We start from the raw sequence: 57,671 nt of genomic DNA on the forward strand, positions 1-57,671 counted from the left end.
ATCGGCGCGCGCCCGGCCGCCCGCAGGACGAACTCATAATCCTCCCCGTAACTCCCGGGGATCTCCTCGTCGAACAGCAGCCCCGACGAGCGCCGCAGCAGCAGCGCCGACGGGTGCAGGTTCGGGTTGTGCCCGCCCAGCAGGTCCTCGCGGGTGACGCGCGGCCGGGGGATGCCGCGGTCGGTGTCCTCGATGGTCCTGCCGAACAGCCGGAGCCCGCAGCAGACCACCTCGGTCTCCGGCTCGGACGTCAGCACCGCGACCTGCGCGGTGACCTTGCCCGGCAGAAAGAGGTCGGTGTCGTCGCAGAACCCGACGTACTCGGTCCCGGCCGCCAGCAGGCCGCTGTTGCGCGCCCCGGCCGCCCCCGGCGTCCGCGTGTTGACGATCACCTCGACCGGCCGCAGCGGGTCGTCGGAGGCGAGGGAGAGGTCGGGTTCGCTCTGGTCGTAGACGACGATCGTCTTGAGCACGCCCGGATAGTCCTGCTCGCGCACCGACTCCAGGGTCTCGCGCAGCAGCAGCGGGCGGTTGAGGGTGGGGACGACGACCCCCACCGAGGGCGGGGCCGTCAGGGAAGGGTCGGTCGCGGAGGGGGGCGTCATCGCATTCCTTTGAGGGTCAGGAACCGCTCGACGACGATCGCGACGAACCCGACGAACAGCGGGAACGCCACGACCGTGTAGGGACGCAGCCGCGTCCACTGGTCGGGGGCCAGGCGGATGCGGCGCAGCTCACGGGCGGTGAGCACGCCGATGAGGACGGGCAGGTAGATGAGCCCGGCGGGGGTCCAGTTGCTGATCCCGACGATGAGCCCGGTCGGGGTCGGCCGCTTGGTGGGCTCGCCCTTCTGCTCGGTGAGCTTGTAGACCGAGGCGTCGCCGTCGGCGTAGACCTCGGTGAACTTGCCGGAAGCCTTCACCTCCTGGATCAGCCTGCTGTTCCAGTCGGGCGCGAGGCCGAAGTTGAGCACCTGGTAGGTGTCGTTCATGCGCGAGGTGTACAGGTAGCTGCCCGGTTCCTCCTGCATCGCCGCGATGACCTCGTCGACGCTCGGACGGCGTTCGCGCGCCTCCTTGGGCGTCGGCGCGACGGGCGGCGTCTTCAGCAGGTTCGACCGGTAGGGCTCCTGCGCGAAGTGGGTCGCGGTGTAGCTGAAGGACTCGAAGTTCCGGTACCCCCACGGCCCCTGCGGGGTCGCGCTGGCCGCCGCCGGTTCGGTGACGACCTCGCCCGACACCCACACCAGCGTGATCGGCTTGCCCTTGGCGTCATCCAGCATGGACGACAGCGCGCGCAGCTCGCCGGGACGCACCTGCTCGAACGCCTCGTTGCCGTACCTGACGACCATGAACCCGCCCATGAGCAGCACCGCGAACGTGCTCGCCAGGACCGTCGGCCCCCAGCGCCGCAGCCGCTGCCTGCGCGGCCCGGACCGCACGACGGGCACCGGCTTGGGGTCGGGGTAGAACGCGTAGGCCGCGAGGAACACCGCGCCCGGCAGCATGAACATGTAGGTGCGCAGCGCGATCTCGCCGCCGTAGGACTGGAGGCCGAACGAGCTGATCGGGACGATCAGGAGGATCAGCGCGACCCTGTCGTCGATACCGCGGAACCTGCGCCGCAGCAGCCCGATGACGGTCAGCGCCATCACGACGAGCACGATGACGATCCGCAGCCGCTGGATCTTGCCGAGGTCGGGGTCGCCGAAGCCGATGCGCCCTGACGTGCTCTCCAGCAGGGTCTTCAACGGGTTGCCGCCGCCCGCGAACAGCGTGCCGCCCGGGTCGTAACGCCAATACCCGTAGGCCATGAAGGAGATCCACGCCAGGTAGATCACGCCGCCGATGATCGGCAGCCCGCGCAGCTCGTTGCGGCCGACCAGCGCGAGCGCGGCCGAGGAGGCGATGAGCAGGTACGGGGTGAGCTGGTGCGCGGCGGTGCCGACGAGCAGCAGCACCACGAGCAGGACGACGAGGAACCGCCGCTCCCACAGCCCCACCTCGCGGACGGGCTCCTCACCCGGCGTCTTCGGCCCGAAGATGAACGAGTACAGCTTGCCCGGCTCGTCGCCCTTGCCGCGTTTGCCGCCGATCCGGGTGCGCAGCACCGCCGGACGGAACCAGGTCAGCAGGATCGCCAGGAAGAACAGGTAGACCAGGTACCCGAACGCCTGCGGCGCGAGGTAGTCCTGGCCGACCCAGTTGGCGACCGGGAACAGCCACACGGCGAACCACTTGGCACGCCAGTTGGCCTTCATCACCCGGACGATCATCGCCAGCGGCAGCAGGTACAGCAGCTGGATCAGCACCGGCGACCACTTGAGCACCGGGTCGAGGTCCCGCACCCCGACGGCCTCGGCCACGAACCCGACAAAGGCGAAGAACGCGGGCCAGGAGAACCGCGCGTCGAGGTTGGTGCCGATGCTCCCGGTACGGGTGATGAACTCGATGAACCCCGCGTGCTGCCAGACCGTCGGGAACCTCGCCATCGGCTCCATGATCTGGGCGAGCGTGTGCAGCGCCACGACCGCGACGATGATCTGGACGCCGAGCAGCAGCTTCGCCGGACGGCGCAGCGCCAGCGTCGCGACGAACGTCAGGGTGAGGACGCCCGCGCCGAGCAGGGTCGGCAGCGGGAGCACGCTGATCAGGCCGAGGCCCGTCGCGTCGCGCGGGGTGACGCCGCGCAGCGGCACCCAGTACAGCACCGCGCCGAGCCCGACGAACAGGCTGAGGACGACGACGGGAAGCCGCTCGAGCGGGTCGGCGGGCAGAAGTTCAGGCTCGGCTGCCGAGCGGGTCGTCACGCTCACTTTCCACCTTCCGGGGTGGCCTGCCGGGCGTCGGCGGGCGCCGGGGGAGTGACGGGGTCCGGCGACGAGCCCTGCGCGGGCGGCACGGGCGGCTCCGGCGGAGCCCCGGTGCGCGCGGCGCGGCGCAGCTTCGGCAGCACCACGAGCGCGACCGCGCTCTGCACGAGCAGCACCGACCAGCCGACCGCGGCGAGGTGGTCGTCGTGGACGAAGACGCCGACGCCGATGACGACGCCGACGAACCGGAGCACCTGGATGAGCGCGACGAGCCTGGTGCGCGAGCGCACCCGCAGCACGCCCACGTAAAGCTCGATCAACGCCTTGGGCAGGGTGGACAGCGCGAGCAGCACGAGCACGAGCCCGGCCTCGTCGTTGAAGTGCGCGCCGAACAGGAACGGAAGGCTGAGCAGGTACGGCCCGGCCAGCGCCACCAGCAGCGACACCGGGACCAGCAGCATGAGGGTGCGGCGCAGCGCGTCGCGGGTGGTGCGGGCGAGGTCGTCGGCGGCGTGCGAGCCCTCGACGGTCAGCGACATCGCCATGTTCAGCGCGAGCAGGTCGAGCATCAGCCCGAAGATCCACGCCATCGCGAAGTAGCCGTTGGCGGTCTCGCTGACCTTCGCCGCGACGAGCAGCGGGATGAAGTTGATCGCCGAGTGCGAGGCGACGGTGCCGATGAAGTCGCCCTGCAGGTAGCGGCCGATCTCGCGCGGCGTCGGCGTGTGGTGGCGGTCCTTGGTCAGTTCCTCGTGCTCAGGAAGCAGCCGACGGAACACGAACCAGTCCATCGGCAGGACGAGGAAGATCACCGGGATCATCGTGGCGAGCAGGATGCCGTCGGACGGCGCGAACGTCCACGCGAGCCCGGCGAGGAACACGAACTTGACGAGCCCGTACGCGGTGTTCTTCACCGGCACCCACCCGGCGTGCCGCAACCCCGTCAGGGCGGCGTCCTGCTGGGTGAAGACGTTCCACGCGGCGATGAACACCACGAACGGGATCGCGTGCGACAGATCGGTCAGCTGGTTGTAGTTCGGGCTGTCCCACCACGCCAGCGACAGCACGAAGCCGATGCCGAGCACGACCGCGAGCACCGAGCCGAACAGATACGTGGCGAGGATGAGCCGTCCGCTGGAGCGGCCCGCCTGCGGGATGAACCGCATCAGCACGTAGTTCAGCGTCGTCATGCCGCCGATGCACATGACCGCCTGGATGACCGCGGCGTTCCTGCCGAAGTCGGCGGGCCCGTAGAAGTGGCCCGCCGCGATCCAGAAGCCGAGGCCGAGCACCCCGGTGAGCCCGCCGTTCAGCATCAGCGCGTACGCGTTGCGGAACAGCGGATTGTCCAGCTCCCCGCGCAGCCGCGCGAGGCGCGAGGCGAGCGGCCGCTCGGGCCCGAGGAGCCCCGCGACGTCCTCGCCGTCACCGGGCGCCGGAGCGCCGGTCTCGACGGCCTTGCGGTCAGCCATGGTGCATCGTCTTCCGGTAGAGGTACCTGGAGCGGCGTACGAGCGCGTACCCCTTCGTCAGTGCCTTCTCCCGGAAGAACCCATGCCTCCCTTCGGCGATCTTCCCGAAAAGATCAAGGGAGGTGGACCGCTGCACCGTCAGCCTGGGGATCGCGTAGCCAGAGCGGTCATACGCGACATCGTTGGCGACCACATACGCCGAGGCGTATCCGGCGCGCGCTACGGCCCGCCGTACGCGGGCGCTGGAGTAGCCGTAGGGATAGGCCATCGTCGCGACCGGCTGCTGGAGCCGGTCTTCGAGCAGGAGGCGGCTGCGCGTCAGCTCGTCGTGCAGCGCCCCGTCGGGGAGCTGGTCGAGCTGCGGATGGCTGTGGCTGTGCGCGCCGACCTCGATCCCGTGCCCGACGACCTCCTTGACGTGCGCCCACGAGAGCATCGCGTCGAGCGGACGGCCCGCCGCGTCCGGGCCCGCGTCATCGAGCCAGCCCGTGGTGACGAACACCGTCGCGGGGAAGCCGAAGGACTCAAGGACGGGAAGGGCCTCGGAGTGGAAGTCGGCGTAGCCGTCGTCGAAGGTGATGCAGATCGGGTTGGGCGCGTCGGCGTAGGGGCCGCTGCCCGGGGCCGCGTGCAGCCCGGCGAGCCGCGACAGCGGGACCGGGGTGAAGCCCCGGTCCCGCAGCAGCGCGAGCTGGTCGGCGAACATCCCCGGGTCGACGGACAGGCCCGCGGTCTCGGGCGGCGGGTCGGCGCGCACCGAGTGGTACATGAGGATCGGGACGCCGGACACCTCAACCCCCCTTGCGGACGGCGCGCCTGCCGACCAGGTACCCGGTGGCGGTGAACGCCAGGCCGGCGGTGATGGCCCCCGCCCTGCCGAGCCCCGCGACGTCCCCGCGCGCCGCCTCGCCGACGCCGCGCAGCGCCCCCGTGGGCAGCGTCTTGAACGCGTGCGCGCGCTCGTTGGACAGGCCGTCCTGGCTGCCGACCATGGACGCCACAAGAGCCTTGGACAGACCCTCGGCGTAACAGCGCGACCGGTAGTAGGCGAAGCGCGTGCGCTCGGCCGGGACCCGGTGCCAGATGACGGCGGCGGGCTCGAAGAGCTGGACCGCGTCCGGCCTGCGCTGGCCGAGCCGGATGCAGAACTCCGTCTCCTCGCAGCCGAGCGGCCGGTCGATCGCGTGGGTGCGGCCGATGTCGCTGGAGAACCCGCCAGCGACCTCGAACGCCGCCCTGCGGAACGAGGCGTTGCCGCCCAGGACGTTGCGGACCGGACCGGGCAGCATGCCCCGGTATGTTCCGCCTACCGTCCATTCGAACTCATCGGGGAACCATCGCGGCCTTCGGCCCGTTTCGACGGTGAAGGCTTCTGCGGAGTCGGGGTGAAGATGGGGGTCTCCGGTCTGGATCCGCAGAAGCCTTCCCTTCTCCAACTGGGTCCGCAGCTCCGCCGACGACGGCGAGCCCGGCCACAGCGACAGCGTCCGGCCGCCGACGCCCAGCACCCGGGGGTCGGCGGCATACGCCGCCGCGAACGCCTCGAGCCAGCCGGGCGCGGCGACGGCGTCGTCGTCGAGGAACGCCACGACGTCGCCCTCGGCAAGCGCGACCCCGGTGTTCTTGCCGCCGGAAAGGCCGCGCGCCTCGGCGTTCTCCACCACGCGCACGTCCGGCAGGGTCTCGCTCAGCCGCCGGTACAGCTCGGTGTTGTGGTCGACCGACAGGATGATCTCGTGCGCCGGATGCCGCTGCCTGCGCACCGACTCGACCGCCGCCAGGACGTCCTCCCAGCGCCGGTCGGTGAAGGCGCAGATGACCACTGAGATCTTCGTGGGGATGCTCGTGGGGATGCTCGTCACGCGGATCGCCCCCGCAGCTTGGCGTAGCCCTTCAGTACCCGGTCGGCCTGCCGGTAGAACGCCGGATTGTCCAGCGCCTTGTCGCGCAGCCGGTTGAGCGGCACGTGCCTGACCCAGTGCAGGGCGGCCCCCGCCGAGGGACGGGCCACCCGGCCCTCGGCGATGGGGATCTCACGGCTCTTCAGCCACTCCTTGAACTCCTTGCCGCCGCGGCCCATCCAGATCTCGTCAAGACCTGACGCGGACGCGCCCTCGGCGAGCCGCAGATGGCCGATCATCCCCGGCGAGTAGCGCGCGAACGCGGTGTCATAGGCGGGGAACCACCCGGCCATCGACGCCCCGTCCCGCAGGCCGAAGTGCAGCGAGACCGGACGGCCCCCGGCGCGCAGCACGCTCAGCGCGCCGAAGCCCGTCTCGTGGAAGTGCCGCAGCAGCGCGACGATCCACGGCCTGGTGAACCTGTCGGTGCGGCCCGTCCGCTGGTACTGCGCGGACTTCCACCGCATGAGCAGGCGCAGGTCCTCGGGGTCGGTGGAGGCGAACTCGTAAGACACCTCGCCGACCTCGCGGCCGAGCTTGCGCTCCTTGTACCGGATCGTCTTGTGCGTCTTGGGCGCCATCGCCCTGGCCTCGGCCTCCCACGCGGGGAAGCCGCCGGCCAGGTCGATGATCGGCTCCACCCGCACCACCTTGTGGTACGGCGCGAACATGCGCTGCGCCGCGATCAGGTGGTCGAAGTCCCACACCCCGAGCCCGCAGGCGCGCAGCAGCTCGCCCGCGGGCAGGTCGAGGGCGGGGTCGGCCACGATGCCCTGCAGGTCGGTGAGCCCGAACCCGACGGGATGGCCGACGCCGCCCCCGCGGCGCTCGAACGGGAAGAAGGCGGCGACCCCCGCGCCGTCTTCCACGACGCCCACCCGCACGTCGTCGCGGAACCGCGCGACGCCCAGCGTGAACTCCGGCGCGAGGAACGGGTTGGCCAGCGCCGGGTCCTTGGCGCGCAGCTCACGCCACCGCCCGAGCTCGGCCTCGCCCAGCTCCGACGGCCGGACGACGTGCGTCCTCATTTGGCCCTCGCCGCCGCCAGACTGCCGACGGAGACCGGCTCAAAGGTGGGACTCAGGTGGGAATTGTCGAGTTTGCCGGCGAACCGGAGCCGGATCATCGTCTTCAGCACCCGCCAACCATCCCGGAAGGTGTTGAGGTTCGACTCGCCGAATCGCCGATGAGACTCATGACTTGCCACCTCGGCCACCTTGAGCCCGGCCCGGACCGCGTTCACGCAGATCTCGGTCTCGATCTCGAAGCCGGTCGACTGGAGTTGCAGCTTCTCGACCACGTTCCGGCGCATCGCGACGTACCCGTAGCACAGGTCCGTCCACTTCTGGCCGTAGAGCAGGTTCGCGAAGCGGGTGAGCCAGAGGTTGCCCTTGTCGCGCAGCCAGGTGAGGTCGTCGGAGCCGCCGCCGCAGTTGTAGCGGGACCCCTTCACGAACTCGAAGCCGCGGCAGAGCAGGGACAGGAAGCTGTCGAACTCGGCGGGGTCCATCGACCCGTCCGCGTCGAGCATGATGATGACCTCGCTCGTGGCGGCGGCCATCCCGGTGCGCATCGCGGTGCCCTTCCCCGTCGGGGGCTCCACGATGATGACGGCGTCGGGCCGCAGCAGCCGGGTGATCTCCACGGTGCCGTCGGTCGACTCTCCGTCGACGATGACGACCTCGTCCACCGCGGTGAGCCGCGGCAGGAGCCATCGGAGGTTGTCGGCTTCGTTAAGGGTCGGGATCACGGCCGTGACCGTGGGCCATTGGGTCCGCCGCCTGGACAGGTCCAGCCGGTTGCGTCGGGCGGTCTGCGACAGCATCGCCGGCCCGAGGGAGTGCTGGGTGTTCATGAGGGCCCCCGTGCGGAGTGGGTATCTGCTGTGTTTGATGTAGGCCACCCTCATGATGTTCAGATGTACGCGGAAGGCCATCCCTTAGGTGACGCTGGCCATCCTACGACCAGCGGTTAGATGCGGACAGTCAGGGGTCCACTACAACGGGTTGGTAGCCTCAGGCGTTATGGAAATGGGCGGTTAATGGTGGTATGCCAGGCACATTTCGGGACCGAATTACGGCTGGAACCATCGCCGAAAAGGTCCCCGACCCTTCCCGGAGAAAGTTTCGGGACGATCAATCCCCCAGGAACCACCACGAGACGCCGTCGCCAGATTTTTGTGCGAATCTCGCGGGTGTACCGAGCGCCCGACCTGAGCATGAACTCCTGGAACGCGTGCGCTTCAGCCTGCCCTTTTGCCGGTGCGGGCCCGGGCGGGAGTCAGTCGCCGAGGGCCCGGTAGACCGGGGCCAGGACGTCGGTGAGGTGGCGGCGGCGGACCCGGACGTCCGGCGGATCGAGCAGGGTCAGCAGCAGGTCCGGGGGAGCGGGCGGGGTCGGCGTGCGTTCGCGCAGCGCGGCAAGGCCCGACGGCGGCGTCCAGAAGCCCTCGGCGCGCAGCGGGGGGCCCTCCGGTTCGGCCGCGTCATCTGTTCGGGGACGGCGGCGCAGCGCCGTCTTCAGCTCGTCGGCGGTTCTGCCGTTCCAGGCGGGGATGAGGAACGGGTCGTCGTCGAACGCCTCGGCGAGCATCGCCAGCGCGGCGAGGGCGTGGTCGCAGCTGCCGCCCCAGTCCGGACAGTCGCACATGACGTGCAGGTCCTCGGGGGACTCGGGGAACAGCGGGACGCCGCAGTCGGCGAAGACCCGCTCGACCTCGCGCGGCAGCTCGCCGCCCAGAATCCTCGCCCGCACGACCGCGCGACGGGCCAGCTCGCCCTCGATCTCGTCCCAGCCCTCGATCTCCGGCAGCCCGAGCGTCACCTGGTAGGGCTCCTCGCGCGCGCCCTGGACGAGGCCGGTCACCTCGTAGGCGCGCACGTCGAGGCGCAGCACCCGGTCGCGGGCCGCGACGCCGCGCGCGAGGGCCGCGGTGCCGACGAAGCCCGCGAGGGCGGTGAGGAACCTGCGCGACCAGAAGGTCTCGGCGGCGGGGGCGTCGGCGCGCGGGGTCACCTTGCGGACGCGGATCGGGCGTGCCATCAGCCGCCCACCGCGTCCGGGGAGAGCGTCAGGACCTCGCGCAGCTCGGCGACCGACAGCTCGCCGAGCCAGTCCTCGCCGGTGCCGACGACGGCCTCGGCGAGTGCCTTCTTGCGTTCGATCATCTCGTCGACGCGCTCCTCCATCGTTCCCGCGCACACGAACTTGCGGACCTGGACGTCGCGGGTCTGGCCGATGCGGAACGCGCGGTCGGTCGCCTGGTCCTCCACGGCCGGGTTCCACCAGCGGTCGTAGTGGACCACGTGGTTGGCGGCGGTCAGGGTGAGGCCGGTGCCCGCTGCCTTCAGCGACAGCAGGAACACCGACGGGCCCTCCTCGCCCTGGAACCGCTGCACCATCGCGTCGCGCTTGTCGCGTGAGGTGCCGCCGTGCAGCCACAGCACCGGACGGTCGAGCCGCGTCTCCAGGTAGGGCTGGAGCATCGTGCCGAACTCGGCGTACTGGGTGAAGACGAGGACCTTCTCGTCCGCGTCGAGGATCTGGCCGCACAGCTCCTCGAGGCGTTCCAGCTTGCCCGACCTGCCCTGGAGGCGCGAGCCGTCCTTCAGCAGCAGCGCGGGGTGGTCGCAGACCTGCTTGAGGCGCGCCATCGTCGCCAGGACGAGCCCGCGCCGCTTGCGCGCGTCCGCTTCGGCGATCCGCTCCAGCATGTCCTCGACCGTCGCCTGGTAGAGGGACGCCTGTTCGACGGTGAGGGTGCAGTAGACCTTCATCTCCTGCTTCTCCGGCAGGTCGGAGATGATCGACTTGTCGGTCTTGAGGCGGCGCAGGATGAACGGACGGGTAGCGCGCTGGAGCGCGGCCGCCGCGGCCTCGTCGCCCTCGGCCTCGATCGGCGCGGCGAACCGCTCGCGGAACGCCTGCTTGGGCCCGAGCAGACCCGGATTGGCGAACTCCATCACCGACCACAACTCGCCAAGATGGTTCTCCACGGGGGTCCCGGTCAGCGCGATCCTGCTCCGCGCGGGAATCGACCTGACCGCCTTCGCCTGCCGCGTCGAACTGTTCTTCAACGCCTGCGCCTCATCACACACCACCCGCGCCCACCCCACCGCCGCAAGCCTCTCCACATCCCGCGCCGCAGTCCCATAGGTCGTCAACACAAGATCAGCAGCCAACGCCGCAGCAACAAACCCCTCAGTGTCCTTGTGCCTCCCCGCCCCATGATGCACATGAACCCGCAACTTCGGCGCAAACCGCCCAGCCTCCCGCCGCCAAGTCCCAACAAGCGACATAGGCACCACCACAAGCGTCGGCCCCCCCTTCCCCACAGTCCCTCCGGGACTGTGGGGTGTGGGTTCTGTGGTGCGGGCCAGGTGGGAGAGGATTGTGAGGGTTTTGCCCAGGCCCATGTCGTCGGCTAGGAGGGCGCCAAGGCCGAGGTCTTCCATGAAGGAGAGCCAGGCCAGGCCGCGTTGTTGGTAGGGGCGCAGGGTCGCGGTGATGCCCTCGGGGGTGGGGACGGGGGTGATGCGGCGGTCGGCCTCGCCGGAGAGCAGGTCGCCGAGTGCGCCGGCCGCCTCGACCGAGACCAGGGGGAGTGACTGTTCGCCCGCATGGATGACCGCGCGGACGACCTGGCCCGCCGTCATCGCGCCCGAGCCGCCGTGGCGCAGGAAGTCAAGGGCCGTGTCGAGCTGTTCCGGGTCGAGTTCGACCCAGCGGCCGCGCAGGCGGACCAGGGGGGTCTTCAGGCGGGCGAGCTCGGCGAGGTCGTCCTCGGCGATGGTCTCCTCGCCCACCGCGACCTCCCAGCGGAACTCTACGAGGTCGCCTAGGCCGAAGCCGGACTTCGCGGCCGCGCCGTCGCCGTCGGCGGCCGGGTCCTCGGTGCGCAGCTTGAGGCCGAGCTTCTCGCGGCCGGCCCAGGTGGGCAGCAGGACGCCGAACCCGGCGGCCGCCAGCAGCGGGGCCGCGGTCCTGAGGAAGCGGAACGCGCCCGCGACGTCGACCGGCAGCTCGGCCGGGACCGGCGAGTCGAGCGCGGGCGCGAGGTCGGGGAAGACCCGCAGCGCGCGGCCCAGGCCCGCCAACAGGGTCTCCTCCGCACCCTCAAGGAACGCCTCGCCCGCCCAGATCTGCGCCGCGGACACCAGCAGACTCGGGTCCTCGGTCCCCTGCACCAGGAACTCGACCCGCCAGGGCGCGTCGGGCCTCGGCTCGACCACCGCCGTGTCCTGCGGCTCGTCTTCGGGGCCTTCTTCGGCGGCGGGTTCGAGGAGGCGGAAGGTGAGCTTCAGGAGGCCGTCGGCGGGGCGCGCGGCGCGGAACCACGCGTCGAGTTCGGCGCGCAGCTCGGCCGGGTCGTCGCCGGGCTCGCGGACGACGAGTCCCGACGGCCCCGTCAGCGCCTCCGCCCAGCGCTCCGCGAGCGGAATCCGCTCGGGCGCCTTCCCGGTGCGGGCCGGGAGCAGCGGATAAGGCGCGGCGGCCCGAACCGCGGTGTCGACGAGCCCGTCAAGTGCCTCGGCGAGCACCCGGGCCGCCGGGAGGCCGGGCACCGCGGCCCGGCACGCGGCGGGCATCGCGGCGGCGAGCCGGGCGAGCCTGCCCGGGTCGGCGACCGCGCGCCAGTGCGCGACGACGTCGCGGTCCTCCTCGCGCAGCGCGGGCAGCACCCGCCCCCGCCGCGCCAGCTCCAGCGCGTCCTCCGCCACCACCGCCAAAAACCGCAGATCACTCCCAGCAACAACCCCCCCACCACCCTGCCCCCCACCACCCCGTTTTATGCCTCTTTGTTCCCTACGGGGCGCTTCGTCCTCTGTGCCGCCCTGCCCCGTGCCGCCTCGTCCCGCGCTGCCCTGTTCCGCGCTGCCTCGTCCCGTGCTGCTTTGTCCCGCGCTGCTCTGTTCCGCGCCGCCTTGTCCCGCGCCGCCTTGTGCCGCGCTGGCTTGTCCCGCGCCGCCTAGTCCCGCGCCGTCCTGTTCCGCGCCGCCTTGTGCCGCGCTGGCTTGTCCCGCGCCGTCCTGTTCCGCGCTGCCCTGTTCCGCGCCGCCTTGTCCCATGCTGCCCTGTTCTGTGCCGTCCTGTTCGGTACGGGTGGTTTCGTCTTCTGTGTCGTTTTCCTCTGCGCGGTCTTCCGCCGGGGTGTCGGGACGCCGCCAGAAGGGGGCGCTGAGGACGCCCATCGCGGCGAACGGGTCGAGGACGAGCGCGGGCACCTGCCACGCCGCGAGCACGGGTTCGCCCGGGTGCGGCACCGCCCCGAGCTCGGCCGACGGCAGCGGTGCGCCGTCCACGCTCGGCAACAGCATCTCCAGCGTGACGCGCGCGGCCCCCCTTACCCGCCCCTCGAGCGCGGTGCCAGAGAAATCCCGGGTCGCGAACGGATGCGCCCCGCCCCCCGAGCCCCGCTCCCCGTCATGTTCGGCCCACAGGCACAGCGCCCCGCCATGCCAAACCCCGTGCGCCACAAGCATGCCCGCGAAGCTACCAGCGCCCCCCGACAACATCGCCCGCCCCTTCCCCAGCCCCCTTCCGCCCGCCCCTTCCGCGCGGCCGTTCCGTGTGGCCGTTCCGTGCGCCCGTTCCGTGCGCCCGTTCCACGCGGCCCTTCCACGCGGGTCTTCCGCGCCGCCCTTCCGCGCGGGGATTCCGTGCGGCCCTTCCGCGCGGTCCTTCGCGGCTCCCTTGCACGCGGGGCTTGCACGCGGGGCTTGCGCGGGTCCCTTCCGCGCGCCCGTTCCGCGCCGCCCGTTCCGCGCCGCCCTTCCGCGCCGCCCTTCTGCGCGGGGCTCCCGTGCAGCCCGTCCGCGCGGGTCTTTCGCGGCTCCCTTGCGCGCGGGGCTTGCGCGCGGGGCTTGCGCGGGTCCCTTCCGCGCCGCCCTTCTGCGCGGGGCTCGCGGGGGGCCCTTCCGTGCGGGGCTTCCGTGTGGGGCTTTCGCGGGGCTTGCGGGTGGGGTGTTCGCGGGGATTTGGGTGGGTTGGTTGGTGGGGCTTTTGTGGGGGGTGGGGTGGGGACTAGGGTGCGGGCGCATGTGGCGGAGGGCGTTGGTGACCGGGGCGTCGAGCGGGATCGGGGAGAGCTTTGCGCGGCTGCTCGCGGCGCGGGGTGTTGATGTGGTGCTTGTGGCGCGGCGTGGGGAGGTGCTTCAGGGGCTTGCGGAGGAGTTGCGGGGGAGGGGGGTGCGGGTCGAGGTCATGGCCGCTGATTTGACCGACGCCGACGACCTTGCCCGCGTGTGCGTGCGGGCCGCCGAGGTTGACCTTCTGGTGAACAATGCGGGTTTTGGGGCGTTCGGGTCCTTTGTCGAGCTGGCGGTTGACGACCATCGGCGTCAGATCGCGCTCAACGTGGCCGCGTTGACGGAGTTGACCCATGCCGCGCTCGGGCCGATGGCCGCGCGGGGACACGGGGGCATCCTTAACGTCGCGTCGGTCGCCGCGTATGCGCCGTCGCCGGGAAGTGCCGTGTACGGGGCGTCCAAGGCGTTCGTGACGTCGTTCACCGAGAGCCTGCACGCCGAGGCCCGGGCGTCCGGCGTGCATGTGACGGCGCTGTGCCCGGGCTTCACCAGGACCGACGAGGAGACGCCGACGGGCCTCGTCTGGTTGGCGCGGCACAAGGTGGCCGCCGCAGGGCTCGCGGCCGTGGCGCGCGGCAAGGACAGATGCGTACCGGGCCCCCAATACCGGGCGCTGGTCCCCGTGCTCGCGCTGACGCCGTCCGCCGTGCGGCGGGCCGTCGCGGGGGCGTTGTGGCGGCGTCTTCTGGCGGCGGAGGGCGCGCGGGACTTGTGAGCTACCCCCAAAGCCCGCCCGGAGGAGTTGTAGCCGCCGCTCATATCGGCCGAGCCCCTTCCGGCCTAGCATGTTGACCATCGTCACATCCGACGCTGTCGTCGGGGCGCTCGGCGCGAGGGCGCCCGGGCCCGGGGTTCCGCCCTGGCCGATCAACACAGATCCGGAAAGGTCCAGGTATGCCGGAAGCTATTGACATCAAGGTGCTGAACGAGCTCGAACCGGTTGTGGAGAAAGAGCTGAACCGGCACTTGTCGATGGCCAAGGAGTGGTTCCCCCACGAGTACGTGCCGTGGAGCAAGGGCCGCGACTTCGAGTTCCTCGGCGGCGAGGACTGGGTGCCGGAGGACTCCAAGGTCAGCGACGCCGCCCGCGAGGCCCTGCTGGTGAACCTCCTCACCGAAGACAACCTGCCCGGCTACCACTCGGCGATCTCGCGGATCATGGGCCGTGAGGGCGCGTGGGGCCAGTGGGTGAACCGCTGGACGGCCGAGGAGAACCGGCACGGCATCGTCATCCGCGACTTCCTCACCGTGACCCGCGCCGTCGACCCCGTGCTGCTCGAGCGCGCCCGCATGCAGCACATGGAGATCGGCTACGAGCCCGACCACGGCGACAAGGTCCTGCACGGCGTCGCGTACGTCTCCTTCCAGGAGCTGGCGACGCGCGTGTCGCACCGCAACACCGGCAGGGCGTCGGAGGACCCGCTGTGTGAGCAGATGATGCAGCGCGTCGCCGCCGACGAGAACCTGCACATGATCTTCTACCGCAACGTGCTCGCCGCGTCCTTCGAGGTCGCGCCGAACGAGGCGATGCGGGCCGTGTCCGACGTCGTCAAGGGCTTCCAGATGCCCGGCTACACGATCGACGGGTTCCTCCGCAAGTCCGTCGCGATCGCCAACGCCGGCATCTACGACCTGCGCCTGCACCACGACGAGGTGCTGATGCCGGTCCTGCGCAAGTGGAAGGTCTTCGAGCTCGAGGGCCTGGACGGCGAGGGCGAGAAGGCGCGCGAGGAACTCGCGGAGTTCATGAACGCGCTCGACGAGGCCGCCACCAAGTTCGAGGAGCGCCGCGAGGCGCGGCGGGCGAGGATCGCCGCGCGCGGCGCCTGACGCACCGCTTGACCCGTCGTTTCCGCCCGATATCCACGGGAATCGACGCTGACGCAACCAAAGGCCCCGGCGTTTCGTCTCACTTGGGACGGGTGCCGGGGCCTCGTCGTCGCCCGCCCCGGCCGTGATGTTCCGGGGGGTAGGGTTGACCGCGATGAGCCAGCAAGGCCGGAGCGATCGGAGTAGCGCCACGTCCGGGGAGAGCATCGGCCCGTACCGGCTCGCCGAGTTGCTCGGCGAGGGCGGCATGGGGGTAGTGCGCCGGGGAACCGACCCGGCCGGGCGCTCGGTCGCGGTCAAGCTGCTGCGCGGCGGCTCCGACGAGACAGCGCTGCGCCGCCTCGCCCGCGAGGTCGACACCATGCGACGGGTCCGCAGCCCTTACGTCGCGCAGATCGTGGACGCCGACGTCACCCACGACCCGCCCTACATCGTCACCCAGTACGTCGCGGGCAAGACCCTCGAGCAGACGATCGACGACTCCGGGCCGCTGTCGGGCTTCGCCCTCAAGCGGCTGGCCTGGGGCCTTGCCGAGGCCCTGGCGGCGATCCACGCCTCGGGCATCGTGCACCGCGACCTGAAGCCGGGAAACGTGATGTTCGCCGGGAACGGCGACCCGATCCTGATCGACTTCGGCATCGCCCAGCCGGTCGACGCGACCCGGCTGACCTCGGCGGGCATGGTCATCGGCACCCCCGGCTACCTCGCGCCCGAGCTGCTGAGCGGGGAGGACTTCCGCGCCCCCGCCGACGTGCACGCCTGGGCCGGAACGGTGATCTACGCCGCCACCGGGCGGCCGCCGTTCGGGAACGGCACCTTCGAGCAGATCTTCGCCAAGATCATCCAGGGCACGCCCGACCTCGACGGGGTGCCGCCGCCCCTGCTGCCGCTGCTGCGTGGCGCGATGGCGCAGAACCCGGCGGAGCGGCCCACCGCCAAGCACGTCGCGGGCCTGGTCGAGCGGATCGACCTCGAGATGACGATGTTCGACCAGACGCTGCTCGACAACTCGCGCTCGGTCCACCGCCAGCCGCCCACGCCGACCCCGCAGCCGCCGGTGTCTCAGCCGCCGGTGTCGCCGCCGCGCGACATGCGGGAGATCCCGCGCCAGCCGTCGGGCAACGCGCGGATGCCGCAGCCGAGCGACTTCGTCGGCCAGATCCCGCCGGTCGCGCCGCCGCCCGAACCCCCGCAGCCGGACATGTACGACACGCGGCGGTTCACCGGGAGTGACCCGTACGAGCCGTACGACCCGTATGCCACGAGCGACGACCGCCCGTACGCGCCGCCGCCTCCGCCGTCGTCCCTGTACGGCCCGCCTTCGACCCAAGCCGACCAGCAGTGGGGCGGGCAGAACCCGTACGGGTCGAGCCAGCCCTACCAGCAGCCGTACCAGCCGCAGCAGCCCCAGCACGGCCAGCCCCAGCACGGACAGCAGGGCCAGCCGCAGCAGTGGGGCGGCGACCAGGCCGCGGGACGCGCGCCGGAGACCCAGGCCGACCAGGACAGGCCGCGCGCCGAGGAGCCCAAGCCCTTCGGGCTGTACCAGGCGCTCGGCTTCCTGCTGCTGGTCGGGATGCTCGCGCTGGCCTGGGCGGTGCCGGCGACCGCGTTCGTGATCGCGTTCGGGGCGGCGACCCTGCTGCGCGCGGGCGACAAGGCCGCCCAGGGCACCGAGTCGCGCAGGACGCGGCGCGGCGAGCGCGACTCCGACCTCGCGGGGACGCTGCTGCGCACCCCGCTGCACCTGCCGCGCACGCTGATCAGCACCGCGATCATCGCGCTCACCAACCTCGTGCTCGGCATGCTGCTCGCGGCGGTCCTCGTCGGGTTCGGCCAGGGCGGCACGACCTCGGTCGCCGTCGGCGTGGTCCTCGCGGTCTTCCTCCAGTTCTGGGGCATGGGCGGCACCGCCACCCGGCGGCAGCTCGCCAGGATCTGGGGCGGCGTCCTGCCGCGCCGCGAGCCCGCGATGATCGCCGTGCTGTGCGTCGGCGCGGCCGTCGCGGTGCTCGTGCTGATGGTCTACAACGCGGTGCCCGACCCCGGCGCGTTCGGGTCGTTCGCGAACTGGCTCGAGGACGCCCGCAGCACCGTCAGGGGCTGGATCCGGCAGTTCAGCTGAGCGCGGCGAGCCCAGGCGGGGTGCCTCGCGGACCCAAGATCCGCTGGCACTCCGCCGCACGCGTTAGTGTGATCCCCGCCACCGTTACGCGCGAGATCCCCTGCACGGGGCCCCCTCGGTTCCGGGTGCGCGCTACTGGTGAGTAACATCGGGGTACGGTCTGATCGACCCCCGGATCCGAAGGACGTTCGGGCGTTTGGCAGGCTGTAGCCATCGCAGGATTCAGTCAGCCCCAGAGATGAAGTGCAGGGAGGTCGGCCAGCGGCCATGAACATCGTCGTATGCGTGAAGCAGGTTCCCGACACGGAGAGCCCGCGTAAGTTGAAGTCCGATGACAACAACCTCGACCGCGCGGCTGCGGACGGCGTCATCAACGAGCTTGACGAGTACGCCATCGAGGAGGCGCTGACCATCAGGGAGGCCCACGGGGGCGAGGTGACCGTCCTGACCATCGGTCCGGCCAAGGCCACCGAGTCGATCCGCAAGGCGCTCGCCATGGGCGCCGACAAGGCCGTCCACCTGGTCGACGACGCGTTCGTCGGCTCCGACGCCCTGCAGACCTCCTACGCGCTCAAGCAGCTCGTGGAGCGCTCGGGCGCGGACCTGGTCATCCTCGGCTCGGAGTCCACCGACGCCCGCACCGGCGTCCTGGCCGCGATGCTCTCCGAGCGTCTCGGCTGGCCGCAGCTCACCCTCGCCAACAAGGTCGACATCGCCGGCACCGCGGTCACCGTCCAGCGGCAGACCGACACCGGCTTCGACAAGGTCGAGGCGGCGCTGCCCGCGGTCATCTCCGTCGTGGAGAAGATCAACGAGCCGCGTTACCCGAACTTCAAGGGGATCATGGCGGCCAAGAAGAAGCCGGTCGAGTCCCTGTCGGTCGCCGACGCCGGCCTCGACGCCGCCCTCGTCGGCGGCGCGAACGCCTACACCACCGTGGTGGACCACGCCGAGGCGCCCGCGCGCGCCAAGGGCGAGATCGTCAGCGACGAGGGTGACGGCGGCGTGAAGGTCGCCGACTTCCTCGCCAGCAAGAAGTTCGTGTAAGGGGATACAGGGACATGGCAGAGATTCTGGTCCTCGTCGACCACGCCGACGGCGAGGTCAAGAAGGTCACTTTCGAGCTCCTGACCCTCGCCCGCTCGCTGGGTGAGGCGTCGGCGGTCTGGATCGGTCCCGGCTACGAGGCCGCGGCCGACAAGATCGCGCAGTACGGCCCGGCCAAGGTCTACGTGGCCGACGACGCCGAGCTCACCGGCTACGTCGTCGCGCCCAAGGTCGAGACGCTCCAGCAGCTCGCCGCGAACGGCGCGGCGGCGATCCTGGTCCCGGCGACCGCCGAGGGCAAGGAGATCGCGGGCCGCCTCGCGGTCCGGCTCGACTCCGGCGTTCTCACCGACGTGGTGGGCGTGAACGGCGACCTCGTCGCCGAGCACTCCATCTTCGGCGGCGGCGTCATCGCGCACGCCAAGGTCACCAAGGGCACCCCGATCATCGCGGTCCGCCCGAACGCGATCGCGCTCGAGGCCGCGCCCGGCAGCCCGGCCGTCGAGCAGGTCTCGGTGGCCCTGTCGGACGCCGCCAAGGCCGCGAAGATCACCGATCGCGTGGTGCAGGAGAAGGGCGAGCGCCCCGACCTCACCGAAGCCTCGATCGTCGTGTCCGGCGGTCGCGGTGTCGGCGGCGCGGAGAACTTCAAGGTCATCGAGGGGCTCGCGGACTCGCTCGGCGCGGCCGTCGGCGCCTCCCGCGCCGCGACCGACGCCGGCTGGTACCCGCACCAGTTCCAGGTCGGCCAGACCGGCAAGACGGTCTCGCCGCAGCTGTACATCGCCGCCGGCATCTCCGGCGCGATCCAGCACCGCGCGGGCATGCAGACGTCCAAGACGATCATCGCGATCAACAAGGACCCTGAGGCCCCGATCTTCGAGCTCGTCGACTACGGCGTGGTCGGCGACCTGTTCCAGGTCGTCCCGCAGCTCACCGAGGAGATCACCAAGCGCAAGTAGCGCGCGCTGATCCACCGACGCCCCCGGCCCCTTCGGCCGGGGGCGTTCTCCGTGTCCGGGGTCATTTGAGGGTGAGGGTGCCGGTCCAGGTGGGACGGTCGCAGTCCACGCCGCAGTAGTCGATCACCAGGTCGTCGCGTCGCGTGGTGAACCTGATCCGGGAGTCCGCGCACTCGCCGGTCGCCCGCTCGGTCATGACGAGGAAGTCGTCGTCGGCCTCCTCGAACGTCAGGACGCCCTTGCAGCCGTGGCCGGGATAGGAGGTCGTGCCCTCGGTGGTGCCCGCGACGAGCTTCACGGTGATCTTCCAGGGCTTGGCCTTCGCGTCGCCGGTGTCGCGGATCTCGCCCTGCCATGTGCCGCCGAACGCCAGCGGCACCCTCGTCACCTCGGACTGGCCGCGGACGCCGAAGACGAGGGTCACCACGATGATCCCGACGAGCGTCGCGATACAGCCGAGCCCCGAGCGCCGCTGCCGGGGCGGAGGCGGCGGATATGGGCGGGGCGGCGCGCCCCGGTCGTAGGTGGGCGGGATGTGCTGCCGCTGGTAGCGGGGCGGAGGGACGTAGGGCGGCGGATAGGCCGGGGGAGGCCGCTCCGACCAGGCCGACGGGACCGCCTCCTCCCACAGGTCGTCCGCGCGGTCGTAGGTGTCGCGGTCGTAGGAGTCCTGCTCGTAGTAGTCCCAGTCGTCGTCTGGGTCGTCGTTGAGGGGTGCGTCCCAGGGGTCGGCGGAGGGACGGTCGTTCGGGGGCGGCGGGGGAGGGCCCGCGCCGAAGGACGCCTCGGACCACGGGTCGTCGGCGGACTCGGGCGGCTCGGCGGGTTCGTCCGGTTCGGCGGGCGGGGCCGCGCGCCAGCGGTCGTAGGCGGCGCGGTCGGCGGTGAGGACGTGCCGGGCGGCGTTGAGCAGTGTCGTGTGCGCGCGGGCGGCGGGCGAGTCGCCGTTGCGGTCGGGGTGGTGCTCGAAGACGAGGCGGCGGTGCGCGGTCAGGATCTCCTTGTCCGTCGCGTCGGGGGACAGCCCGAGGACGGCGTAGGCGTCGTTGCCTTCGAGCTCGCCGAACGCGTCGGGCATCAAGCGCCCACGCGGCGCACGACGGGTGCCCGGTAGCAGCGCAGCGACCAGTGGGCCGTCGCGTCGGTGTGCCCGACGGGGACGATCTTCGACCCCGCCGCGACGGTCACCTCGCGGGCCCCGGCGAGCACGAAGACGAACACTTCAAGGTGGTGCTCGTAGCCCTCGTAGTACCAGTCGCAGTACGTCACGGCGGACCCGTCGACGAAGGGCGACTGCAGGAGCGTCTGCGCCTTCTCCGGAAGGTTCCCCAGGACCCCGCGCGCCGCCGCCGACAGCCCTGACGGCCCCGCGCCGCCCGCCCCCGGTCCGCCCCCCGATCCGGGCCCTGACGGCCGGGAGGAAGCAGCTGAGGCCGTCGGGCGGTGGTCGACGTCGAGGTGCCGGATCGGCCCCAGATGGTACGACGACAGCGCGTACACCGGCTTGTGCTCGGCGTTCAGCCTCGGCCGGGCGACGCACAGCGCCGACTCGCCGAAGACCGTCGCGCGCGGCCGCCGGTCGGGGTCGGACCCGTCCACGGAGGCGAACCAGGCGACGGTCTGCCCCGCGGTCTGCTCGACCCGCGCCCTGACCTTCGGGCCGAGCGCGCTCCAGCAGTCCTCGCGCAGCATGTCCCCGCCGAGCCCGAGTTGTTCGGCGCGGTGGGTGGGCGGCGCGGCGGGCGACGGCACTGCGGCGTCGCGCGGCCGGACGGCGGGCCGGCGGCCGTCGTCGGGGCCGATCGGGCGCAGGTTCAACGGCCGCCTCCGGGGGGTGAGGTGTCTCGGGGAATCCCGGGTTGAATCTTGTCAAGATCCGCCCGGGGCCGTCCACCCGGAAAGTCAGACCGGCTGGAGGTCGCGTTCGCGGGCGATGTCGGCGGTCGCGCCCGTGGGGACGCGCCGGACGCCGACCACGATCGCGACGGACAGCGCGAGCACGATCGCCAGGCCGGTGTGCACCGAGGTGCCCTCGGCGATCCCGCCGATGACGACGGGGCCGAGCAGCAGCCCGCCGTAGCCCATCGCGCCGACCTGGGCGACCGAGGCGGCGGACTGGCCGGGAGCAGCGGTGCCCGCGAGCGAGATCATCGTCGGGACGATCACGCTGACCATGAGCCCGGTGAGGAAGAATCCGGCGAGCGCGAGCGGCACGTTCGGCGCGAGCAGCACCACGAGCATGCCGAGGAACGTTCCAGCCCCGGCCCCGGTGAGCAGCGCGCGGCTGCCGAGCAGCGTCCGCGCGCGGTCGCCGACGAGCCTGCTGAGCAGCATCGCCGCCTCGAACGCCGGGTAGGCGAGCGCGGCGACGGCCTGGGTCGCGCCGAGGTCGTCGTGCAGGAGCAGCCCGCTCCAGTCGGCGACCGCGCCCTCGGCCATGAACGCCAGGAACGCGATCGCGCCGATCAGGTAGACGACGCCGGGAAGCCGCCCGCGTCCCGCGGCGGTCTCGGCGCTCGCGGGCGGGTCGGGCAGGTACGTGCCGCTGAGCGCGAGGGCCAGCGGCAGCGCCAGGACGCCGACGACCAGCACCGCCGCGCCGAACGACAGGCCGAGCGCGGCGGTCGCCGCGCCGAGCAGCCCGCCGGACATCGCGCCGACGCACCAGCCCGCGTGCATCCGGTTCATCTCAGGACGCCGTGCCGCGCGCTCGACGACGGAGCCCTGCGCGTTCATCGACACGTCGGTGAGGCCGAACGCCATGCCGAACACCGCGACCGCCGCGAGCAGCGCGCCGAAGTTCGGCGCGAGCCCGAGCAGCGCGAACGACACGGCGGTCGCGGGGGTCGAGTAGCGCAGCACCTTCCGGCTCCCGGTGCGCGCGATGAGGGCGCGCAGGCCCTGCATCGCGGCGATCGCGGCGACGCCCCACACCAGCAGGACGAGGCCGACGGTGCCCGCGCCGAGCCCGAACGTGTCCTTCAGCGCGGGCATCCGGGTGACCCACACACCCGAGAGCATTCCGGCGAGAGCGAAGGTCAAGAACGTGCCCCAACGGGCGCGGAACAGCATGATGCACACTCCAAGGGAGAAAAGGGATGGGGATGGGCCCGCGAAAAGCGCGACCGGGATCACCCGGGCGCGCTGGAAGGAAAGGGACGATCGCGGCGGTTAGAGCAGGTCGAGCATCCGTCGTCGCAGGGCCGCGTACTGCTCGGCGGAGTACCCGCCCGGGTCCTGCGCCGAGACCTCCCACAGGCCCTCGGCGGCGAGCCTGACGACCGACGCCGTCACCGGGTCGGGCTCGTCGGCCGGATCGCGGTGGTGCCAGCGGCGCATCGCCTCGGTGAGCGGGGTGCGCTGGTCGGCCGAACAGGCGGCGGCGGTGACCGCGGCCCAGCGGCGCGTGGTGCGCTCGCCCGAGGGGGCGGCGAGGATCGCGAAGCTCGCCTCGACGAACCCGCGCGTGTACGACCCGTCGCGCTCGGCGTACTCGGCGACGAGATCATCGAACTCGGCGATGACCCGGGCGACGAGCGCCTGGATCAGCGCCTCCTTGGTCGGGAAGTGGTAGAGCAGCCCGCCCTTGCTGACCGCGGCGCGCTCGGCGACCGCGTTCAGCGTCAGCGCCTGGCTGCCGTGCTCGCCGAGCACGGCCTCCGCGGCGTCGAGCAGGGCGTCACGTTTCATGCGGTCTACTGTACCGTCCGGACGGTACAGTAGACAAACACGGACTCCCCGGGCGGCGGATAGGATGAGGCGAACTGGAGGAAGGGAAGGCCCCGTTGCTGTACGGAGATAACGCGGCGTACGGAGACCACGCGGCGTATCTCGATCACGCGGCGACCGCGCCCATGCTCCCCGAGGCAGCCGCCGCGATGACCGAGCAGATGGGCCGCGTCGGAAACCCCTCCTCCCTGCACGCCGCGGGCCGCCGGGCCCGTCGGGTCGTCGAGGAGTCGCGCGAGATCATCGCCGAGGCGTTCCAGGCGCGTCCGTCCGAGGTGATCTTCACCAGCGGCGGCACCGAGGCCGACAACCTCGCCGTCAAGGGACTGTTCTGGCGGGGCCGCGAGCTCGGCCGTCGCCGGGTGATCACCAGCTCGATCGAGCACCACGCGGTGCTCGACGCCGTCCACTGGCTCGCCGAGCACGAGGACGCCGAGGTCGTCTACCTCCCCGTCGACGCCCTCGGCCGGGTCGCGCCCGCGGCCCTTGAGGAAGCGCTCACCGACGACACCGCCCTGGTCACCGTCATGTGGGCCAACAATGAGGTGGGCACGGTCCAGCCCGTCGCCGCACTCGCCGCGCCCGCGCGCGCACGCGGGGTGCCGTTCCACTCCGACGCCGTCCAGGCCGCGCCCTTCCTGCCCGTCTCCCTCACCGGGGGACCCGACGCGCTGACCCTCAGCGCGCACAAGCTCGGCGGCCCGCTCGGCGTGGGCGCGCTGCTGCTCGCCAAGGGCGTCGACCCGACGCCGGTGCTGCACGGCGGCGGCCAGGAGCGCGACGTGCGCTCCGGCACCCTCGACACCCCCGCGATCGCCGGATTCGCCGCGGCGGTCCAGACGACCGTCGCGCGGCGCGAGGAGACGGTCCGGCGCGTCGCGGCACTGCGCGACATGCTCGTGGACCTGGTGAAGGCCGAGGTCCCCGACGCGGTCCTGAACGGCGATCCCGTCGAGCGGCTCGCGGGCAACGCGCACTTCTCCTTCCCCGGCTGCGAGGGCGACGCGCTGCTCATGCTGCTCGACGCGCGCGGCGTCGCCTGCTCCACCGGGTCGGCCTGCTCGGCCGGAATCGCCCAGCCCAGCCATGTGCTGCTCGCGATGGGGATGAGCTCCGAGCAGGCGCGCGGCAGCCTGCGGTTCTCCCTCGGCCATGACTCCACCGAGGCCGACGTGCGCGCGCTCGCCGCGGTGATCGGCGCGGTCGTGGAACGGGCTCGCCGCGCCGGACTCACCTGAGCCCGAGCCGCCTTACAGGCGGTAGGGCTGGACCGTGCGCCAGGCCGGGTCCTGCCGGGACTCGACCTTGGCCTTGCCCTCCGGCCACGCCGCGGCGAACTGGTCGAGCTCGGAGATGACGCCGGAGTCGGGGTCGGCGTACAGGTGGAAGACGCGCAGGCCGTCGCCGGTCTCGCGCAGGAACAGCACGGCGCCGTCGAGCTTCTCGATCCGCTCCTGGGCGTCGCGCAGCGCCGCCGACGACGGGGCCACCGGCAGCCGGTCCGGGCCCGAGTGCGCGTACGGCAGGGTGACGCTCACGTGCAGGTCGAACAGCGGGTGGTCCTGCCGGTGCAGCGGGAACCTCACGGTGATCTGGGCGGGATGTCCTCGTGGGGTGCGGCCCTCGCCCTTCAACCACGCCCCCTGCCTAAAAGGCTCCGCGATCTGCTCCACCACGGACGCCAGCAGGTCGGGTGGCAGCGCGTCCATCGGGGGCTCGATCGCGATGGTCACGTCGCCGACCCAGCGGGCCACGTCGTCCTCGCCGAGCGCCCACACCAGGACGGCTCTGGCGACCTGGAGCTGGGTGTGCTCATCGACGAACAGGAAATCCGGGTGGTAGGCGGCGATGTCGACGCGGGCGCGGCCCTGGTCGACGCGCATGCCGAGCCTGACGTACCCCAGGTCGAACTCGTGGTCGCCGAGCGCGAGCTTGGACGACAGTGCCTCGGGGTCGGCCTGGCGGGCGGCGTGGAAGGTCCAGCGGTCGCGCTTCGGCCTGCCCTTGCGCCAGCGCTCGGCCAGGCCGCGCAGCTCATCGACGCCCTGCCCGCTGACGGTGAAGGCCGGCGCGCCGGGGTCGATCTCCCACACCAGGTCGGGGTTGATGCGGTGGACGAGAAGGGTGATCTCCTCGTGCAGGTCGGTGGGCAGGGACTCGCCCGCCGCCGCGATCCGCTCGCGCAGCTCAGGCCACCGCTCCCAGAACTCGGCGATGGCCGCGGCCGCCGGGGAGTTGTCGCGTGAACGCTTGAAGATGCCCATATCGCCGCCCATGTTAAGCCCTTCGGAGGGGCCGTCGCCCGCGCTCGGCCGGTAAAGCGGTGGACGGCGTCGATATCCTTGGAGCACCATGACTCTTCGCGTGCTCGCCGCCATGTCCGGCGGCGTCGACTCCGCCGTCGCCGCGGCAAGGGCCGCCGAGGCCGGCCACGACGTCACCGGCGTCCACATGGCCCTGTCGGCCAATCCGCAGTCCTACCGGACGGGCGCGCGCGGCTGCTGCACCGTCGAGGACTCCCGCGACGCCCGCCGCGCCGCCGACGTGATCGGCATCCCCTTCTACGTGTGGGACATGGCCGAGCGGTTCGCCTCCGACGTGGTCGAGGACTTCGTCGCCGAGTACGCCGCAGGTCGCACCCCGAACCCGTGCCTGCGCTGCAACGAGAAGATCAAGTTCGCGGCACTGCTCGACAGGGCGCTCGCGCTCGGCTTCGACGCGGTCTGCACCGGCCACTACGCGCAGGTGTCCGACGGCGTGCTCAGCCGGGGCGTCGACCCGGGCAAGGACCAGTCGTACGTGCTTGCGGTGTGCACCCGCGAGCAGCTGCGGCACGCGCTGTTCCCGCTCGGCGACACCACCAAGGCCGAGATCAGGGCCGAGGCCGCCAGGCGCGACCTGCTGGTGGCCGACAAGCCGGACAGCCACGACATCTGCTTCATCGCCGACGGCGACACCCGGGGGTTCCTTGCGTCCCGGCTCGGCACGGCCAAGGGCCCGATCGTCGACGAGTCAGGCGAGGTCGTCGGCGAGCACGAGGGCGCGTACGGCTTCACCGTCGGGCAGCGCAAGGGCCTGCGGATCGGCACGCCCGCGCCGGACGGCAAGCCCAGGTACGTGCTGGACATCTCGCCGGTGACCAATACCGTCCGGGTCGGGCCGAAGGAGGCGCTCGACGTCACCGAGATCGTCGCCGACCGGATCGTCGGCCTCGACGGGCCGCTTCCCGAGCTGTGCTCGGTGCAGCTGCGCGCGCACGGCGAGGTGTACGAGTGCGTTCCCACGCTCGCGGACGGCGTGCTGCGGCTGCGGCTGCGGCAGGCCGCGCGCGGCGTCGCGCCGGGCCAGGCGGCGGTGCTGTACGCCGGGGATCTCGTGCTGGGCTCGGCGACGATCGTGGCGGCCTCGCGGGTCGCCGCGGTCTCCTGACCGGGGTCTCCCCGAAGGTGCTGTCTTTCGCGCCGCCCGTCGGCTGACTTGGCGGCGGACCGGGCGGGGGGTGGCGTCCGGTCCGCGTGCGGTGCGGCTCGTGCCTGCGGAGGTCCTCGCTGTGCGGGGATCAGTGCTGCGCGGAATTCGTTGCTGTGCGGGATTCGTGCGGTGCGTGTGCGCGGGGATCGTGCGGTGCGGGATTCGTGCGGTGCGGGGATTCGGGTGTTGTGGGGATTCGGGTGGTTCGGGGCCCGGGGTGCTAGCGGCCCGCGAGGGTGTCGGTCGCCGGGTCTGCGGCGACGCGGGGGCGGGGGGTCTCGCGCGACTTCATCGCGGCGATGAGCGTGATGAACAGCAGGGTGAGCCCATTGGCCGCGATGAGGGCGAGGTCGTCGCTCATCAGGCCGTAGGCGAGCCACAGCACGATGCCAGTGCCGAGCAGCGCCAGGTACGTCCAGGAGATGTCTTCGGTGGAACGGGTGCGCCAGGAGCGCAGCAGCTGGGGGAGCCAGCAGCCCGTGGTCAGTGCTCCGGCGAGCAGTCCAAGGCTCGTCATTGCCCGCAACTCCCTTCATCGGCGTGTCCAGGTTTCGGACCGTTCCAGGAGAGTAACCCGCGTCACATTCACATGTCCGGCATAAGGCAGGATACGGACATGAGAACTCGTGGTTACGGGGCTATTACGGGAGCGGAGGGGTGGCGGGACGGCTCGGCGGTCCTGGGCTTGGAGGTGGCGAAGGTGCCGCCGAGGACGAGGGCTGCCTCGAGCACCGGCATGAGCTTCCCGGCGACCTCGTCGTCCTTGCGGACCCCGTCGGACGTCTGAACGATCGCCCGCACGATGAGATGGCCCTCGACGGCCGCCGCGACGCCGGTCTTGGGGTCGAAGACCGCGTCCTCGCCCACGCCGATCAGCGTGACCCGCTCCTTCTCGACGTAGCCGTAGATCTCCCACAGGTCCAACCCCGTGTCGGCGGAGTAGCGGCTGAGATAGGAGACGACGAGGGACGCGCCCTTGCCCTTCGCGGTCGTGAAGCGCGCCGCGTGCGTCCCGTCCTCGGTGGCCGAACCGCAGGTGGAGGGCTTGCCGCCGAGAGCGTCCGCGACGAGTTCGGCGGGGAGCCCGGCGCAGATGTCGGGCGTCGGCAGGGGAGGGGTGTTGAGCCGTCCGGGGGGCGTGTAGCCGCCGCACGCCTGCACCGGGACGGTCACCAGGACCGCCGCGAGGGCCGCGCGGACGAGGCGGATCGCGGCACGGCGGACCCGGGGGCCTGACCTTGGGACCCTGCCGGGTCGGGGGGCGCGCATGGCGACGCAGGATAGGGCACGGAGGCGGCTCATGGAATGGTGGGCAGAACGGAATGGCGGGCAGAATGGGCGGGTGAGTCTTCCCTGGCACGACGCGAGCGCCACCGGCGTGGGTTCCTATCCCGGAACCGACGCCGCCGAGGTCGCGAAGATCGCCTTCGGCGAGCTTCCGCTGCCGCATCTGCCCGAACTGCCCGACCGCGGACCCGGCGCGGACATGATCGGCAGGTCCGCCGGGCTGCTCGTTGAGCTGCCCGTCCACCTCCAGCCGTCGGGGTGGCGGTTCGCCGACCGTCCCGGCCTCGACCTGCGCCGCGCGCACGACTTCATGAAGTGGGACCTCGACCTGCTCGAAGAGCAGGCGCCGGAGGGACCCGTCAAGATCCAGGTGGCGGGGCCGTGGACCATGGCCGCCTCGATCGAGCTGCGGTCGGGCGCGCGTGCGCTGCGCGACGCGGGCGCGGTACGCGACCTGACCGAGTCCCTGGCCGAGGGGGTGGCCAGGCACGTCGCCGAGGTGCGCCGCCGCCTTCCGCGCGCCGAGGTCCTGCTCCAGGTGGACGAGCCCGCCCTCCCTGCCGTCCTCGCCGGACGTGTCCCGACGCCGAGCGGGTTCCGCACCCTGCGCTCGATCCACCCGCCCGTCGCCGAAGAGGGCCTGCGGACCGTCCTGGAAGCCTCCGACGCGTTCCCGATCGTGCACTGCTGCGCGAAGGACGTCCCGTTCGGGCTGCTGCTCGGGGCGGGGGCCAAGGCCCTGTCCGTCGAGATCTCCGCGATCCCGGCCCGCGACGACGACGTCATCGGCGAGGCCATCGAGGGCGGGATCGGGTTCCTGTTCGGCGTCGTGCCCGGCGTCGACGCGCGGCTGCCCGAGCCCGCGCGGTCGGTCGCGCCGGTCCGCGACCTGTGGCGGCGGCTCGGTTTCCCGCCCGGGGAGATCGCACGCCAGGTCGTGGTGACGCCCACATGCGGCCTGGCCGGGGCTTCGCCCAGATATGTCCGACAAGCCCTGGCGCACTGCGTGCGGGCGGCGCGGAGCCTCGCCGACACCCCGGAGTGACCGGCGGAAACTGTCAGACCCGGGCGGGAAGATAGGGGCGCACGCGCGGCGGGGCCCGACACCCGCCGCACCCGGAGCCGGAGGTTTTGCGGATGGACGCCGAGCAGTACGCCGAGCGGCACGCCGAGCTCTCTCGTGAGCTGCGCGAGGCGAGCTACCAGTACTACATCCTCGCCAACCCCACGCTCAGCGACATCGACTACGACGTGAAGATGCGCGAGATCGAGGACATCGAGCGGATGTTCCCCGAACTCGTCACCCCCGACTCCCCGACGCAGACCGTCGGCACCCCGATCACCACCGAGTTCGCCTCGGTCCCGCACATCGAGCGCATGCAGAGCCTCGACAACGCGATGGACGACGCCGAGCTGTCGGTGTGGGCCGAGCGCCTTGAGGCGTCCCTTGAGGGCGCGCCCGTCGGCGGGTACCTGTGCGAGCTGAAGATCGACGGCCTGGCCATCGCGCTCACCTACGAGAACGGCAGGCTGGTGCGCGGCGTCACCCGGGGCGACGGCGTCGTGGGCGAGGACGTGACCAACAACGTCAAGACGATGCCGTCGGTCCCGCTCGTGCTCGCCGGGGACGACGTGCCCGAGCTCGTGGAGATCCGCGGCGAGGTGTTCATGCCGGTCGAGGTGTTCAAGAAGCTGAACGTCGACCGCGCGGCGGCGGGGGAGGAGCCGTTCCGCAACCCCCGCAACACCGCCGCCGGGGCGCTGCGCCAGAAGGACCCGCGCATCACCGCCCAGCGGCCCCTCACGCTGATCGTGCACGGCTTCGGGGCCTGGCGGGGCGGTCCCGCCGTGCCGGAGAGCCAGAGCGCCGTCTACGAACTGCTGGCGGCCTGGGGCCTGCCCGTCAGCGAGCGGTACCGGGTGGTTCCCGACGTCGCGGAGGTCAAGGAGTACATCGCCTACTACGGCGAGCACAGGCACGAGCCGCCCTATGAGATCGACGGCGTCGTGGTGAAGGTCAACGCGCTGTCGGTGCAGCGGCGGCTGGGGTCCACCAGCCGCGCGCCGCGCTGGGCGATCGCGTTCAAGTACCCGCCCGAGGAGGTGCGCACCAAGCTGCTCGACATCAAGGTCGGCGTCGGACGCACCGGCCGCGTCACCCCGTGGGGGCTGATGGAGCCGGTGTCGGTCGCGGGCTCGACCGTCGAGCGGGCCACCCTGCACAACGCGTTCGAGGTGGTGCGCAAGGGCGTGCTGATCGGCGACACCGTCGTGCTGCGCAAGGCGGGCGACGTCATCCCCGAGATCGTCGGCCCGGTCGCCGAGCTGCGCGACGGCACCGAGCGCGCGTTCGTCATGCCGACGCACTGCCCGGAATGCCACACCGCCCTGGCCTACGCCAAGGAGGGCGACAAGGACATCCGCTGCCCCAACACCCGCACCTGCCCGGGCCAGCTGCGCGAGCGGATCTACTTCATGGGCCGCCGCACGGTCCTCGACATCGAGGCGCTCGGCTACGTCGCGGCGACCGCGCTCACCCAGCCGCTCGAGCCGGTCGACGCGCCCGTCAAGGACGAGGGCGACCTGTTCCACCTGACCGTCGAGAAGCTGCTGCCCATCCGCAGCCTCGTGCTCGACCAGGACTCAGGCACGCCCAAGATCGACCCCAAGACCGGGGAAGACAAGGTCGTCACCTTCTTCGTCAACAAGGACGGCAGCCCGAAGAAGGTCGTGGAGACCCTGTTCGCCGAGCTGGAGAAGGCCAAGACCAAGCCGCTGTGGCGGTTCCTCGTCGCGCTGTCGATCCGGCACGTCGGGCCGCGCGCCGCCCAGGACCTCGCCCGCGAGCTCCGCTCGTTCGACCGGATCTTCAGCGCCACCGAGGAGGAGCTGACGGCGGTCGACGGCGTCGGCCCGACCATCGCCAGGTCGATCATCGAGTGGTGGCAGGTCGACTGGCACCGCGAGATCGTGGACAAGTGGCGGGCGGCGGGCGTCGTCCTGGAGGACGCGACGGCCGAGGACCTGCCGCGTCCCCTGGCGGGCCTGACGATCGTCGTCACCGGCTCGCTCGAGGGGTTCAGCAGGGATTCGGCCAAGGAGGCGATCCAGAACCTGGGCGGCAAGGCGGCGGGCTCTGTGTCGAAGAAGACATCGTTCGTCGTGGTCGGCGAGAACGCGGGCTCCAAGCACGCCAAGGCCCTTGAGCTGGGCGTCCCCATCCTCGACGAGGCCGGTTTCCAGATCCTGATCGATCAGGGGCCGGATGCGGCCAAGGCCGTAACCCTGAACCAGGAGTAACCGGATTTCGGTGGGGAAGGCCCTTAGGCTAGGCGAAAAACCGGCACAAATGCCGATTTCACTATCAATCGGTGAGTAACAGAACGTACGCATCCGGTTTCGTAAAGCTGAGTCAAAGCCGTACTCTCCTCATGAGCACCTGTTTGAACCTCAATCCGGTGTGTCCCTGAGGAAGCTGAATGAAGGACCCGAACAACACGCGGGACACGCGGCCCCGCCTCGGCTCGCCGCTGTGGCTCTACCTGACCGCGGTCACCGCCGCCGGCACCCTGTTGCTGCTGTTCACCCTGCCCCAGCTCACCGGCCACGACCTTGAGACGCTGCTCAACGAGCCGCGCTTCTGGCTGCTCGCCGGGTTCGTGGTCTTCGGCGAGCTGAAACCGATCATCACGCCCGGGTCCAACGAGAACAACGGCGCGTCCACGTCGACCACGTTCACCTTCGCCACCCTGCTGTACGCGGGCCTGCCGATGTCCCTGCTGCTCCAGGGCGTCGCGCTCGTCATCTGCGGGGTCTTCCGACGGCACTCGCCGCACCGGACCGCGTTCAACGTCGCCCAGTACGCGGTCGCGCAGGCCGCCGCGGCCGCCGTCCTGTGGGGGTTCGGGGCGGGCGCGGACCCGGCGCACGTGTGGGTCCCGCAGGGCGACGACCTCGCCGCGGTCATGCTCGCCGGGATGACGTACTTCCTCGTCAACGACGTCCTCGTCGCCGGGGCCGTCGCGCTGCACGAGCGCGTCGGCCTCGTCCGGGTCCTCAGGTTCGACCTCGCCTACCAGGTCCTCGCCCACCTCGCGCTGCTCGGCCTGGCCCCGATCGTCGTGGTGGTCGTGGACCGCTCCCCGGCGTTCGTCCCGCTGATCATCCTGCCGTTCACCGCCGTCTACCTCACCGCGGCCGCCTCCGTCCGACGCGAACACCAGGCGCTGCACGACGGCCTCACCGGGCTGCCCAACCGCAAACTGCTGTTCCTGCGCGCCGAGGAGGCGCTGCTGGCCCGTCAGTTGCGCGAGGCGCGCGGCGACCGGCTGCAGAAGGTCGGGCTGTTCCTCATCGACCTCGACAGGTTCAAGGAGGTCAACGACACCCTCGGCCACCCCACCGGCGACCGGCTCCTGCAGATCATCGCCCACCGGCTCACGCACAGCGTCCGGCCCGGCGACCTCGTCGCGCGGCTCGGTGGGGATGAGTTCGCCGTCCTGCTGCCCTCGGTCCGCGACGTGCACGCCGCCCGCGAGGTCGCCGTCAGGCTCCGCGCCGCCCTCAGCGAACCGGTGCGCCTCGACGGCATGAGCTTCGACCTCGAAGGCAGCGTCGGCATCGCGCTCAGCCCCGACCACGCGCCCGACTTCGAACTGCTCCTGCAACGCGCCGACGTCGCCATGTACGTCGCCAAGGAGTCGCGCGCGGGCGTCGAGATCTACTCACCCGCCAGCGACCGCAACTCGCCCGCCAGGCTCGGCCTGCTCGGCGACCTGCGGCGCGGCATCGACCGGCGCGAACTCGAACTGCACTACCAGCCCAAGGTCCAACTCTCCGACGGCAGGCTGCTCGGCATGGAAGGGCTGCTGCGCTGGCGGCACCCAGAGCGCGGCGTGCTCGGGCCCGAGGAATTCCTGCCGCTCGCCGAGCAGACCTACCTGATGAAGGCGATCACCCACTCGGTCGTGCGCGACGCGCTCGCCCAGGCGCACGCCTGGTGGTCCGACGGGCTCACCGTCCAGGTCAGCGTGAACGTCTCGGGGAGGGACCTCCTTGACGGGCAGCTCGCCGAGACGATCACCGGGGAGCTGATGGCGCGCAGGCTGCCCGCGGACGCGTTCGGGCTTGAGATCACCGAACGCATCCTGATGAACGAGTCGGCTTACGCGTCGGAGACCGTGCGGGCGCTCGCCGAACTGGGGATTCCGCTGAGCCTTGACGACTTCGGGACCGGGTACTCCTCGCTCGTCCGGCTGAAGCGGCTTCCCGTGCGCGAGGTGAAGATCGACGCGTCCTTCGTCAGACGGCTCACCGACTCGGCCGAGGACGCCGTCATCGTCAGGTCGATCATCGACCTCGTCAGGACCCTCGGGCTCAGGTCGGTCGCCGAGGGCGTCGAGGACGCAGAGACCGCCGCGCGCCTGGCGGAGATGGGATGCGACACAGGGCAGGGCTGGCACCTCGGGCGTCCCATGGAACCCGCCGAGGCCACCGAGTGGATGCGCGGACGGCTCCCGCTGTCCCCGGCCGCCGCGCCGCGCTGAGCGCGCGCCGCCGTCGCCGTTCGCGCCGGGCGCGGGGCCCGGTGGCCATAGGATGGGAGGGAATCCCAGTCGATCACTCCGGAACGGCCCTTTCCATGACCATCACCCGTGACGAGGTCGCGCACCTCGCCCGGCTCTCCAGGCTGGCGCTCGGCGACGATGAGCTCGACCACTTCGCCGTCCAGCTCGACGCGATCGTGTCCGCCGTCGCCCGGGTGCAGGAGGTGGCGGCCGAGGACATCCCGCCGACCACCCACGCGCTGCCGCTGACCAACGTCTTCCGCGCCGACGAGGTGCGCCCGTCGCTCAGCGCCGCCGAGGCGCTCTCCGGCGCGCCCGCCGCCGAGTCCTCGCGGTTCCGGGTGCCGCGCATCCTGGAGGAGGACGAATGATCTTCAAGACCGCAGCCGAGCTCGGCGCGCTCATCGCGTCGGGCGAGACGACCGCCGTCGAGGTCGCCCAGGCCCACCTCGAGCGGATCGAGCAGGTCGAGGGCAGGGTCAACGCGTTCCTGCACATCGCCGCCGAGTCCGCGCTGGCGCAGGCCGCCGACGTCGACCGCCGCCGCGCCGCCGGCGAGGAGCTCGGCCCGCTCGCCGGAGTGCCCATCGCGCACAAGGACGTGTTCACCACGCGGGACATGCCCACCACGTGCGCGTCGAAGATCCTCGAAGGCTGGGTGCCGCCGTACGACGCCACGGTCACCGAGCGGCTGCGCGCCGCCGGCCTGGTGATCCTCGGCAAGACCAACATGGACGAGTTCGCGATGGGCTCGTCCACCGAGAACAGCGCCTTCGGCCCCACCCGCAACCCGTGGGACCTCGACCGCGTCCCGGGCGGCTCGTCCGGCGGCTCGTCGGCGGCCGTCGCCGCCTACGAGGCCCCGCTGGCCACCGGCACCGACACGGGCGGCTCCATCCGGCAGCCCGCCGCCGTCACCGGGATCGTGGGGATGAAGCCGACCTATGGCGGATCGTCCCGGTACGGGCTTGTGGCGTTCGCGTCCTCGCTCGACACCCCCGGGCCGTTCGCCCGCAACGTCCTCGACGCGGCGCTGCTGCACGAGGCGTTCTCCGGGTACGACCCGCGCGACTCGACCTCCGTCAACGAGCCGGTCCCCGCGGTCGTGGCCGCCGCCCGGCAGGGCGACGTGGCGGGGCTGCGCGTCGGCGTCGTCAAGGAGTTCGGCGGCGAGGGCTACCAGCCGGGCGTGCTCAACCGGTTCAACGAGACAGTCGAGCTGCTCGAATCGCTGGGCGCGAAGGTCGTCGAGGTCTCCTGCCCGGCGTTCACGTACGCGCTGGCGTCCTACTACCTGATCGCGCCGTCGGAGGCGTCGTCCAACCTCGCGCGCTTCGACGCGATGCGCTACGGCCTGCGCGTCGGCGACGACGGCACCCGCTCGGCCGAGGAGGTCATGGCCCTCACCCGCGCCGCCGGGTTCGGCCCCGAGGTCAAGCGCCGCATCATCCTGGGCACCTACGCCCTGTCGTCCGGCTACTACGACGCCTACTACGGCAAGGCCCAGCAGGTCCGCACCCTCATCACGCGCGACTTCGACGCGGCCTTCGCCCAGGTGGACGTCCTCATCTCCCCGACGACGCCCACCACCGCCTTCCCCATCGGGGAGCGCGCCGACGACCCCATGGCCATGTACCTGGCCGACCTGTGCACCATCCCGTCCAACATGGCGGGCAACGCCGCGATCTCCATCCCCTGCGGCCTCGCCGACGAGGACGACCTCCCCGTCGGCCTCCAGATCATGGCCCCCACCCTCGCCGACGACCGCTGCTACCGCGTAGCCGCCGCCATCGAGTCCGCCCTGGAGTCCCGCTGGAAGTCCCCCCTCCTGACCAAGGCCCCAGCCCTCTAGGCCCGCGAAGGGGGGACGTCAAATGATCACCAACATCAAGATCAACGGCTTCAAGTCCTTCCTGGACTTCACCCTCGACGTCCCCCCCTTCCTGGCCCTCATCGGCCCCAACGCCTCCGGCAAATCCAACCTCTTCGACGCCCTGACCCTCATGGCCGACGCCGTCGAGTTCGGCCCCCAACGCGCCCTCACCAGGCACGGACGGGGCTCCGCGCTCGACATGTTCCACAGGTTCAACGACGGCACCACCGTCGACCAGGTGTCGATCACGGTCACGATGCTCGCCGCCGAGCCGGGGGACGACGGCCCGGTGCCGATGACATGCCGGCTCGTGCTGGAGAAGTCCGACGGCGAACCGTTCGTCAGCGTGTGCGACCTGTCGAGTCACGCCCCGGACGCCGCCGCGGACGTCCCGGGACTCGCGCACGCGTCCGACGCGTTCATGGCGAGCCTCCTGGTGCTCATCCCCGAGCCCAGGGACGGACGCGTGGTCGTGGAGACCACGACATCCCTGCTCGACCGGAACCCAGATCCGGACCTGATCCACCAGGCCAGGGCAGAGGCCCGGTCATGGCGTCCGTATGTGCTCGAGCCGCATCTGATGCGGCTGCCGGTGCCCGCGCCCGATCATGATCCGCTTGCGCTGAACGGCCGGAACCTTGCGGCGGTGCTGCACCGCCTGGAGGAGGACGACGTCCTCTGGAAGCTGAGAGCCGACCTCATCGCCCTGATCCCGGGTCTGCGCGACATCAAGCCGCTGCTCGACCAGCGCCGTCAGGAGTACGACTTCGACGCGGTCCTCGCCGACACCGGCTCGGTGCTGCCCAGGGTCCTGTCGGACGGCACGCTGCGCGCGCTCGGCCTGCTCGCCGTCTCGCATGACGCCCGCTCCCCGGGGGTCATGGTGGTCGAGGAGGTGGAGAACGGATTCCATCCGGGCAGGCTCGCCGAACTGGTCCGCAGGCTCACCAGGGATCTTGTCGACCCGTCGGCCGACGCGCCGATCACGAGCCTGCGGCAGGTCATCGTGACGTCGCACTCGCCGGTCCTGGTCTCGGCCCTGTGGGCGGAGACCCGGGACAGCCTGCGCTTCACCGACATGGTGACGCGCATCGACGGCGCCAAGCACCGCGCCTCACGGGTGACCCGCGTCCTCCCGATCCTGGACGGCGGCGAGCGAGGCGCCGCCGCGACCCCCTTCGACGTCCGCCGCTTCCTGGGCACGGTCCGCCCGGAGGACCGATGAGCCGACCCTTGGAGCCGGGACTCGTGGCCGAGGGCGTCTCCGATGTGGACTTCCTCGTCCCGGTGATAGACAGGTTCCTGAACCGGTTGCTGACGGCGCGGAGCGGCACGTTCGTCGACCTCAGGCCGACTCTGGCGTCGGAGTGCGTGAAGAAGCACGGCAAGGAGCGGTTTGTTGAGGCGGCGCGGAGCCTTGGCCAGGTCTGCGACCTTGTCTTCGTGCACGCGGACCACCATGAGCGACGTGAGGCGGAGGCGCTGCGGGAACTCCTGGCGTGCCCGACCGTCGTCCTCGTGCCGAAGCGCGAGACGGAGACCTGGATGCTCGCCGACCCGCGTGCCTTCCGGGGCATCCGGGGAGCCGACGTGTCGCTCCTGCCGAAGGTCGCGGATCTGGAGCGGGAGCCCGCGCCCAAGATCCTGCTGGCCAGGGTGCTGCGGGCTGCCGGAGTCAGGCGGCCCACCGACTATTTTGAGATGCTCGGCGACGAGATCGACCTGGCAGCGCTGAACCGGGTGCCCGCCTTCGCGCGGTGGGCCGCGGAGACCGAGAGAGCTTTGAAAGGACTGAAGTATCTGTGAGTACGTTGGTTCCGTTTGGTGAGGCGCTGAGCAGGTACTCGCCGGTGTTGGGGATTGAGACGCATATTGAGTTGGGGACCGCGTCGAAGATGTTCTGTGGGTGTGCGACGGGGTTCGGGGCGGGGGCGAACTCGCAGGTGTGCCCGGTGTGTCTTGGGCTGCCGGGGGCGTTGCCCGTGGTGAATGAGCGGGCGATCGAGTTCGCGATTCGGATCGGGCTCGCGCTGAACTGTGACATCGCCGAGTGGTGTCGGTTCGCGCGGAAGAACTACTTCTATCCGGATATGCCGAAGGACTTCCAGATCTCGCAGTACGACGAGCCGATCTGCTTCGACGGGTACCTGGACGTCGAGGTCGAGGGGGAGACGTACCGGATCGGGATCGAGCGGGCGCACCTGGAGGAGGACACCGGCAAGTCGACGCACGTCGGCGGGGCGACCGGGCGGATCCACGGGGCCGACCACTCGCTGGTCGACTACAACCGGTCGGGCATCCCGCTGATCGAGATCGTCACCAAGCCGATCGAGGCGACGGAGGAGAAGGCCCCGCTCGTCGCGCGGGCCTACGCCACCGAGCTGCGTGAGCTGGTGCGGGCGCTTGGCGCGTCGGACGTGCGCATGGAGGAGGGCTCCATGCGGTGCGACGTGAACGTGTCGCTCATGCCGAAGGGCGCGGCCGAGTGGGGCACCCGGACCGAGACCAAGAACGTCAACTCGCTGCGCAGCGTGGAGCGTTCGGTCAGGTTCGAGATCGAGCGGCAGGCCGGGGTCCTCGACGCCGGGGGCAAGATCGTCCAGGAGACCCGCCACTTCCACGAGAACGACGGGTCCACCAGCCCCGGCCGGTCCAAGGAGGAGGCGCAGGACTACCGCTACTTCCCCGAGCCGGACCTGGTGCCGGTGGCCCCGTCGCGGGCGTGGGTCGAGGAGATCCGCGCGACGCTGCCCGAGCTGCCCGCCGCCCGGCGCGTCAGGGTGAAGGCGGCCTGGTCGCTGAGCGACGAGGAGCTGCGTGACGTGATCAACGCGGGCGCGCTCGACCTCATCGAGGAGACGATCGCCGAGGGCGCGTCGCCGGCCGCCGCGCGCAAGTGGTGGATGAACGAGCTTTCGCGGACCGCGACGGCCCAGGGCGTCGAGCTGTCGGCGCTGCCGATCACCTCGGGCCAGGTCGCGCGCATCCAGGCGCTGGTGGACGCCGGTGAGCTGAACGACAAGCTCGCCCGCAAGGTGTTCGAGGGCGTCCTTGCCGGTGAGGGCTCGCCCGACGAGGTCGTCGCGGCGCGCGGTCTGAAGGTGGTCAGCGACGAGGGCGCGCTGCTCGCCCTGGTCGACCAGGTGATCGCCGAGAACGCCGACGCCGCGCAGAAGGTCCGCGACGGCAAGGTCGCGGCGGCGGGCGCGCTGGTCGGCGCGATCATGAAGGCGAGCCGGGGCCAGGCCGACGCAGGCCGCGCCCGTGAACTGATCCTCGAGCGGCTCGGCCAGTCCTGACCCGCGGACGTGACCCGCGACACACGGTGACGGCCGCGCGCCCATGCGGCGGACGGCCGTCACCCCGCGGTGATCACGCTGTGTCCCCATGGGGTCAATCGGCTGTCTTCCCGATCACAAAACGGCAAGCGGGGGCGGCGGCTGCCCAGCCGCGATTACTCGCCGTGAGATTCTGTCGCCGGATGGGCACTCACCCTCAATCGGTCCGTGACCTACGGAACGTAGATTGATGGGCACGGTGCCGACACGGGTCGGCGCTCGGACAGGCAGCGCCGCCTACCGCCCATGCCACGCCGCGTACGGCGAGCCGCGCGAACCAGGAGCACGAACGACGATGACTGGCGAGGATTCGCCGCGCCGACTGCCGGCGCAGGCGCTGCCGCTGACCATCGTCTTCGGCCTGGGCGGTCTGTACGCGATCGGGGCGCTGCTCGGCTGGACCAGTGACTGGTTCGCGGCGGGCGCGGGCGCGGCCGCGTGCGGCAGCCTCCTGTACGCCGCCTGGCACAAGCCGGGGGACACCGCCTCGTGGCGCTGGTTCGGCGCGGCGGCGGGGTTGTGGGGCGTGAGCGCGATCGTGCGCGCGGTGTCCCAGCTCGTCCTTCCCGGCCAGGCGATGTCGCTTTCGCTCGCCGATCTGTTCGGCGTCGCGGCGATCGTCGCGTTCGCCGCGGGTTTTGTGGTTCCGACGCGATTGCCGCGTTCGCCCAGACAGTGGCTGAGACATGGCGCTGATTCGTATGTGTGCGCGGTCGCCCTATTTGTCCTGGGTTGGGATGCGATCTTCGGGAACCTCTTCCGGCTGTCGGGGGAGTCCCCCGTCCAGTTCCTTCTGGAACTCGTCTTCCCGCTGCTGGACATCGCGCTGCTGTGCGCGCTGCTTCCGTTCGTGCTCGGCGCGGCCCGCAGGCAGCGTCCGACGGCCGTCATCGCCTACCTCGCGCTGCTCGCCCTCGCCGCCGGCGACGTGATCAACACGGCGGTCCGGCTGGAGAACGGCGGCTCGGTGATCGGCGACGTGTTCCGCTTCGGCGGCCTGCTGCTGCTCGGCGCGGCCCCCTGGATCGGCGCGCGCTCCCGCAGGGGCGGCGGCCGCGGCAGGATGGTCGGCCCCGGGATCGCGCCCGCGCTGCTGGCCGGGGCCGCCGCGATGTTCGTCGCCGGGCACACCCTGACGGGGAGCCGCCCGGTCGAGCCGGTCGTGCTGATCGTCGCGGGGACCGCCCTGCTCGTCCTCATCGCCAGGCTGACGGACCTGCTGCGCGAGAACGACAGGCTGAAGTCGGAGATCAGGGCGGGCGAGGAGCACTTCAGGGCGCTCGCCGAGAGCGTCGAGGACCTCGTGCTGATCTGCGACGAGCCCGGCACCGTCCAGTACGTCAACGCGGGCGAGCAGTGGACGACCGGGCACGCGCTGCCGGATCTGCTGGGCCGCCCGCTGACCGAGCTGCTGCACTCCGAGGACGTCGCCGACGTCGTCGCCGCGCTGAACCGCTGCGACGAGGGCGCGCGTGAGCCGCTGCGCCTTGCCTGCCGCCTGCGCACCGAGGACGGCACCTGGCTCCCCACCGAATCCACCTTCTCCCGGTATGCCCCGGGACGTGTGCTGATCACCGTCCGGGACCTGTCGGAGGAGGCCGCGCTCAAGCGCCAGGTCGACCACCTGACCTTCCATGACGGCCTCACCGGCCTGCCCAACCGCGCCTACCTGGAGGAGCGGACCCGTCAGGTGCTGGCCAGGCGCGGCCCGGTCAGCGCGGTGATCTTCGTCGACCTCGACGGTTTCACCGCCGTCAACGACTCGGCCGGGCACGCCGCCGGAGACCAGGTGCTCGCCCAGGCCGCCCGACGCCTGCGCGCGGCGGTCCCCGCCGACGACACTGTCGCGCGCTGGGGCGGCGACGAGTTCGCCGTCCTGGTGGAGACCGCCGCCGAACCCCAGGCCGTGGTCGACCTCGCCGAACGCCTCCTGCGCGTCCTGTCGGCCGAGCCCTACCGGGTCGGCGAGCGCGGCATCGCCCTGACGGCCGGCGTGGGCGTCGCCTTCGCCGACGGCGACCTCGCCTCCACCACCGAGGCGCACAGCCTTGACGAGACGGGCTCGGCCTCCCTGATCCGCAACGGCGACCTCGCCATGACCAGGGCCAAGGAGCTGGGCGGCGGACGCGTCGAGGTGTTCGCGACCCAGATGCACGCCGCGGTCGTGCGCAGGATGGAGCTGAGCAGCGACCTCCAGCGCGCGCTTGCCGACGAGGAGTTCGAGGTCGCCTTCCAGCCGGTCATGGACCTCGCCGACGGCCGCGTCACCGGCGTCGAGGCGCTGGCCCGCTGGCGCAGGGACGGCCGCCAGGTGCCGCCCGAGGAGTTCCTTGACGCCGCCGAGGAGTCCGGCCTGATCGTCCCGCTCGGCTCGTGGATTCTGCGTGAGGCGTGCGGCCAGGCCGCGCGCTGGCGGGCCGAGGGCTGGGAGATCGGCCTTTCGGTGAACTTCACCGCGCGCCAGATCTCCGCGCCCAAGTTCGCCGCGACCGTCGCCGCCGCGCTCACCGAGACCGGCCTCCCGCCGCACGCCCTCACCCTCGAGGTCAAGGAGGAGGTCCTTGTCGAGCAGATCCAGGGCGGCGACCAGCACGGCGAACGCCTGTCGGCCCTGCGCGACCTCGGCGTCCGCCTGGCGATCGACGACTTCGGCACCGGCTACGCCTCCCTCGCCTTCCTCGGCCAGCTCCCCGTCGACGTCATCAAGATCGACCCGTCGTTCACCGCGGGCCTCGACGGCGACGAGACCCGCACCCTCCTCACCCGGACGATCATCAGGCTCGGGTCGGAGCTCGGCCTGACCGTCGTCGCCGAGGGCGTCGAGAGCGCCGCGCAGCAGGAGGCGCTGCGGCTGATGGGCTGCCACCGCGGCCAGGGATACCACCTGGCCAGGCCCATGTCCGCGGCCCGGATCGACGCCGAGATCAGGCCCGGCGTCGTGCCGATGCCCGGCGTCCAGGCCGGCTGATCGAGCGCCTTCTATCTCACCTCCTGAGATATCTGCAACATGGATTTGACCTGGAGGTGTCACATCGGCAAAAGTAGACGTGTGCAGAACAGCTTCCGCATCCTCGTAGTACTTGGCAGGCGCGCGGCCTGAGCCAAGCTCCCGGCATGCGCGCTCCCCTCGACCGCCTCGCGGCGCGAGGGGTTTTTTGTTGGCCGGGAACCCCGTTGGCCGGGAACCGCAGATCGGCCGCAACCGAGACCCTCCTCCCTCCTTCCGAAGGAAATACAGATGACCGAGCAGATGACCGGGGCTCAGGCACTGGTCCGTGCCTTGGAGAACGTCGGCGTCGACACCGTGTTCGGGATTCCGGGCGGGGCGATCCTTCCGGCCTACGACCCGCTCTACGACTCGCAGAAGCTGCGGCACATCCTGGTCAGGCACGAGCAGGGCGCGGGCCACGCCGCGCAGGGCTACGCCCAGGCCACGGGCCGCGTCGGGGTCTGTATGGCGACGTCGGGGCCCGGCGCGACCAACCTGGTGACGCCGATCGCCGACGCCTACATGGACTCCGTCCCGATGGTCGCGATCACCGGGCAGGTGTCGTCCAAGGCGATCGGCACCGACGCCTTCCAGGAAGCCGACATCTCCGGCATCACCCTGCCGATCACCAAGCACAACTTCCTCGTCACCGACCCGCGTGACATCGCGCGGACCATCGTCGAGGCGTTCCACATCGCGGGCACCGGACGTCCCGGGCCCGTCCTGGTCGACATCGCCAAGGACGCGCTGCAGGCCACGTTCGAGTTCGTGTGGGGCGAGGAGATGCGGCTTCCGGGCTACCGTCCCGTCACCCGGCCGCACTCCAAGCAGGTCCGCGAGGCGGCCCGGCTGATCACGGACGCCAAGCGGCCCGTCCTTTATGTCGGCGGCGGCGTCATCAAGGCGCGCGCGTCCGAGGAGCTGCGGGTCCTGGCCGAACTGACCGGCGCGCCGGTCATCACCACGCTGATGGCGCTGGGGGCGTTCCCCGACGGCCACCCGCAGCACATGGGCATGCCCGGCATGCACGGCACCGTCGGCGCGGTCGGCGCGCTCCAGAAGGCCGACCTCATCGTCGCCCTCGGCGCGCGTTTTGACGACCGCGTCACCGGCGACCTCGACTCCTTCGCCCCGTACGCCACGGTCGTGCACGCCGACATCGACCCCGCCGAGATCTCCAAGAACCGGCACGCCGACGTCCCCATCGTCGGCGACGCCCGCGAGGTCATCGCCGACCTCATCGTCGCGATCCAGGCCGAGCAGGCCGCCGGCCGCACCGCCGACTACGCCGCCTGGTGGAAGCAGCTGAACGCGTGGAAGGAGACCTACGCGCTCGGCTACGACACCCCCCCGAACGGGGAGCTCGCCCCCCAGTACGTCATCGAACGGCTCGGCAAGATCGCCGGACCCGACGCGCTGTACTGCGCGGGCGTCGGCCAGCACCAGATGTGGGCGTCGCAGTTCATCGCCTATGAGCAGCCCGGGTCGTTCATCAACTCCGGCGGCGCGGGGACCATGGGCTTCGCCGTCCCGGCCGCGATGGGCGCCAAGGTCGGCGCGCCCGACAAGGTCGTGTGGGCCATCGACGGCGACGGCTGCTTCCAGATGACCAACCAGGAGCTCGTCACCTGCGCCGTCGAGGGCATCCCGATCAAGATCGCCCTCATCAACAACGGTAACCTCGGCATGGTCCGGCAGTGGCAGACCCTCTTCTACGACGGCCGCTACTCCAACACCAAGCTGCACTCCAAGCGCATCCCCGACTTCGTGAAGCTCGCCGACGCCTACGGCTGCGAGGGCCTGCGGGTCGAGCGCGCCGAAGAGGTCGACGCCGCCATCGAGAAGGCGATGGCGATCAACGACCGCCCGGTCGTCATCGACTTCGTCGTCCACGACGACGCGATGGTCTGGCCGATGGTCGCGGCGGGCTCTAGCAACGACGACATCAAGTACGCGCGGGACCTCGCGCCGAAGTGGGAGCACGAAGACTGATGAGCCGGCACACACTCTCCGTTCTCGTCGAGAACAAGCCGGGGGTCCTGGTCCGCATAGCGGGTCTGTTCTCCCGCCGCGGCTTCAACATCGACTCCCTCGCCGTCGGCGAGACCGAGCACCCGGAGATCTCCCGGATCACGATCGTCGTGGACGTCCACGACCTTCCGCTGGAGCAGGTCACCAAGCAGCTGAACAAGCTCGTCAACGTGCTCAAGATCGTGGAGCTCGACCCGTCGTCGTCGGTGCAGCGCGAGCTGATCCTCGTCAAGGTCGCCACCTCCGCCGAGATCCGCTCCCAGGTCCTGGAGATCGTCCAGATGTTCCGGGCCAAGGTCGTCGACGTCGCCCACGACGCGCTGACGATCGAGGCGACCGGCAACCGTGACAAGCTAGAGGCGCTGCTGAAGTGCCTCGAGCCGTTCGGTATCAAGGAACTTGTGCAGTCGGGCATCATCGCGGTCGGCCGCGGCGCCCGCTCCATCTCCGATCGTTCGCTGCGTGCGCTCGAATCGCGCAGCGCGTAACCCACGAGAAAGGCAACAGCCCCACCATGGCTGAGATGTTCTACGACAACGACGCTGACCTGAGCATCATCCAGGGCAAGAGCGTCGCGGTGATCGGCTACGGCTCCCAGGGTCACGCGCACGCGCTCTCCCTGCGCGACTCCGGCGTCGACGTGCGGGTCGGCCTGCCCGAGGGATCGAAGTCCCGGGCCAAGGCCGAGGCCGACGGCCTGCGCGTGCTCACGCCCCGCGAGGCGGCCGCCGAAGCGAACCTGATCATGATCCTCGCGCCGGACCACCTGCAGCGCGGCATCTATGAGAACGACATCAAGCCCGAGCTGGCGGAGGGCGACGCGCTCTTCTTCGGCCACGGCCTGAACATCCGCTTCGGCCTGATCGAGCCGCCGGCGGGCGTGGACGTCGCCATGGTCGCCCCCAAGGGCCCGGGCCACCTGGTCCGCCGCCAGTTCGAGGACGGCCGGGGCGTCCCGGTGATCGTCGCGGTGGAGAAGGACGAGTCCGGCAACGCCTGGCCGCTGGCCCTGTCGTACGCCAAGGGCATCGGCGGTCTGCGCGCGGGCGGCATCAAGACCACCTTCACCGAGGAGACCGAGACCGACCTGTTCGGCGAGCAGGCCGTGCTGTGCGGCGGCACCGCCGAGCTGATCAAGACCGGCTTCGAGGTCCTGGTCGAGGCCGGCTACCAGCCCGAGGTCGCCTACTTCGAGTGCCTGCACGAGCTCAAGCTGATCGTCGACCTCATCTACGAGGGCGGCATCCAGAAGATGTACTGGTCGGTGTCCGACACCGCTGAGTTCGGCGGCTACACCCGCGGCCCGCGCATCATCACCGCCGACACCAAGGCGGAGATGAAGAAGATCCTCGCCGAGATCCAGTCCGGCGAGTTCGTCAAGGAGCTGGTGACGGAGTTCGACGCCGGCCAGCCGAACCACCTGAAGTACCGCGAGGAGCTCGGCTCCCACCCGATCGAGGTCACCGGCGCCAAGCTGCGCCCGATGTTCTCCTGGCTGAACGACTGACGTTCGGCTCAGCGCCCGCCCGCCGCCCCTTTCCGGGGAGGCGGGCGGTTCGTCGTTTTCCGGGGTGCGCGGGTGTGCGGGACGGGCGGGGGTGGGTAGGTCTCGTGCGGTAGGCGAACCGGTCTTCGGGGGGAGACGAGATGCGTGCTGTTGCCGTGCGGGACTTCGGGGCGGAGCCCGAGCTGATGGAGCTTCCCGCGCCCGAGGCGGGCCCCGGCGAGATCCTCGTGCGGCTCAGGGTCGCCGGGATCAACCCGTTCGACTGGAAGGCCGCCGACGGCGCCATGCGCGACTCCGTCGACCACCACTTCCCGATGATCATGGGCTCGGACGGCGCGGGCGTGGTCGAGCGGGTCGGCGCGGGCGTCAGCAGGTTCAAGGTCGGCGACGCCGTCTACGGCCAGTTCATGCGCGTCCAGCAGGGTCTTGGGTCGTACGCGGACTACGCCGTGGCCGATGAGCACGGACCCGTCGCGAAGTTCCCCGAGGGCCTGCCCTACACCTGGGCCGCCGCCCTCCCGACGGCGAGCAGCACCGCCTACAACCTCGTCGAGACGACCAAGATCGAACCGGGCACCGTCGTGCTGATCAACGGCGCGACCGGCGGCGTCGGGCAGTCGGCCGTCCAGCTCGCCGCGAACAAGGGCGCGCACGTCATCGCCACCGCCGATCCCGACATGTCGGACTACATGCTGGAGCTCGGCGCGACGGAGACCATCGACTTCACCCGCGACTCGGTCATCCAGGACGTCCTTGAGTCCCACCCGGGCGGCATCGACGTCGTCATCGACCTCGTCACCCACACCAGGGGCGACACCCCCCTCGTGGCCGTCCTCCGCCGCGGCGGCATCTACATCAGCACCCTCGGCGCGGCCGACCCCGACGCCCTCGCCGCGATCGACATCCAAGGCGCGAACCTCTACAACCGCGCAACCCCCGAACTCCTCGCCCTCCTGGCCGAACTGGCCGACGGCGGCCGCCTCAAAGTCCACATAGACCACGAAATCCGCCTTGACGACGCCCCCGCCACCATCACCACCCTCCGCACCACCCACTCCAACGGCAAAACCGTAATAATCCTCTGAACCCCGGCCCCTTTCCCTGAAGGAAAGGGGCCTCACTTTCTCGACATTCTTATCTTTTCACAACAAATCCACACAATAAGAATTCCGGAAATTCGGATTTCCTAGAACGATCGCGGAAGCCTCCCCTAGCGTCACACCCATGCCAGTTTCCACACCACACGAGGCGCGGACACTCCTCATCAGGGAGAACCCGTCACTCGCCGCGCACTTCTGCGAACGACTGGGAATCAAACCCCCGGAAGGCTGCGTGCCGGTCCTCGGCTCAGAAGACTGCAACGTCCTAAAGCCACTCGAACTGACCAGGGACCGCACCGTCCTGTTCCGGGGCGGTGACGGCAAGACCGAGTTCGCGGTGTGCTTCGAGGTCCAGTTGCGCAAGGACGAATCACGCCGCTTCGCGTGGCCCATGTACGTCGTCCGGCTGTTCCACGACCTGCGTTGCCCCGTCGTCCTGCTGGTGCTCACCACCGACGAGAACGTGCGCACCTGGTGCGCCGCCGGGTTCGAGGTCGGCCATCCCGGCTTTGTGCTCTACCCGCTCGTCGTGACCCCCGAGCACATCGACCGGATCACCACGGTCGCCGAGGCCGCGGGGAACATTGAGCTCGCGGTCCTTTCCGCTCTCACGTTCGGGGACGAACCGGGTGGGGTCGTGGTTCTGGACGCTGTTTTCGCGGCGCTCGCGACCATAGATCCCGACACCGCGGCCCAGTACAGTGAAATCATCGCCGCTTCCCTGAGGGGAAGTGGACGAGAACATGTGGAGGAACTTGTGGTCATCAAGGACTTTCAGTACACCAGCCGTCTCGCTCAGCGGCTCAGGGCCGAGGGCAAAGCCGAGGGGGCGGCGGAGAAGCAGGCCGAGTTCGTCGTGATGGCGCTTCAGCGGCGTGGGGTGTGCGTGTCGGCGGAGGAGCGGGCGCGGATACTCGCGTGCGCGGACCTGGAGACGCTGGACCGCTGGCTCGACCGTGCGTTCACGGTCGAGAAGGCGGCCGACGTGTTCGACGGCTGACGCTTTCGCGGCGTAGGGGGGGCCTCCCGGGGGGAGGCCCCTTGGGGTTAGAGGGGGTGGTGGGGGGGTTTGGGGGTGGGGTGGGGGGAGGCGGCGGCGAGGAGGGAGGTGAGGAGGGGGAGGGCCAGGCAGAGGGCGGTTAGGGGGAGCCAGGGGATTTCGGTTAGGGGGCCGTGGGGGGTTGTTAGGTAGGGGGAGTCGGTGGGGGTGGTTAGGGGGCGGGTTACGGCTATGCCGGGGGGGAGGCCGGCCAGGAGGCCGAGGGCGCAGCCCAGGAGGGCTACGAAGGCGGTTTGGGAGGCGCGGATGAGGCGGAGGGTGCGGGGGCGGGCGCCGAGGACGGTGAGGGTCGTCATGTCGGGACGGGAGTCCGCGGCGGCCAGGGCCGTGGCGATGAGGGTGGCCAGGAGGACGAGGAACGCGGCGGTGCCGGTGAGGGCGAGGGCGACGACGGTGTCGCCGTCGCGGTGGTAGCCGGTCTCGGTGTACAGGCGGACGTCGAAGGGGGCGATCGCGTTCTTGAGGCGGTCGGCCTGGGCGTCGGTGAGCGGCTTGGTGATGATCAGGGCGGTGGTGCGGGTCGGGAGGTCTGTTCTGTCGGCCAGCGCGGGTGGCAGCAGGCTGACCAGCTCGGGGCCGACCGGGCGCGGCGAGAGCGTCGCGGGGAACACCGGGGCCTCGGACGGCTCGGCCGTGTCGCCCGGCGTCGCGGTGGGCGGGTTCTCGGGGGCGTCCGGGAGGTAGCTCTCGGGGGAGTGGTACGCGAAGCGGACCCGGGCGTCCTTGAGCATCGTGCGGTCGAAGACGACTGCCTCGCCCCGGGTGAGCGCGGCGTTGACCGTGGGATCGTCGACGCCGAGGAGGAGCGCCGCGGTCTCGGGGCCGCCGACCAGGTGACGTGTGCCGAACGGCAGGTTCTGCGGTCCGTAGTAGGAGCAGGAACAGTCGGGGGATAGCGCGCGCACGGACTCGTCAAGGCCGGCGAGGCGGTGCACTGTCGCGCCGGGCAGGGCGCTGCTCGCGGCGGCGGCGACGGCCTCGGTCTCGGCCCCGGAGAACCCGCCGATGACCGTGTTGCCCTCGGCCGTGCGTGGGACGTACTCGAGGCGTTCCTGTTCCAGGTCGCTCGCCATGCCGATGGACAGGGCGGTGAACGCCGCGACGGTCGCCATGACGGCGGCGACGGCGGGCGCGGTGCGGGCGCGGTTGCGTCCGGCGTCGCGGACGGCGATCCGCAGCGGCAGCGGGAGCCGTCCGGCGAAGTGGGCGCAGACGGCGACGGCCATCGGCGTCAGCAGTACGAACCCGAGGACCAGCGGGACGGTGCCGAGCGCGGGCCCGAGCTCGCGCAGCTCCCACAGCGTCGCCCAGATGAACCCGAGCCCGCCGACGATGAGCAGCGCCCCGAGGACGGGCACGCCCCGGCTGACGCGCGGCTCCTCACGCCGTCCGGCGAGGACGGCGGCCGGGTCGGTGCGCCCGGCGTCCCGCGCCGGAAGCCACGCGGCCGCAAGCGCGCTTACCAGCGCGAGCACGACGACGAAGACGATGCCGCCGGGACGGAACGTCCACGGGTGCAGAGGGGTGGCGCGCTGCGGCTCGATGATGGCGCGCAGGCCGAGCGCGAGGCCGAACCCGAGGACGGTGCCGGTGACCGCGGCGATCGCGCCGAGGACGAGCCCGCCGCCGAGGACGACCGCGCGCAGCTGTCCGGGGGTGCCGCCCGCGGCGGAGATCCTGGCGAGCAGGAGCCGCTGTCGCCGCAGTCCGACGGCGAACGCGGGCCCGGCCAGCAGGACGGTCTCCAGCACGATCATCGTCACGAGCAGCCCGCTGATGGCGGTCGCCGTCGGCGTCCCGGTCTCGAAGGGGAAGGACCCCTGGCTGTTGCCGTCGTCGCCCCAGAGGTGCTGGAGCCCGACGATCGCGGCGATCGGGAGGGCGATCATCGCGATGATGAGGGCGCTGCGGCCCTTGGCGGCGAGGGCGTCGCGCAGGGCGATGCGCAGCAGTGCGGTGCGGGAGCTCATCGGGCGGGCTCCTCGGTGAGCGCGCCGTCGTGCAGGAAGACGACGCGGTCGGCGTAGGCGGCGTGCCGTGACTCGTGCGTGGCCATCAGGCAGGAGGCTCCGGCGTCGCAGCGCGCGCGCAGGACCTTCATGATCTCCTCGCCGGTGGTGGAGTCGAGGGAGCCGGCTGGTTCGTCGGCGAGCAGGAGGGCGCGTTCGCCGACGAGCGCGCGGGCGATCGCGACGCGCTGCCGCTGCCCGCCGGACAGCTGGTCGGGGAAGCGGTCGGCGGCGTCGCCGAGCCCGACCTCGGTGAGCGCGGCGTACGCCTCGGTGCGGGCCTGTGCGGTGCGGACGCCGTCGAGCTCACGCGGGAGCATGACGTTCTCCAGCGCGCTGAGCGCGGGGATGAGGTTGAGGTCCTGGAAGACATAGCCGACGGTGCGGCGGCGCAGCGCGGCGAGCTGGACGCGGTCGCCGGTGAGCAGCCGTTCGGCGACGAGCACCTCGCCGCGCGTCGGACGCTCGAGCCCGCCCGCGACGTTGAGCAGTGTCGTCTTGCCGGAGCCCGACGCGCCCATGACGGCGACGAACTCGCCGGCCTCGACCGTCAAGGACAGACCGCGCAGGGCGTGGACGAGGGAGGCTCCGCTTCCGAAGTCGCGATGGACGTCGCGGAGGTCGAGCACACTCATGGGCGTTCCTCGGGTTGGAGGGATTCGGGGAGTCAGCGGGCGGCGAGGGTGCGTTCGCAGTGGTCGAGCCACCGGATCTCGGCTTCCGCCTGGAAGATCTGCGCGTCGATGACGAGCGCCTGGGCGGGGTCGGCCGCGCCGAGTTTGCGCCGGGTGAGGTCGCGCATCGCCGCGAGCGTCGCCGCGCGCTGCACCTGGACGACGGCGCGCACGTCGACGCCGGGTCCGGCGAGCGCGAGCGCGAGCTTGACGACGAGTTCGTCGCGCGGCCGGTCGGCCCGGGTGATGGGGGCGGTGAACCAGCGGGACGCCTCGGCGCGGCCGACTTCGGTGGCGGCGTAGCACTGGCGGCCTTCGGCGTCGGTCTCGGCGTGCTCGACGAGCCCGTCGCGTTCGAGTCTGCCGAGGGTGGTGTAGACCTGCCCGATGTTCAGCGGCCACGCGCCGCCGGTCGCCGCCTCGAACTCGGCGCGCAACTGGTAGCCGTAGCGGGGCCCTCGGGCGAGGAGCGCCAGTAGGCCGTGACGGATCGACATACATACTGAGTATGCATACCGAGTATGTATCCGACAAGGGGGCGAGGCCGCCCAGATCGGCGCGGGCCGTGTCGGAGTCGCGCGAAAAGGCCGTCCGGGCCTACCGTTCAGGGTTGTCCGCAGCGCCATCCATCCCAAAGCGGAGCCCTTCACCAGTGACGACGACACCGACCCTCAGCATCACCCGCGAGATCCTTCGCGTGTACGACCAGCGTTTCCTCGAGGTGGAGCAGCCCGTGCGCAGGCAGGTGGTGACCGCCACCAAGGGGATGCTCGGGGGCCTGCTCACCGCCGAGGTCAGGCAGGAGCTGCCGGAGGGCCAGCGGCTGCGCGCGTTCTGCATCGAGAACGAGCTGTTCGAGGAGCTGGAACGGCTCATCGCCGACGAGCTCGCCGGACGCAAGGAAGGCGCGGTCGTCGTGGGCGGCAGGGTGTACGCCGTCTACCCCTACCTGCGCGGCGTGCCCCGCCAGGACGCCGACATCACCGACGAGGTCGGCGTCGAACACGTCATCAGCGGCCTGTCGTGGGACCGGAGCGGACGGCTCAAAATCGCCGGACGGGCGGCGATCTCCCGGGTGCAGGCGCGCGGCCAGGCCGTCAAGCTCATCCTGCGCGACGGCGACGAGAGCGTCGAGCACGCCGTCTCCACGACGGGGGAGGAGTTCGAGTACGTCCTGGAACCTCCCGGAACCGGCCTGTGGACCGTCGACGTCGAGGTGACGGTGCTCGGCCTGCGCCGCACCGCCCCCTTCGGCACAGTCAAGGCCGACGGCTTCAAGCCGCCCAAGCCGCGCGACGGCGTCACCCTCGACCTGTCCGACGGCCTGTGGATCGGCATCGACTCCACGCCCCTGCCCCGACCTCGCCGTTTCTGGGAGTTGGGGCGGTCCCGTCGGGCCTGACGCCCCGGCGGGGATAGAGTGGACCACGGGCGCGGCACGAGGGCGTGGCGGCCTTTCACCTGCAAAGATCTCACCTCAAGGACTCCCACGTTGAGCAAGCCAGTCGTCCTCGTAGCCGAAGAGCTGTCTCCGGCCGGTATCGCCGTCCTGGAGAACGACTTCGAGGTCCGTTACGTGGACGGTGCCGACCGCGCCGCTCTGCTGCCCGCCGTCGCCGACGTCGACGCCCTGATCATCCGTTCGGCCACCAAGGCCAACGCGGAGGTCTTCGACCACGCCAAGCGCCTGCGGGTCGTCGCCCGCGCCGGCGTCGGGCTGGACAACGTCGACGTCGAAGCCGCCACCAAGGCGGGCGTGATGGTCGTCAACGCGCCCACCTCCAACATCGTCACCGCCGCCGAGCACGCCATCGCGCTGCTGCTCGCCACGGCCCGCAACGTCCCGCAGGGCCACTCCGCGCTCAAGCAGGGCGAGTGGAAGCGCTCCAAGTACACCGGCGTCGAGCTCCAGGGCAAGACCGTCGGCGTGCTCGGCCTCGGCCGCATCGGCGTCCTGGTCGCCCAGCGCCTCGCCGGGTTCGACATGGACGTCATCGCCTACGACCCCTACATCCAGGCCGCGCGCGCCGCGCAGCTGGGCGTCAAGCTGGTCTCGCTGGATGAGCTGCTCACCCAGGCGGACTTCATCACCGTCCACCTGCCCAAGACCAAGGAGACCCTCGGTCTCATCGGCGACCGCGAGCTGCACATGGTCAAGCCGGAGGTGCGGATCGTCAACGCCGCGCGCGGCGGGATCGTGGACGAGGCCGCGCTCGACCTGGCCCTCACCGAGGGCCGCGTCGCCGGCGCCGGTCTCGACGTGTTCTCCAGCGAGCCGATGACCGAGAGCCCGCTGTTCAAGCACGACAACATCGTCGTCACCCCGCACCTCGGCGCGTCCACCCACGAGGCGCAGGAGAAGGCGGGCACGCAGGTCGCCAAGTCGGTCAAGCTCGCGCTGTCGGGCGAGTTCGTGCCGGACGCGGTCAACGTGCAGGGCGGCGCGGTCGCCGAGGACGTCAAGCCGGGTCTGCCGCTCGCCGAGAAGCTGGGCCGCGTGTTCACCGCGCTGGCCGCCGGCGTCCCGGTCCGGCTCGACGTGATCGTGCGCGGCGAGATCACCGCCCACGACGTCAAGGTGATCGAGCTGGCGGCGCTGAAGGGCGTGTTCTCCGACGTCGTCGAGGAGTCGGTGACCTTCGTCAACGCGCCGCTGGTCGCCTCCGAGCGCGGCGTGGAGGTCTCGCTGGTCACCAGCGAGGAGTCCCCGGCGTGGCGCAACGTCATCACCGTCAAGGGCACCATGGCCGACGGCGAGGTCGTCTCGGTCTCCGGCACCCTGTCCGGTCCGCGCAACTGGGAGCGGATCGTCGAGATCAACGGCTTCGACGTCGAGCTGTCGCCCGCGCCGCACATGGCGATCCTCGGCTACATCGACAAGCCGGGCGTCATCGGCGTCATCGGCAAGCTGCTCGGCGACCGCGGCATCAACATCGCGGGCATGCAGGTCGGCCGTGACGCCAAGGGCGGCAAAGCGCTGACCGTGCTGACCGTCGACTCCGCGATCGACCAGAACGTGCTGGAGTCCATCGCCGAGGAGATCGGCGCGGGCCTGGTCCGCCGGGTCGAGCTCGGCGAGTGACCCTCTGACGCGTAAGACACGCCCGCCCGGCTCGTCCGGGCGGGCGTTCTTCGTTACCGCTGGTCGCGGGGCCGCGGCTGTCCGGAAGCGGTCGGGCGGCGCGGCGGCGCGTGATGCGATGCTTGAACCGTCGCCTCTGGCGGTTGTCTTGACTTCCTCACGGCCGCGTAAGGGCTGCCGCCTGTTTTAGAGAGTTCCGCCCGGCGGCGAGAAATGCGGCGACTGCCCGCTGTAAAAGACACTGGTGAACTGCGAACCGTCGGCAGAAGGCAGGCGTCAGATGGTCCGTGACCGCGAGGTCGAGGTGTGGCCCGGGACGCAACCGAGAGTTGAGGGCTTGTCGTGACGCGCTGGGGAATCTTCGCTCCCGATGTGGGCACCGCGTGGCCGCTGCGCGGCAGGGACGCCGACATGGCCGAGGTGCGGACGGCGGTGCTCGACCCGTCGCTCGCGGGGGCCGTCATCGTCGGGCCGGGCGGCGTCGGCAAGTCGAGGCTGCTGCACGAGTTCGCCGCGACGGTGGACACGCCGGTCCTCGAGGCCAGGGCGGGCCAGGCCCCCGCCGTCCGGTTCGGGGCGTTCGCCCATCTCCTGCCGATACGCACGCCCGTCAAGGACGTCGCGGGGGCGGTCGAGGCGCTGCTGACGCGCGCGGGCGAGGGCACCTTCACCGTCGCCGCCGACGACGTGCACGACCTCGACGCCGACTCGGGCCTGCTGCTCGCCGAACTCGTCGCCACCGGACGCGTCAGGCTCGTCGCCGCGGGCCGTGAGCTGCCCGAGGCGCTGGCCGGGCTCGCGCTCGGCAAGGTCGAGCTCGCCCCGCTGGCCGACCTTGCCGGGCTCGCCGAGGTGGACGAGCCCACCGGCGAGTACCTCGCCGAGGCGACCGGCGGCGACCTGCGGCTGTTGCACGAGCTGCTGCGCGCCGGACGCGCCACCGGCGTCCTGGACGGCGGCCAGTGGAAGGAGGTGCCCGCGCGCTCAGGCGAGGGGCCCGCCTCCCTTGAAGAGGCCATCGCGCGCGCGTCGCTGCTCGCCTCGCTCGGCGCGCCGGAAGAGGCCGAGCTGATGCTCGCCGACGCGCCGCGCCGCCCCGAGGACAAGGCGCGCACCGTGCTCGCCTGCGCCCGCGCGGCCGTCCTCGCCTACGGGCTGGGCCGCGCCGAGGACGCCGACCGGGTCCTGTCCGTCGCGTTGGAGACCGTCGGGATGCCCGCCGCGCGTCAGCGGCTGCTCGCGCAGCGCGCGGCGTTCGCGGTGCACCGGGCGAGCAGCCGCGAGGCGTTCGACCTCGCCGACGACGCCGCCGAGCTCAGCGACGCCGACCCGGCGATCCGCGCGCGGATCGACACCGTCGAGGCGGTCACCGCCGCGCTCACCGGCCAGGCCACGGCCGCGCTCGACAAGGTGCGCGCCGGGCTGCGCCACGCCGACCACTGGCACGAGCACGCCCCCGAGTCCGGGCCGCTGCTCGAGTTCGCGCGGTCCTGGGTGTGGATCAGCGTCGGCGACCTCGACGCCGCCGCCGAGCACGGCGTCCCGTCCGACGATCCCGTCGCGCGCGCCGCGACCCGCGCCCGCGTGGCCCGCGCGCGCGGCCAGGTGCACGCCGCGCTGCGCGAGGGCTGGGACGGCGCGCGGATGCTCGAGCGCGGCAGGTCGCTGTTCGCCGGTCCTTGCCTGGGCGAGCTCGCGCACTCCGCCGCGCTCGCGGGCGACCTCGCGACGGCACGGCACGCGCTCGCCGAGGCCGACCGCCGCGCCCTGCCGACGCTGCGCGCGCTGTGGTTCCCCGTCGCGCTCGCCCGCCCCTGGCTGCTCGTCGCCCAGGGCGCGACCGGCGCGGCAGTCCACGGCCTGCTCGACGCAGCGGCCGCCGCCGAGGCCCTTGAGCTGCGGCCCTATGCGCTGACGGCCCTGCACGACGTCGTCAGGCTCGGCGCGGCCGGCGTCGTCGCCGACCGGCTCGCCCACCTCGCCGAGGACGCCGAGGGCGACCTCGCCGCGCTGTGCGCGCGGCACGCCGAGGCGTCGGCGGCGGGCGACTGGTCGGGCCTGATCGGCGTGTCGTTCGAGTTCGAGGAGCTCGGCATGGCGCTGCACGCGGCCGAGGCCGCCGCGCAGGCCGCCGAGGTGCACTGGGACAAGCAGCAGGCCGCCGCGGCCGGGACCAGGGCCTGGGTGCTCGCCCAGCGCTCGGACCAGGTCCGCACGCCCGCGCTGCGCACCGCCGCCGTGCCCGACCTCAGCCGCATCCAGTACGAGATGGCCGAACTCGTCGCGGCGGGCCGCACCGAGCCGGAGATCGCCGAGCAGATGGCGATGCCGGCCAAGGCCGTCGCCGAGCAGATCGCCGAGATCTGCGCGCGCCTTGGCGTCTCGGGGCCCGAGCGGCTCGCGGTGCTGCTGTCACCGCCGGTCTGAACGCACGAAGCGCCGGGCGGCTGCGTGCCGCCCGGCGCTCGCGTGCGGACTAGGCGTCCGCGTGCGCCGGCTGCGCGACGGCGACGGGAGCCGCCGCGCGCAGTCCGAGCAGGCCGAACACCACGCCGAGCGACGTCCAGAGGATGACGGCTGAGGCGGCCGCCAGAATCCGGAAGTCCCACAGCAGCTCCGGCGGCACCGGAAGCTCGTCGGGGTTGGCCGGGAGCAGGAACAGCACGGCGAGCCCGACGACGCCGACCGCGCCGGTCGCGAGCTGCCGGAGATGGTCGGGCTTCACCCGCAGCGCCGCGTTCACCCGCCACGCGACGAACATCGCCGCGAGGCCGATGACGATGGCGGCGGCCCACGTGACGGTCCGCTGCTCCAGCGTGCCCTCGTCGCCGACGCCCGGAGGATTGGCCGGGTAGCGGACGAACGGGAGCAGCCAGAAGCCCGCGAACGCGGCTCCGGCGAGCGTCAGGGAACGCTGCCAGGGCCGCTCATCGGACGTGCGGCGGAAGACCGCCCAGTAGACGGCGGCGAACAGGATGCCCAGGGCGATGCCCGCCCCGACCGACGACAGGACGAGTCCGAAGTGCTGCTCGGTGCGGGTGAACACCTCCTCGGCGTGCTCGTGGACGCCCGACGCGGCGGCCTCGGCCGCCGAACGCTCGCCTTCGAGCTCGACGGCGCGGTCCATGACGGGTTCGGCGACGAAGAAGCCGAAACCGCCCGAGATGAGGCCCGCGAGGGCACCGGCGATGACGCCCCGGCCGATCAGGCGGGGCAGGAGTTCGGCGGCCATCAGTGGCAGGGCGCGCCGAAGAGGTGCCTACCGTCGTGCGCGAGCTCGTGCAGGACGGTCTGCGGTGCGAAGAAAAGGGCGTAGAGGGTGGCGAACGCCAGCACGACGGCGATGGCCAGGAACACGAAGTTGCGGACGTCGCTGACGGACGCGGGCTGCGCGCCCGCTCCCGCCGTCGTCTCGGGGGTGCTCATAGGGGTCTCCTTTCGGGGTGCCTCGCCCCGAACCAGGGAGGACGACGGGTCAGTGTCCTGACTCTCCGGCCGTGGCCGGATCACAGTGGCGGGACCGTCCCGGACTCTCACCGGGTTCCTGCACACCGTCGCCTCTGTATGTATTTGTCCTTTGGAGGGTCCTCTGCCGCGCGGCGGTTCGTCAAGCAGGCGGGGGAGCGTTCCAGGCCACTTCCCAGGCCACTCCCCAGGTCATTGCGTCGGCGCGATGCCGGACATGTTCTGAAATGTGAGACGGATGACCGATGACTGAGACGGATGCACTAGAATGCCGCCATGGCAACCCGCAACATCCGACTCGCAGTCGTCGCCGGTGACGGCATCGGTCCCGAGGTCGTCGCCGAGGGCCTGAAGGTCCTCGACGTGATCGCCGGTCAGTATGACCTGGCGATCGAGCAGACCGCCTACGACCTGGGCGCGGCCCGGTGGCACAGGACCGGCGAGGTCCTCCCGGACTCGGTCCTCGAGGAGATCCGCGGGCAGGACGCCATCCTCCTCGGCGCGGTCGGCGACCCGACGGTCCCGTCGGGCACCCTGGAGCGCGGGCTGCTGCTGAAGCTGCGCTTCGCCCTCGACCACTACGTGAACCTGCGCCCGGTCAAGCTGTTCCCCGGTGTGCAGACCCCGCTGGCGGACGTCGCCCCCGAGGACATCGACATGATCGTCGTCCGCGAGGGCACCGAGGGGCCGTACACCGGCGTCGGCGGCGTGCTGCGCAAGGGCACCCCGCACGAGATCGCCACCCAGGAGAGCGTCAACACCGCCTTCGGCGTCGAGCGCGTCGTGCGGTACGCCTTCCAGATCGCCGCGGGCCGGCCGCGCAAGAAGCTCACGCTGGTCCACAAGGACAACGTGCTGACCTTCGCGGGCGAGCTGTACCAGCGGATCCTCAAGCAGGTCGGCGCGGAGTTCCCCGAGGTCACCACCGACTACATGCACGTCGACGCGGCGACCATGTTCTTCGTGAACAACCCGTCGCGGTTCGACGTGATCGTCACCGACAACCTGTTCGGCGACATCATCACCGACATCGGCGCGGCCATCGCGGGCGGCATCGGCCTCGCGGCGTCCGGCAACGTCAACCCCGACAGGACCGCGCCGTCGATGTTCGAGCCGGTCCACGGCAGCGCCCCCGACATCGCGGGCCAGGGCAAGGCCGACCCCACGGCCACCATCCTGTCCGTCGCGATGCTCCTCGAGCACCTCGGCCTGCCCGAGGCCGCGCGCAAGATCGAGAAGGCCGTCGGCGACG

The 57,671-nt window shown here is 71.4% G+C and carries 45 protein-coding genes, 2 pseudogenes and 1 riboswitch (2 of these 48 cut by a window edge); of the genes and pseudogenes, 26 read left to right on the top strand and 21 right to left on the bottom strand.

The window, feature by feature from the left end:
* The 9 genes from R9X44_RS04325 to R9X44_RS04365 all read right to left on the bottom strand — a co-directional run.
* Positions 1 to 605, bottom strand: partial view of a glycosyltransferase family 2 protein gene (locus tag R9X44_RS04325; protein ID WP_319812623.1) — the 5' portion only. It extends 328 nt beyond the left edge of the window; the window shows 605 of its 933 coding nt (coding positions 1-605); the start codon lies at positions 603 to 605; its stop codon lies off the left edge, out of view.
* Complete coding sequence (locus tag R9X44_RS04330) at positions 602 to 2,815, bottom strand: hypothetical protein (protein ID WP_319812624.1); 2,214 nt, start codon at positions 2,813 to 2,815, stop codon at positions 602 to 604. Before R9X44_RS04330 ends, R9X44_RS04325 begins: the two co-directional genes overlap by 4 nt.
* Complete coding sequence (locus tag R9X44_RS04335) at positions 2,812 to 4,284, bottom strand: hypothetical protein (protein WP_319812625.1); 1,473 nt, start codon at positions 4,282 to 4,284, stop codon at positions 2,812 to 2,814. Before R9X44_RS04335 ends, R9X44_RS04330 begins: the two co-directional genes overlap by 4 nt.
* The gene (locus R9X44_RS04340; RefSeq protein ID WP_319812626.1) at positions 4,277 to 5,074 is read right to left on the bottom strand and encodes a polysaccharide deacetylase family protein; all 798 of its coding nucleotides are present in this window, start codon (positions 5,072 to 5,074) and stop codon (positions 4,277 to 4,279) included. Before R9X44_RS04340 ends, R9X44_RS04335 begins: the two co-directional genes overlap by 8 nt.
* 1 nt (position 5,075) lies before the next feature.
* Positions 5,076 to 6,146 (bottom strand): glycosyltransferase family 2 protein, encoded by a 1,071-nt coding sequence (locus R9X44_RS04345; protein ID WP_319812627.1) that lies wholly within the window; start codon positions 6,144 to 6,146, stop codon positions 5,076 to 5,078.
* Positions 6,143 to 7,213 (bottom strand): GNAT family N-acetyltransferase, encoded by a 1,071-nt coding sequence (locus tag R9X44_RS04350; RefSeq protein ID WP_319812628.1) that lies wholly within the window; start codon positions 7,211 to 7,213, stop codon positions 6,143 to 6,145. Before R9X44_RS04350 ends, R9X44_RS04345 begins: the two co-directional genes overlap by 4 nt.
* Complete coding sequence (locus tag R9X44_RS04355; protein WP_319812629.1) at positions 7,210 to 7,935, bottom strand: glycosyltransferase family 2 protein; 726 nt, start codon at positions 7,933 to 7,935, stop codon at positions 7,210 to 7,212. The genes R9X44_RS04350 and R9X44_RS04355 overlap by 4 nt, the downstream gene beginning before the upstream one ends.
* A gap of 530 nt (positions 7,936 to 8,465) precedes the next feature.
* The gene (locus R9X44_RS04360) at positions 8,466 to 9,227 is read right to left on the bottom strand and encodes a hypothetical protein (protein ID WP_319812630.1); all 762 of its coding nucleotides are present in this window, start codon (positions 9,225 to 9,227) and stop codon (positions 8,466 to 8,468) included.
* Positions 9,227 to 12,667, bottom strand: a complete 3,441-nt coding sequence (locus tag R9X44_RS04365) for a DEAD/DEAH box helicase (protein WP_319812631.1) — start codon at positions 12,665 to 12,667, stop codon at positions 9,227 to 9,229. Before R9X44_RS04365 ends, R9X44_RS04360 begins: the two co-directional genes overlap by 1 nt.
* Positions 12,668 to 13,241: 574 nt before the next feature.
* Between R9X44_RS04365 and R9X44_RS04370 the strand changes: the two genes are divergently transcribed.
* From R9X44_RS04370 to R9X44_RS04390, 5 genes are all read left to right on the top strand, one after another.
* Complete coding sequence (locus R9X44_RS04370) at positions 13,242 to 13,988, top strand: SDR family oxidoreductase (RefSeq protein WP_319812632.1); 747 nt, start codon at positions 13,242 to 13,244, stop codon at positions 13,986 to 13,988.
* A 179-nt stretch (positions 13,989 to 14,167) separates the two neighbouring features.
* Positions 14,168 to 15,103, top strand: coding sequence for an acyl-ACP desaturase (locus R9X44_RS04375; protein ID WP_319812633.1), 936 nt, complete (start codon positions 14,168 to 14,170; stop codon positions 15,101 to 15,103).
* 154 nt (positions 15,104 to 15,257) lie between these two features.
* Positions 15,258 to 17,228 (top strand): bifunctional serine/threonine protein kinase/MFS transporter, encoded by a 1,971-nt coding sequence (locus R9X44_RS04380; RefSeq protein ID WP_319812634.1) that lies wholly within the window; start codon positions 15,258 to 15,260, stop codon positions 17,226 to 17,228.
* A 267-nt stretch (positions 17,229 to 17,495) separates the two neighbouring features.
* Positions 17,496 to 18,275 (top strand): electron transfer flavoprotein subunit beta/FixA family protein, encoded by a 780-nt coding sequence (locus R9X44_RS04385; RefSeq protein WP_319812635.1) that lies wholly within the window; start codon positions 17,496 to 17,498, stop codon positions 18,273 to 18,275.
* 14 nt (positions 18,276 to 18,289) lie between these two features.
* Positions 18,290 to 19,237 carry an electron transfer flavoprotein subunit alpha/FixB family protein gene (locus tag R9X44_RS04390; protein WP_319812636.1) on the top strand — a complete coding sequence of 316 codons (948 nt, stop codon included), beginning with the start codon at positions 18,290 to 18,292 and terminating at the stop codon, positions 19,235 to 19,237.
* A gap of 61 nt (positions 19,238 to 19,298) precedes the next feature.
* On the opposite strand, the gene R9X44_RS04395 is transcribed toward R9X44_RS04390, so the two are convergent.
* The 4 genes from R9X44_RS04395 to R9X44_RS04410 form a co-directional block, all read right to left on the bottom strand.
* Positions 19,299 to 20,315, bottom strand: a complete 1,017-nt coding sequence (locus tag R9X44_RS04395) for a J domain-containing protein (protein ID WP_319812637.1) — start codon at positions 20,313 to 20,315, stop codon at positions 19,299 to 19,301.
* Positions 20,315 to 21,055: a hypothetical protein gene (locus tag R9X44_RS04400; protein WP_319812638.1), complete on the bottom strand. Its 741-nt coding sequence runs from the start codon at positions 21,053 to 21,055 to the stop codon at positions 20,315 to 20,317. Before R9X44_RS04400 ends, R9X44_RS04395 begins: the two co-directional genes overlap by 1 nt.
* Before the next feature lie 84 nt (positions 21,056 to 21,139).
* A complete protein-coding gene (locus R9X44_RS04405) occupies positions 21,140 to 22,279 on the bottom strand; it encodes an MFS transporter (protein WP_319812639.1) in 1,140 nt (379 codons plus the stop codon).
* Positions 22,280 to 22,408: 129 nt separating this feature from the next.
* Positions 22,409 to 22,927, bottom strand: coding sequence for a TetR/AcrR family transcriptional regulator (locus R9X44_RS04410; protein ID WP_319812640.1), 519 nt, complete (start codon positions 22,925 to 22,927; stop codon positions 22,409 to 22,411).
* A gap of 95 nt (positions 22,928 to 23,022) precedes the next feature.
* On the opposite strand from R9X44_RS04410, the gene R9X44_RS04415 reads away from it, so the two are divergent.
* Positions 23,023 to 24,204: a cysteine desulfurase family protein gene (locus R9X44_RS04415; protein WP_319812641.1), complete on the top strand. Its 1,182-nt coding sequence runs from the start codon at positions 23,023 to 23,025 to the stop codon at positions 24,202 to 24,204.
* Between the two features lie 12 nt (positions 24,205 to 24,216).
* On the opposite strand, the gene R9X44_RS04420 is transcribed toward R9X44_RS04415, so the two are convergent.
* A complete protein-coding gene (locus R9X44_RS04420) occupies positions 24,217 to 25,230 on the bottom strand; it encodes a DUF695 domain-containing protein (protein ID WP_319812642.1) in 1,014 nt (337 codons plus the stop codon).
* 88 nt (positions 25,231 to 25,318) lie between these two features.
* Between R9X44_RS04420 and mnmA the strand changes: the two genes are divergently transcribed.
* Complete coding sequence (gene mnmA, locus R9X44_RS04425; protein WP_319812643.1) at positions 25,319 to 26,395, top strand: tRNA 2-thiouridine(34) synthase MnmA; 1,077 nt, start codon at positions 25,319 to 25,321, stop codon at positions 26,393 to 26,395.
* A gap of 262 nt (positions 26,396 to 26,657) precedes the next feature.
* Here the strand turns inward: mnmA and R9X44_RS04430 are convergent, their stop codons facing one another.
* Entirely contained in the window at positions 26,658 to 26,954 is a 297-nt protein-coding gene (locus tag R9X44_RS04430; RefSeq protein WP_319812644.1) for a SemiSWEET transporter, read from the bottom strand.
* A gap of 113 nt (positions 26,955 to 27,067) precedes the next feature.
* The gene (locus R9X44_RS04435) at positions 27,068 to 27,706 is read right to left on the bottom strand and encodes a hypothetical protein (protein WP_319812645.1); all 639 of its coding nucleotides are present in this window, start codon (positions 27,704 to 27,706) and stop codon (positions 27,068 to 27,070) included.
* 31 nt (positions 27,707 to 27,737) lie between these two features.
* Here R9X44_RS04435 and R9X44_RS04440 point away from each other — a divergent pair, with 31 nt between their 5' ends.
* The 14 genes and pseudogenes from R9X44_RS04440 (at position 27,738) to R9X44_RS04505 (ending at position 47,129) form a co-directional block, all read left to right on the top strand.
* Positions 27,738 to 28,769, top strand: coding sequence for a methionine synthase (locus tag R9X44_RS04440; RefSeq protein ID WP_413774898.1), 1,032 nt, complete (start codon positions 27,738 to 27,740; stop codon positions 28,767 to 28,769).
* A gap of 92 nt (positions 28,770 to 28,861) precedes the next feature.
* Entirely contained in the window at positions 28,862 to 31,024 is a 2,163-nt protein-coding gene (gene ligA, locus R9X44_RS04445) for an NAD-dependent DNA ligase LigA (RefSeq protein ID WP_319812647.1), read from the top strand.
* A gap of 179 nt (positions 31,025 to 31,203) precedes the next feature.
* On the top strand, positions 31,204 to 33,270 hold the full coding sequence (locus R9X44_RS04450) for a bifunctional diguanylate cyclase/phosphodiesterase (RefSeq protein ID WP_319812648.1): 2,067 nt from the start codon (positions 31,204 to 31,206) through the stop codon (positions 33,268 to 33,270).
* A 95-nt stretch (positions 33,271 to 33,365) separates the two neighbouring features.
* Positions 33,366 to 33,662, top strand: a complete 297-nt coding sequence (gene gatC, locus R9X44_RS04455; protein ID WP_319812649.1) for an Asp-tRNA(Asn)/Glu-tRNA(Gln) amidotransferase subunit GatC — start codon at positions 33,366 to 33,368, stop codon at positions 33,660 to 33,662.
* Positions 33,659 to 35,143, top strand: a complete 1,485-nt coding sequence (gatA, locus tag R9X44_RS04460; protein ID WP_319812650.1) for an Asp-tRNA(Asn)/Glu-tRNA(Gln) amidotransferase subunit GatA — start codon at positions 33,659 to 33,661, stop codon at positions 35,141 to 35,143. The genes gatC and gatA overlap by 4 nt, the downstream gene beginning before the upstream one ends.
* A gap of 22 nt (positions 35,144 to 35,165) precedes the next feature.
* On the top strand, positions 35,166 to 36,389 hold the full coding sequence (locus R9X44_RS04465; RefSeq protein ID WP_319812651.1) for an AAA family ATPase: 1,224 nt from the start codon (positions 35,166 to 35,168) through the stop codon (positions 36,387 to 36,389).
* Entirely contained in the window at positions 36,386 to 36,970 is a 585-nt protein-coding gene (locus R9X44_RS04470; RefSeq protein ID WP_319812652.1) for a DUF4276 family protein, read from the top strand. The genes R9X44_RS04465 and R9X44_RS04470 overlap by 4 nt, the downstream gene beginning before the upstream one ends.
* On the top strand, positions 36,967 to 38,463 hold the full coding sequence (gene gatB, locus R9X44_RS04475; RefSeq protein ID WP_319812653.1) for an Asp-tRNA(Asn)/Glu-tRNA(Gln) amidotransferase subunit GatB: 1,497 nt from the start codon (positions 36,967 to 36,969) through the stop codon (positions 38,461 to 38,463). Before R9X44_RS04470 ends, gatB begins: the two co-directional genes overlap by 4 nt.
* A 334-nt stretch (positions 38,464 to 38,797) precedes the next feature.
* Positions 38,798 to 41,470 (top strand): putative bifunctional diguanylate cyclase/phosphodiesterase, encoded by a 2,673-nt coding sequence (locus R9X44_RS04480; RefSeq protein ID WP_319812654.1) that lies wholly within the window; start codon positions 38,798 to 38,800, stop codon positions 41,468 to 41,470.
* Positions 41,471 to 41,623: 153 nt separating this feature from the next.
* A pseudogene (locus tag R9X44_RS04485) lies at positions 41,624 to 43,483 on the top strand (acetolactate synthase large subunit); the annotation flags it as partial.
* Positions 43,483 to 44,010, top strand: coding sequence for an acetolactate synthase small subunit (gene ilvN / locus R9X44_RS04490; protein WP_319812655.1), 528 nt, complete (start codon positions 43,483 to 43,485; stop codon positions 44,008 to 44,010). The pseudogene R9X44_RS04485 and the gene ilvN, both read left to right, overlap by 1 nt.
* 35 nt (positions 44,011 to 44,045) lie before the next feature.
* The gene (gene ilvC, locus R9X44_RS04495) at positions 44,046 to 45,029 is read left to right on the top strand and encodes a ketol-acid reductoisomerase (protein WP_319812795.1); all 984 of its coding nucleotides are present in this window, start codon (positions 44,046 to 44,048) and stop codon (positions 45,027 to 45,029) included.
* A gap of 140 nt (positions 45,030 to 45,169) precedes the next feature.
* On the top strand, positions 45,170 to 46,114 hold the full coding sequence (locus R9X44_RS04500) for an NADP-dependent oxidoreductase (RefSeq protein WP_319812656.1): 945 nt from the start codon (positions 45,170 to 45,172) through the stop codon (positions 46,112 to 46,114).
* Between the two features lie 139 nt (positions 46,115 to 46,253).
* The gene (locus R9X44_RS04505) at positions 46,254 to 47,129 is read left to right on the top strand and encodes a hypothetical protein (RefSeq protein ID WP_319812657.1); all 876 of its coding nucleotides are present in this window, start codon (positions 46,254 to 46,256) and stop codon (positions 47,127 to 47,129) included.
* 47 nt (positions 47,130 to 47,176) lie between these two features.
* Here the strand turns inward: R9X44_RS04505 and R9X44_RS04510 are convergent, their stop codons facing one another.
* The 3 genes from R9X44_RS04510 to R9X44_RS04520 are packed head-to-tail and all read right to left on the bottom strand — an operon-like array spanning position 47,177 to position 50,369.
* Positions 47,177 to 49,159 (bottom strand): FtsX-like permease family protein, encoded by a 1,983-nt coding sequence (locus R9X44_RS04510; RefSeq protein ID WP_319812658.1) that lies wholly within the window; start codon positions 49,157 to 49,159, stop codon positions 47,177 to 47,179.
* Positions 49,156 to 49,833: an ABC transporter ATP-binding protein gene (locus R9X44_RS04515; RefSeq protein WP_319812659.1), complete on the bottom strand. Its 678-nt coding sequence runs from the start codon at positions 49,831 to 49,833 to the stop codon at positions 49,156 to 49,158. The genes R9X44_RS04510 and R9X44_RS04515 overlap by 4 nt, the downstream gene beginning before the upstream one ends.
* Before the next feature lie 32 nt (positions 49,834 to 49,865).
* Positions 49,866 to 50,369, bottom strand: a complete 504-nt coding sequence (locus tag R9X44_RS04520) for a PadR family transcriptional regulator (RefSeq protein WP_319812660.1) — start codon at positions 50,367 to 50,369, stop codon at positions 49,866 to 49,868.
* A 155-nt stretch (positions 50,370 to 50,524) separates the two neighbouring features.
* On the opposite strand from R9X44_RS04520, the gene R9X44_RS04525 reads away from it, so the two are divergent.
* From R9X44_RS04525 to R9X44_RS04535, 4 genes and pseudogenes are all read left to right on the top strand, one after another.
* Positions 50,525 to 51,274, top strand: a complete 750-nt coding sequence (locus R9X44_RS04525; RefSeq protein WP_319812661.1) for a hypothetical protein — start codon at positions 50,525 to 50,527, stop codon at positions 51,272 to 51,274.
* Between the two features lie 90 nt (positions 51,275 to 51,364).
* Positions 51,365 to 52,954 (top strand): phosphoglycerate dehydrogenase, encoded by a 1,590-nt coding sequence (serA, locus tag R9X44_RS04530; protein ID WP_319812662.1) that lies wholly within the window; start codon positions 51,365 to 51,367, stop codon positions 52,952 to 52,954.
* A gap of 190 nt (positions 52,955 to 53,144) precedes the next feature.
* Positions 53,145 to 53,189, top strand: a pseudogene (locus R9X44_RS35685) ((2Fe-2S)-binding protein); the annotation flags it as partial.
* A 107-nt stretch (positions 53,190 to 53,296) separates the two neighbouring features.
* A complete protein-coding gene (locus tag R9X44_RS04535) occupies positions 53,297 to 55,381 on the top strand; it encodes a hypothetical protein (protein ID WP_319812663.1) in 2,085 nt (694 codons plus the stop codon).
* Positions 55,382 to 55,430: 49 nt separating this feature from the next.
* On the opposite strand, the gene R9X44_RS04540 is transcribed toward R9X44_RS04535, so the two are convergent.
* A complete protein-coding gene (locus R9X44_RS04540; protein WP_319812664.1) occupies positions 55,431 to 56,186 on the bottom strand; it encodes a CbtA family protein in 756 nt (251 codons plus the stop codon).
* Positions 56,186 to 56,380: a CbtB domain-containing protein gene (locus R9X44_RS04545; RefSeq protein WP_319812665.1), complete on the bottom strand. Its 195-nt coding sequence runs from the start codon at positions 56,378 to 56,380 to the stop codon at positions 56,186 to 56,188. Before R9X44_RS04545 ends, R9X44_RS04540 begins: the two co-directional genes overlap by 1 nt.
* A gap of 29 nt (positions 56,381 to 56,409) precedes the next feature.
* A riboswitch (cobalamin riboswitch) is annotated at positions 56,410 to 56,543 on the bottom strand.
* A gap of 152 nt (positions 56,544 to 56,695) precedes the next feature.
* Here R9X44_RS04545 and R9X44_RS04550 point away from each other — a divergent pair.
* On the top strand, positions 56,696 to 57,671 hold the 5' portion of the coding sequence (locus R9X44_RS04550) for a 3-isopropylmalate dehydrogenase (RefSeq protein WP_319812666.1). The gene runs 74 nt beyond the window's last position; 976 of the gene's 1,050 nt are visible here — the first part of the coding sequence; its start codon is at positions 56,696 to 56,698; the stop codon falls past the right edge of the window.

It is taken from the genome of Actinocorallia sp. A-T 12471, assembly GCF_033875155.1.
In the GTDB taxonomy this organism is placed as follows: Bacteria; Actinomycetota; Actinomycetes; order Streptosporangiales; family Streptosporangiaceae; genus Actinocorallia.

Bases quoted from the DNA above. Each gene is read 5' to 3' on its own strand.
- R9X44_RS04335 (WP_319812625.1), bottom strand. From the start codon at position 4,284: ATGGCTGACCGCAAGGCCGTCGAGACCGGCGCTCCGGCGCCCGGTGAC.
- R9X44_RS04350 (WP_319812628.1), bottom strand. From the start codon at position 7,213: ATGAGGACGCACGTCGTCCGGCCGTCGGAGCTGGGCGAGGCCGAGCTC.
- R9X44_RS04360 (WP_319812630.1), bottom strand. From the start codon at position 9,227: ATGGCACGCCCGATCCGCGTCCGCAAGGTGACCCCGCGCGCCGACGCC.
- R9X44_RS04365 (WP_319812631.1), bottom strand. From the start codon at position 12,667: ATGCTTGTGGCGCACGGGGTTTGGCATGGCGGGGCGCTGTGCCTGTGG.
- R9X44_RS04375 (WP_319812633.1), top strand. From the start codon at position 14,168: ATGCCGGAAGCTATTGACATCAAGGTGCTGAACGAGCTCGAACCGGTT.
- R9X44_RS04380 (WP_319812634.1), top strand. From the start codon at position 15,258: ATGAGCCAGCAAGGCCGGAGCGATCGGAGTAGCGCCACGTCCGGGGAG.
- R9X44_RS04385 (WP_319812635.1), top strand. From the start codon at position 17,496: ATGAACATCGTCGTATGCGTGAAGCAGGTTCCCGACACGGAGAGCCCG.
- R9X44_RS04390 (WP_319812636.1), top strand. From the start codon at position 18,290: ATGGCAGAGATTCTGGTCCTCGTCGACCACGCCGACGGCGAGGTCAAG.
- R9X44_RS04395 (WP_319812637.1), bottom strand. From the start codon at position 20,315: ATGCCCGACGCGTTCGGCGAGCTCGAAGGCAACGACGCCTACGCCGTC.
- R9X44_RS04410 (WP_319812640.1), bottom strand. From the start codon at position 22,927: ATGAAACGTGACGCCCTGCTCGACGCCGCGGAGGCCGTGCTCGGCGAG.
- R9X44_RS04420 (WP_319812642.1), bottom strand. From the start codon at position 25,230: ATGGGCATCTTCAAGCGTTCACGCGACAACTCCCCGGCGGCCGCGGCC.
- mnmA (WP_319812643.1), top strand. From the start codon at position 25,319: ATGACTCTTCGCGTGCTCGCCGCCATGTCCGGCGGCGTCGACTCCGCC.
- R9X44_RS04430 (WP_319812644.1), bottom strand. From the start codon at position 26,954: ATGACGAGCCTTGGACTGCTCGCCGGAGCACTGACCACGGGCTGCTGG.
- R9X44_RS04435 (WP_319812645.1), bottom strand. From the start codon at position 27,706: ATGCGCGCCCCCCGACCCGGCAGGGTCCCAAGGTCAGGCCCCCGGGTC.
- R9X44_RS04440 (WP_413774898.1), top strand. From the start codon at position 27,738: ATGGAATGGTGGGCAGAACGGAATGGCGGGCAGAATGGGCGGGTGAGT.
- ligA (WP_319812647.1), top strand. From the start codon at position 28,862: ATGGACGCCGAGCAGTACGCCGAGCGGCACGCCGAGCTCTCTCGTGAG.
- R9X44_RS04450 (WP_319812648.1), top strand. From the start codon at position 31,204: ATGAAGGACCCGAACAACACGCGGGACACGCGGCCCCGCCTCGGCTCG.
- gatC (WP_319812649.1), top strand. From the start codon at position 33,366: ATGACCATCACCCGTGACGAGGTCGCGCACCTCGCCCGGCTCTCCAGG.
- gatA (WP_319812650.1), top strand. From the start codon at position 33,659: ATGATCTTCAAGACCGCAGCCGAGCTCGGCGCGCTCATCGCGTCGGGC.
- R9X44_RS04465 (WP_319812651.1), top strand. From the start codon at position 35,166: ATGATCACCAACATCAAGATCAACGGCTTCAAGTCCTTCCTGGACTTC.
- R9X44_RS04470 (WP_319812652.1), top strand. From the start codon at position 36,386: ATGAGCCGACCCTTGGAGCCGGGACTCGTGGCCGAGGGCGTCTCCGAT.
- R9X44_RS04480 (WP_319812654.1), top strand. From the start codon at position 38,798: ATGACTGGCGAGGATTCGCCGCGCCGACTGCCGGCGCAGGCGCTGCCG.
- ilvN (WP_319812655.1), top strand. From the start codon at position 43,483: ATGAGCCGGCACACACTCTCCGTTCTCGTCGAGAACAAGCCGGGGGTC.
- ilvC (WP_319812795.1), top strand. From the start codon at position 44,046: ATGTTCTACGACAACGACGCTGACCTGAGCATCATCCAGGGCAAGAGC.
- R9X44_RS04500 (WP_319812656.1), top strand. From the start codon at position 45,170: ATGCGTGCTGTTGCCGTGCGGGACTTCGGGGCGGAGCCCGAGCTGATG.
- R9X44_RS04505 (WP_319812657.1), top strand. From the start codon at position 46,254: ATGCCAGTTTCCACACCACACGAGGCGCGGACACTCCTCATCAGGGAG.
- R9X44_RS04510 (WP_319812658.1), bottom strand. From the start codon at position 49,159: ATGAGCTCCCGCACCGCACTGCTGCGCATCGCCCTGCGCGACGCCCTC.
- R9X44_RS04515 (WP_319812659.1), bottom strand. From the start codon at position 49,833: ATGAGTGTGCTCGACCTCCGCGACGTCCATCGCGACTTCGGAAGCGGA.
- R9X44_RS04520 (WP_319812660.1), bottom strand. From the start codon at position 50,369: ATGTCGATCCGTCACGGCCTACTGGCGCTCCTCGCCCGAGGGCCCCGC.
- R9X44_RS04540 (WP_319812664.1), bottom strand. From the start codon at position 56,186: ATGGCCGCCGAACTCCTGCCCCGCCTGATCGGCCGGGGCGTCATCGCC.
- R9X44_RS04545 (WP_319812665.1), bottom strand. From the start codon at position 56,380: ATGAGCACCCCCGAGACGACGGCGGGAGCGGGCGCGCAGCCCGCGTCC.